The 55,047-nt window shown below is 58.6% G+C and carries 60 protein-coding genes and 1 pseudogene (2 of these 61 only partly in view); 29 read left to right on the forward strand and 32 right to left on the reverse strand.

Annotated features, from left to right (window positions below; genetic code table 11):
• From ACYZTZ_RS21025 to acs, 5 genes are all read right to left on the reverse strand, one after another.
• A protein-coding gene (locus ACYZTZ_RS21025; protein WP_461999590.1) for a M14 family metallopeptidase crosses the window boundary here: on the reverse strand, positions 1–335 show its 5' portion. Its footprint begins 778 nt before the window's first position; 335 of the gene's 1,113 nt are visible here — the first part of the coding sequence; its start codon is at positions 333–335; the stop codon falls past the left edge of the window.
• Position 336: 1 nt separating this feature from the next.
• Positions 337–1,035, reverse strand: coding sequence for an ABC transporter permease (locus ACYZTZ_RS21030; RefSeq protein WP_046045453.1), 699 nt, complete (start codon positions 1,033–1,035; stop codon positions 337–339).
• Complete coding sequence (locus ACYZTZ_RS21035; protein WP_027923922.1) at positions 1,032–1,721, reverse strand: ABC transporter permease; 690 nt, start codon at positions 1,719–1,721, stop codon at positions 1,032–1,034. The genes ACYZTZ_RS21030 and ACYZTZ_RS21035 overlap by 4 nt, the downstream gene beginning before the upstream one ends.
• Positions 1,722–1,812: 91 nt before the next feature.
• Positions 1,813–2,586 (reverse strand): ABC transporter substrate-binding protein, encoded by a 774-nt coding sequence (locus ACYZTZ_RS21040; RefSeq protein ID WP_461999591.1) that lies wholly within the window; start codon positions 2,584–2,586, stop codon positions 1,813–1,815.
• 714 nt (positions 2,587–3,300) lie between these two features.
• Positions 3,301–5,256 carry an acetate--CoA ligase gene (gene acs, locus ACYZTZ_RS21045; protein ID WP_056741430.1) on the reverse strand — a complete coding sequence of 652 codons (1,956 nt, stop codon included), beginning with the start codon at positions 5,254–5,256 and terminating at the stop codon, positions 3,301–3,303.
• A gap of 447 nt (positions 5,257–5,703) precedes the next feature.
• Between acs and ACYZTZ_RS21050 the strand changes: the two genes are divergently transcribed.
• The 4 genes and pseudogenes from ACYZTZ_RS21050 (at position 5,704) to ACYZTZ_RS21065 (ending at position 9,097) form a co-directional block, all read left to right on the forward strand.
• Positions 5,704–5,967 carry a DUF2790 domain-containing protein gene (locus tag ACYZTZ_RS21050; protein WP_038979415.1) on the forward strand — a complete coding sequence of 88 codons (264 nt, stop codon included), beginning with the start codon at positions 5,704–5,706 and terminating at the stop codon, positions 5,965–5,967.
• 190 nt (positions 5,968–6,157) lie between these two features.
• On the forward strand, positions 6,158–6,433 hold the full coding sequence (locus tag ACYZTZ_RS21055; RefSeq protein ID WP_461999592.1) for a hypothetical protein: 276 nt from the start codon (positions 6,158–6,160) through the stop codon (positions 6,431–6,433).
• Positions 6,434–6,950: 517 nt separating this feature from the next.
• Positions 6,951–8,201, forward strand: coding sequence for a ribonucleotide-diphosphate reductase subunit beta (locus tag ACYZTZ_RS21060; RefSeq protein WP_008034875.1), 1,251 nt, complete (start codon positions 6,951–6,953; stop codon positions 8,199–8,201).
• 363 nt (positions 8,202–8,564) lie between these two features.
• Positions 8,565–9,097: pseudogene (locus tag ACYZTZ_RS21065) on the forward strand (BRO-N domain-containing protein).
• Positions 9,098–9,302: 205 nt separating this feature from the next.
• Here ACYZTZ_RS21065 and ACYZTZ_RS21070 read toward each other — a convergent pair.
• Positions 9,303–10,124: an HNH endonuclease gene (locus tag ACYZTZ_RS21070; RefSeq protein WP_461999593.1), complete on the reverse strand. Its 822-nt coding sequence runs from the start codon at positions 10,122–10,124 to the stop codon at positions 9,303–9,305.
• 259 nt (positions 10,125–10,383) lie between these two features.
• On the opposite strand from ACYZTZ_RS21070, the gene ACYZTZ_RS21075 reads away from it, so the two are divergent.
• On the forward strand, positions 10,384–11,370 hold the full coding sequence (locus ACYZTZ_RS21075) for a hypothetical protein (protein WP_461999594.1): 987 nt from the start codon (positions 10,384–10,386) through the stop codon (positions 11,368–11,370).
• 42 nt (positions 11,371–11,412) lie between these two features.
• Here the strand turns inward: ACYZTZ_RS21075 and ACYZTZ_RS21080 are convergent, their stop codons facing one another.
• The 3 genes from ACYZTZ_RS21080 to ACYZTZ_RS21090 all read right to left on the reverse strand — a co-directional run bounded on the left by ACYZTZ_RS21080 (position 11,413) and on the right by ACYZTZ_RS21090 (position 13,394).
• Positions 11,413–12,105: a DUF6933 domain-containing protein gene (locus ACYZTZ_RS21080; RefSeq protein WP_461999595.1), complete on the reverse strand. Its 693-nt coding sequence runs from the start codon at positions 12,103–12,105 to the stop codon at positions 11,413–11,415.
• 33 nt (positions 12,106–12,138) lie between these two features.
• The gene (locus ACYZTZ_RS21085) at positions 12,139–12,507 is read right to left on the reverse strand and encodes a hypothetical protein (RefSeq protein ID WP_461999596.1); all 369 of its coding nucleotides are present in this window, start codon (positions 12,505–12,507) and stop codon (positions 12,139–12,141) included.
• A 71-nt stretch (positions 12,508–12,578) separates the two neighbouring features.
• Positions 12,579–13,394, reverse strand: a complete 816-nt coding sequence (locus ACYZTZ_RS21090) for a sulfite exporter TauE/SafE family protein (protein WP_461999597.1) — start codon at positions 13,392–13,394, stop codon at positions 12,579–12,581.
• Positions 13,395–13,504: 110 nt separating this feature from the next.
• On the opposite strand from ACYZTZ_RS21090, the gene ACYZTZ_RS21095 reads away from it, so the two are divergent.
• From ACYZTZ_RS21095 to ACYZTZ_RS21110, 4 genes are all read left to right on the forward strand, one after another.
• Entirely contained in the window at positions 13,505–14,272 is a 768-nt protein-coding gene (locus ACYZTZ_RS21095) for an AraC family transcriptional regulator (protein ID WP_461999598.1), read from the forward strand.
• A 93-nt stretch (positions 14,273–14,365) separates the two neighbouring features.
• Positions 14,366–14,683, forward strand: a complete 318-nt coding sequence (locus tag ACYZTZ_RS21100; RefSeq protein WP_046045462.1) for a helix-turn-helix domain-containing protein — start codon at positions 14,366–14,368, stop codon at positions 14,681–14,683.
• A gap of 44 nt (positions 14,684–14,727) precedes the next feature.
• Positions 14,728–15,090 (forward strand): type II toxin-antitoxin system RelE/ParE family toxin, encoded by a 363-nt coding sequence (locus ACYZTZ_RS21105; protein WP_461999599.1) that lies wholly within the window; start codon positions 14,728–14,730, stop codon positions 15,088–15,090.
• Complete coding sequence (locus ACYZTZ_RS21110; RefSeq protein ID WP_461999600.1) at positions 15,083–15,403, forward strand: helix-turn-helix domain-containing protein; 321 nt, start codon at positions 15,083–15,085, stop codon at positions 15,401–15,403. The genes ACYZTZ_RS21105 and ACYZTZ_RS21110 overlap by 8 nt, the downstream gene beginning before the upstream one ends.
• Before the next feature lie 23 nt (positions 15,404–15,426).
• On the opposite strand, the gene ACYZTZ_RS21115 is transcribed toward ACYZTZ_RS21110, so the two are convergent.
• Positions 15,427–16,485 (reverse strand): MBL fold metallo-hydrolase, encoded by a 1,059-nt coding sequence (locus ACYZTZ_RS21115; protein WP_461999601.1) that lies wholly within the window; start codon positions 16,483–16,485, stop codon positions 15,427–15,429.
• Positions 16,486–16,698: 213 nt separating this feature from the next.
• Between ACYZTZ_RS21115 and ACYZTZ_RS21120 the strand changes: the two genes are divergently transcribed.
• Complete coding sequence (locus tag ACYZTZ_RS21120) at positions 16,699–17,310, forward strand: TetR/AcrR family transcriptional regulator (protein ID WP_461999602.1); 612 nt, start codon at positions 16,699–16,701, stop codon at positions 17,308–17,310.
• A gap of 124 nt (positions 17,311–17,434) precedes the next feature.
• The gene (locus tag ACYZTZ_RS21125; protein WP_150657192.1) at positions 17,435–17,974 is read left to right on the forward strand and encodes a DUF1003 domain-containing protein; all 540 of its coding nucleotides are present in this window, start codon (positions 17,435–17,437) and stop codon (positions 17,972–17,974) included.
• 7 nt (positions 17,975–17,981) lie between these two features.
• On the opposite strand, the gene ACYZTZ_RS21130 is transcribed toward ACYZTZ_RS21125, so the two are convergent.
• Positions 17,982–18,923 (reverse strand): LysR family transcriptional regulator, encoded by a 942-nt coding sequence (locus ACYZTZ_RS21130; protein WP_462000693.1) that lies wholly within the window; start codon positions 18,921–18,923, stop codon positions 17,982–17,984.
• A 15-nt stretch (positions 18,924–18,938) separates the two neighbouring features.
• On the opposite strand from ACYZTZ_RS21130, the gene ACYZTZ_RS21135 reads away from it, so the two are divergent.
• Positions 18,939–19,646: a CTP synthase C-terminal region-related (seleno)protein gene (locus ACYZTZ_RS21135; RefSeq protein ID WP_461999603.1), complete on the forward strand. Its 708-nt coding sequence runs from the start codon at positions 18,939–18,941 to the stop codon at positions 19,644–19,646.
• Positions 19,643–19,966: an antibiotic biosynthesis monooxygenase family protein gene (locus tag ACYZTZ_RS21140; protein WP_461999604.1), complete on the forward strand. Its 324-nt coding sequence runs from the start codon at positions 19,643–19,645 to the stop codon at positions 19,964–19,966. The genes ACYZTZ_RS21135 and ACYZTZ_RS21140 overlap by 4 nt, the downstream gene beginning before the upstream one ends.
• A gap of 125 nt (positions 19,967–20,091) precedes the next feature.
• Here the strand turns inward: ACYZTZ_RS21140 and ACYZTZ_RS21145 are convergent, their stop codons facing one another.
• Positions 20,092–20,418, reverse strand: a complete 327-nt coding sequence (locus ACYZTZ_RS21145; RefSeq protein ID WP_056741447.1) for a DUF2025 family protein — start codon at positions 20,416–20,418, stop codon at positions 20,092–20,094.
• Positions 20,419–20,652: 234 nt separating this feature from the next.
• Between ACYZTZ_RS21145 and ACYZTZ_RS21150 the strand changes: the two genes are divergently transcribed.
• From ACYZTZ_RS21150 to ACYZTZ_RS21160, 3 genes are all read left to right on the forward strand, one after another.
• Entirely contained in the window at positions 20,653–21,780 is a 1,128-nt protein-coding gene (locus tag ACYZTZ_RS21150) for a glycerophosphodiester phosphodiesterase (RefSeq protein WP_461999605.1), read from the forward strand.
• Between the two features lie 109 nt (positions 21,781–21,889).
• Positions 21,890–22,195 carry a PepSY domain-containing protein gene (locus tag ACYZTZ_RS21155; protein WP_056741449.1) on the forward strand — a complete coding sequence of 102 codons (306 nt, stop codon included), beginning with the start codon at positions 21,890–21,892 and terminating at the stop codon, positions 22,193–22,195.
• 134 nt (positions 22,196–22,329) lie between these two features.
• A complete protein-coding gene (locus tag ACYZTZ_RS21160; protein WP_461999606.1) occupies positions 22,330–23,508 on the forward strand; it encodes a GAF domain-containing sensor histidine kinase in 1,179 nt (392 codons plus the stop codon).
• Here ACYZTZ_RS21160 and ACYZTZ_RS21165 read toward each other — a convergent pair.
• Together ACYZTZ_RS21165 and ACYZTZ_RS21170 are read right to left on the reverse strand one after the other, a co-directional pair.
• On the reverse strand, positions 23,505–23,942 hold the full coding sequence (locus ACYZTZ_RS21165) for a hypothetical protein (protein ID WP_461999607.1): 438 nt from the start codon (positions 23,940–23,942) through the stop codon (positions 23,505–23,507). The two genes, ACYZTZ_RS21160 and ACYZTZ_RS21165, sit on opposite strands and share 4 nt — an antisense overlap.
• 111 nt (positions 23,943–24,053) lie before the next feature.
• Positions 24,054–25,676, reverse strand: coding sequence for a methyl-accepting chemotaxis protein (locus ACYZTZ_RS21170; protein WP_461999608.1), 1,623 nt, complete (start codon positions 25,674–25,676; stop codon positions 24,054–24,056).
• Between the two features lie 276 nt (positions 25,677–25,952).
• Here ACYZTZ_RS21170 and ACYZTZ_RS21175 point away from each other — a divergent pair, with 276 nt between their 5' ends.
• The 4 genes from ACYZTZ_RS21175 to ACYZTZ_RS21190 all read left to right on the forward strand — a co-directional run bounded on the left by ACYZTZ_RS21175 (position 25,953) and on the right by ACYZTZ_RS21190 (position 30,529).
• The gene (locus ACYZTZ_RS21175; RefSeq protein WP_008145929.1) at positions 25,953–26,975 is read left to right on the forward strand and encodes a transporter; all 1,023 of its coding nucleotides are present in this window, start codon (positions 25,953–25,955) and stop codon (positions 26,973–26,975) included.
• Positions 26,976–27,146: 171 nt separating this feature from the next.
• Complete coding sequence (locus ACYZTZ_RS21180; protein WP_461999609.1) at positions 27,147–28,760, forward strand: inorganic phosphate transporter; 1,614 nt, start codon at positions 27,147–27,149, stop codon at positions 28,758–28,760.
• A 183-nt stretch (positions 28,761–28,943) separates the two neighbouring features.
• Complete coding sequence (locus ACYZTZ_RS21185) at positions 28,944–29,810, forward strand: 2OG-Fe(II) oxygenase family protein (protein ID WP_461999610.1); 867 nt, start codon at positions 28,944–28,946, stop codon at positions 29,808–29,810.
• Positions 29,807–30,529 carry a TylF/MycF/NovP-related O-methyltransferase gene (locus ACYZTZ_RS21190; RefSeq protein ID WP_046049529.1) on the forward strand — a complete coding sequence of 241 codons (723 nt, stop codon included), beginning with the start codon at positions 29,807–29,809 and terminating at the stop codon, positions 30,527–30,529. The genes ACYZTZ_RS21185 and ACYZTZ_RS21190 overlap by 4 nt, the downstream gene beginning before the upstream one ends.
• A gap of 236 nt (positions 30,530–30,765) precedes the next feature.
• Here the strand turns inward: ACYZTZ_RS21190 and ACYZTZ_RS21195 are convergent, their stop codons facing one another.
• Positions 30,766–31,203, reverse strand: a complete 438-nt coding sequence (locus tag ACYZTZ_RS21195) for a multidrug/biocide efflux PACE transporter (RefSeq protein ID WP_056741454.1) — start codon at positions 31,201–31,203, stop codon at positions 30,766–30,768.
• Positions 31,204–31,293: 90 nt separating this feature from the next.
• On the opposite strand from ACYZTZ_RS21195, the gene ACYZTZ_RS21200 reads away from it, so the two are divergent.
• Positions 31,294–32,148 carry a LysR family transcriptional regulator gene (locus tag ACYZTZ_RS21200; protein WP_461999611.1) on the forward strand — a complete coding sequence of 285 codons (855 nt, stop codon included), beginning with the start codon at positions 31,294–31,296 and terminating at the stop codon, positions 32,146–32,148.
• Between the two features lie 141 nt (positions 32,149–32,289).
• Here ACYZTZ_RS21200 and ACYZTZ_RS21205 read toward each other — a convergent pair whose 3' ends face one another.
• The 3 genes from ACYZTZ_RS21205 to ACYZTZ_RS21215 all read right to left on the reverse strand — a co-directional run bounded on the left by ACYZTZ_RS21205 (position 32,290) and on the right by ACYZTZ_RS21215 (position 34,423).
• Positions 32,290–33,567, reverse strand: a complete 1,278-nt coding sequence (locus ACYZTZ_RS21205; RefSeq protein ID WP_461999612.1) for an RNA polymerase sigma factor — start codon at positions 33,565–33,567, stop codon at positions 32,290–32,292.
• Positions 33,567–33,917, reverse strand: a complete 351-nt coding sequence (locus ACYZTZ_RS21210; protein ID WP_008151161.1) for a YciI family protein — start codon at positions 33,915–33,917, stop codon at positions 33,567–33,569. The genes ACYZTZ_RS21205 and ACYZTZ_RS21210 overlap by 1 nt, the downstream gene beginning before the upstream one ends.
• An 80-nt stretch (positions 33,918–33,997) precedes the next feature.
• Positions 33,998–34,423 carry a YybH family protein gene (locus tag ACYZTZ_RS21215; RefSeq protein WP_008151160.1) on the reverse strand — a complete coding sequence of 142 codons (426 nt, stop codon included), beginning with the start codon at positions 34,421–34,423 and terminating at the stop codon, positions 33,998–34,000.
• A gap of 140 nt (positions 34,424–34,563) precedes the next feature.
• Here ACYZTZ_RS21215 and ACYZTZ_RS21220 point away from each other — a divergent pair, with 140 nt between their 5' ends.
• Both ACYZTZ_RS21220 and ACYZTZ_RS21225 read left to right on the forward strand, forming a co-directional pair.
• Entirely contained in the window at positions 34,564–35,049 is a 486-nt protein-coding gene (locus tag ACYZTZ_RS21220; protein WP_056741458.1) for a GNAT family N-acetyltransferase, read from the forward strand.
• 7 nt (positions 35,050–35,056) lie between these two features.
• A complete protein-coding gene (locus tag ACYZTZ_RS21225; protein ID WP_461999613.1) occupies positions 35,057–35,662 on the forward strand; it encodes a pyridoxamine 5'-phosphate oxidase family protein in 606 nt (201 codons plus the stop codon).
• A 54-nt stretch (positions 35,663–35,716) separates the two neighbouring features.
• Here the strand turns inward: ACYZTZ_RS21225 and ACYZTZ_RS21230 are convergent, their stop codons facing one another.
• From ACYZTZ_RS21230 to ACYZTZ_RS21280, 11 genes are all read right to left on the reverse strand, one after another.
• Positions 35,717–36,058: a hypothetical protein gene (locus ACYZTZ_RS21230; RefSeq protein ID WP_056741460.1), complete on the reverse strand. Its 342-nt coding sequence runs from the start codon at positions 36,056–36,058 to the stop codon at positions 35,717–35,719.
• A complete protein-coding gene (locus tag ACYZTZ_RS21235; RefSeq protein WP_046049521.1) occupies positions 36,051–36,317 on the reverse strand; it encodes a prevent-host-death protein in 267 nt (88 codons plus the stop codon). Before ACYZTZ_RS21235 ends, ACYZTZ_RS21230 begins: the two co-directional genes overlap by 8 nt.
• 78 nt (positions 36,318–36,395) lie before the next feature.
• A complete protein-coding gene (locus ACYZTZ_RS21240; protein WP_461999614.1) occupies positions 36,396–36,914 on the reverse strand; it encodes a GNAT family N-acetyltransferase in 519 nt (172 codons plus the stop codon).
• 406 nt (positions 36,915–37,320) lie between these two features.
• Entirely contained in the window at positions 37,321–38,013 is a 693-nt protein-coding gene (locus tag ACYZTZ_RS21245) for a response regulator (RefSeq protein ID WP_095130917.1), read from the reverse strand.
• On the reverse strand, positions 38,010–40,703 hold the full coding sequence (locus tag ACYZTZ_RS21250; protein ID WP_461999615.1) for a DUF4118 domain-containing protein: 2,694 nt from the start codon (positions 40,701–40,703) through the stop codon (positions 38,010–38,012). Before ACYZTZ_RS21250 ends, ACYZTZ_RS21245 begins: the two co-directional genes overlap by 4 nt.
• Before the next feature lie 54 nt (positions 40,704–40,757).
• Positions 40,758–42,827: a potassium-transporting ATPase subunit KdpB gene (gene kdpB / locus ACYZTZ_RS21255; RefSeq protein ID WP_461999616.1), complete on the reverse strand. Its 2,070-nt coding sequence runs from the start codon at positions 42,825–42,827 to the stop codon at positions 40,758–40,760.
• Between the two features lie 11 nt (positions 42,828–42,838).
• On the reverse strand, positions 42,839–43,519 hold the full coding sequence (kdpC, locus tag ACYZTZ_RS21260; protein ID WP_461999617.1) for a K(+)-transporting ATPase subunit C: 681 nt from the start codon (positions 43,517–43,519) through the stop codon (positions 42,839–42,841).
• A 10-nt stretch (positions 43,520–43,529) separates the two neighbouring features.
• On the reverse strand, positions 43,530–45,236 hold the full coding sequence (gene kdpA, locus ACYZTZ_RS21265) for a potassium-transporting ATPase subunit KdpA (protein ID WP_461999618.1): 1,707 nt from the start codon (positions 45,234–45,236) through the stop codon (positions 43,530–43,532).
• Between the two features lie 167 nt (positions 45,237–45,403).
• Entirely contained in the window at positions 45,404–45,502 is a 99-nt protein-coding gene (gene kdpF / locus ACYZTZ_RS21270; RefSeq protein WP_095130908.1) for a K(+)-transporting ATPase subunit F, read from the reverse strand.
• Between the two features lie 263 nt (positions 45,503–45,765).
• On the reverse strand, positions 45,766–46,251 hold the full coding sequence (locus ACYZTZ_RS21275) for a GyrI-like domain-containing protein (RefSeq protein WP_461999619.1): 486 nt from the start codon (positions 46,249–46,251) through the stop codon (positions 45,766–45,768).
• A 66-nt stretch (positions 46,252–46,317) separates the two neighbouring features.
• The gene (locus ACYZTZ_RS21280; protein WP_461999620.1) at positions 46,318–46,980 is read right to left on the reverse strand and encodes a LysE family translocator; all 663 of its coding nucleotides are present in this window, start codon (positions 46,978–46,980) and stop codon (positions 46,318–46,320) included.
• 139 nt (positions 46,981–47,119) lie between these two features.
• Between ACYZTZ_RS21280 and alaC the strand changes: the two genes are divergently transcribed.
• The gene (alaC, locus tag ACYZTZ_RS21285; RefSeq protein WP_008151144.1) at positions 47,120–48,331 is read left to right on the forward strand and encodes an alanine transaminase; all 1,212 of its coding nucleotides are present in this window, start codon (positions 47,120–47,122) and stop codon (positions 48,329–48,331) included.
• 125 nt (positions 48,332–48,456) lie between these two features.
• Here the strand turns inward: alaC and ACYZTZ_RS21290 are convergent, their stop codons facing one another.
• Complete coding sequence (locus tag ACYZTZ_RS21290; protein WP_461999621.1) at positions 48,457–49,809, reverse strand: GntP family permease; 1,353 nt, start codon at positions 49,807–49,809, stop codon at positions 48,457–48,459.
• 82 nt (positions 49,810–49,891) lie between these two features.
• The gene (locus ACYZTZ_RS21295) at positions 49,892–50,425 is read right to left on the reverse strand and encodes a gluconokinase (RefSeq protein ID WP_461999622.1); all 534 of its coding nucleotides are present in this window, start codon (positions 50,423–50,425) and stop codon (positions 49,892–49,894) included.
• Between the two features lie 215 nt (positions 50,426–50,640).
• Between ACYZTZ_RS21295 and gntR the strand changes: the two genes are divergently transcribed.
• A complete protein-coding gene (gntR, locus tag ACYZTZ_RS21300; RefSeq protein ID WP_056741465.1) occupies positions 50,641–51,672 on the forward strand; it encodes an HTH-type transcriptional regulator GntR in 1,032 nt (343 codons plus the stop codon).
• A 108-nt stretch (positions 51,673–51,780) separates the two neighbouring features.
• Here gntR and ACYZTZ_RS21305 read toward each other — a convergent pair whose 3' ends face one another.
• The gene (locus ACYZTZ_RS21305) at positions 51,781–52,653 is read right to left on the reverse strand and encodes a LysR family transcriptional regulator (RefSeq protein WP_461999623.1); all 873 of its coding nucleotides are present in this window, start codon (positions 52,651–52,653) and stop codon (positions 51,781–51,783) included.
• 120 nt (positions 52,654–52,773) lie between these two features.
• Here ACYZTZ_RS21305 and ACYZTZ_RS21310 point away from each other — a divergent pair, with 120 nt between their 5' ends.
• The 4 genes from ACYZTZ_RS21310 to ACYZTZ_RS21325 all read left to right on the forward strand — a co-directional run.
• A complete protein-coding gene (locus tag ACYZTZ_RS21310; protein WP_046049513.1) occupies positions 52,774–53,205 on the forward strand; it encodes a PACE efflux transporter in 432 nt (143 codons plus the stop codon).
• A gap of 56 nt (positions 53,206–53,261) precedes the next feature.
• Positions 53,262–53,894, forward strand: coding sequence for a glutathione S-transferase family protein (locus ACYZTZ_RS21315; protein WP_056741468.1), 633 nt, complete (start codon positions 53,262–53,264; stop codon positions 53,892–53,894).
• A gap of 40 nt (positions 53,895–53,934) precedes the next feature.
• Positions 53,935–54,675, forward strand: coding sequence for an NAD-dependent epimerase/dehydratase family protein (locus ACYZTZ_RS21320; RefSeq protein WP_461999624.1), 741 nt, complete (start codon positions 53,935–53,937; stop codon positions 54,673–54,675).
• A gap of 179 nt (positions 54,676–54,854) precedes the next feature.
• Positions 54,855–55,047 carry the beginning of a hypothetical protein gene (locus tag ACYZTZ_RS21325; protein WP_461999625.1) on the forward strand. It continues 362 nt past the right edge of the window, so only the first 193 of its 555 coding nucleotides appear in the window; the start codon lies at positions 54,855–54,857; the stop codon falls past the right edge of the window.

Here is a 55,047-nt window from a genome sequence, read left to right on the forward strand (position 1 = left end):
GCGGCCACCGGCGCGCTCAGCTCGACGAAATCCCGGTTGAAGTTCTTGCCGCTGCCCGCCTCGAAACGCCCTTGGTGATTGCCCTGAAGCAGTTGGCCGAGGCCCAGTGGATTGGCCACCGGTACCAGTTCGATCACACCGTTGAGCAAGCCTTTGGCTTCGAGTTCGGTCAGGCGCTTTTTCAGCTCCCAGGCCGTGCGCATGCCCGGCAGTTCATCAGCGTGCAGGCTGGCCTGAATGTAGGCCTTGCGCTCGCCACTTCCGAAGCGGAACACCGAAATCTGGCGCTCGCTGCCCAAGTGGCTCCACGGCAATGAATGATCGATGCGTTCCATGTCAGTGCTTCCGCGGGGCCAGATAGCCCAGCCAGCGGCGCTCGGCCAGTTTGAACATCCGCACCAGAATGAACGTCAGGCACAGGTAGAACACGCCGGCGGTGATGTAGGCTTCGAACGGCAGGTAGAACTGAGCGTTGACCGTGCGCGCGGCACCGGTGATGTCGATCAGGGTCACGATGGACGCCAGACTGGTGGTCTGCAGCATCATGATCACTTCGTTGCTGTACTGCGGCAGCGCCCGGCGCAGGGCCGACGGCAGCAGAATTCGCTTGTACAACTTGTAGCGCGACATACCCATCGCCTTGGCCGCTTCGATCTCACCATTCGGCGTGGCCCGCAGGCTGCCAGCGATGATTTCAGCGGTGTAGGCGCTGGTGTTGATCGCAAAGGCCAGGCACGCACAGAACGTCGCGCTGGACAGCCACGGCCAGAGGAAGCTTTCACGTACCGCTTCGAACTGCGCCAGACCGTAGTAGATCAAGAACAGCTGCACCAGCATCGGTGTGCCGCGGATCACGTAGGTGTAGAGCCAGGCGCTCATGTTGACGGCGGCGTTTTTCGAGACGCGCATCAAGCCCAGCGGCAAGGCGCACAGCAGGCCGAAAAACAGCGACAGCGCGAGCAATTTGAGGGTGGTCACCAGGCCGCCGAAGTACAGCGGCAGGGCCTCCCAAATGACGTTGTAGTCGAAGATCATAGATCAGCCGCCCTTACGCCTACCGAGTAGCGCTTCTCAAGGTGACGCAATGCCAACAACGAGACGCTGGTGATCACCAGGTACATCGCCGCCACTGCGAGGAAGAAGGTGAAAGGCTCGCGGGTGGCATCTGCCGCCTGCTTGGCCTTGAACATCATGTCTTGCAGACCTACCACCGAAATCAGCGCGGTGGCCTTGGTCAGGACCAGCCAGTTGTTGGTGAAACCCGGAATCGCCAAGCGAATCATCTGCGGCACCAACACCCGGAAGAACACCTGAAAACTGCTCATGCCGTACGCCATGCCGGCTTCCGCCTGACCTTTCGGGATCGCCATGAAGGCACCACGGAAGGTTTCGGACAGGTACGCACCGAAGATGAAGCCCAGGGTGCCGATACCGGCGGCCAACGGGTTCAGGTCGATATAGTCGTTAAAGCCCAGCAGTGGTGCGACGCGGTTGAGCAGGTCCTGACCACCGTAGAAAATCAGCAGGATCAGCACCAGGTCGGGAATACCGCGGATCACCGTGGAATACAGGTCGCCCAGCCAGGCCAGCCAGCGAATCGGGGACAGACGCAGCGCAACGCCGATCAGACCCAGAACAATGGCCAAGACCATGGACGACAAGGCGAGCTGAAGCGTCAGCCATGCGCCATCGAGGATGACAGCCCCGTAGCCTTTCAACATGATTCAGGTCCTCGAAAAGGGGGATGAAAAAATGGCGCAAACCTCAGAGATCCTGTTGCTTGCGCCATTTCGGACTTGTCGCCGGGACGTGTTACTTGCCGTAGATATCGAAGGCGAAGTACTTGTCCTGGATTTGCTTGTACTTGCCGTTCTCGCGAATGGCGGTGATCGCGGTGTTGATATTGTCTTTCAGCGCGTCACCCTTGCGAACCGCGATACCTACGCCGTCGCCGAAGTATTTGACGTCGGTGAAGGCCGGGCCAACGAAGGCGAACCCTTTGCCGGCGTCGGTTTTCAGGAAACCGTCATCCAGCAGCGTAGCGTCTGCCACAGTGCCGTCGAGGCGGCCAGCAGCCACGTCGAGGTAAATTTCGTTTTGCGAACCGTAAGGCTTGATCTCGGCACCCAGCGGGGCCAGCACTTCACGGGCGAAACGCTCGTGGATCGAGCCACGTTGCACGCCGATGTTCTTGCCCTTGAGTTCAGCCAGGCTGTCGCTGACTGGAGTGCCAGCCTTCATGACCAGGCGAGCCGGAGTGTTGTAGTACTTATTAGTGAAGTCCACGGACTTCTTGCGGTCTTCAGTGATCGACATGGACGACAGGATCGCGTCGATCTTGCGCACTTTGAGTGCCGGGATCAGACCGTCGAACTCTTGCTCGACCCAAACGCACTTGACCTTCATCTCTTCGCACAGAGCGTTGCCGATGTCGTAGTCGAAACCAACGATGCTGCCGTCCGGCGCTTTGGAAGCGAACGGAGGGTAAGCCGCTTCGATACCAATTTTCAGAGGCTTTTCATCGGCGAAAGTCGGCAGGGACAGCACGGACAGTGCCAGGGCGCCAAGCAGCACGAGTTTCTTCATCTTGGGACTCCATCGGTAAAGGGCTAAAACGGCAGAGTGAGCGACAGCCCAATATGCGAATGAGTGGAACCGCAAAGCGGTGCTGCGCTGTAGGAATCGCGCGCTTTTTTCAACGCGAGCAACAACGAGCGAGTGATCGGCATTCTAACGACAGGCCCGAAGCCGATATTTCTTCAATGCGACAACTAATTACAGAAGCACCGAGAAAGCCGCTTGGGCGCGTTGACAGCCTTGCAAATTCATGCAAGAGCAAAAGACAGTGAACCGATCTATGTTGCAAATTGCGGGCCTATTATTGGCAAACCCTTCTAATCCGGCAAGCGTAGCGTTGTGTCTTATTTGTTGCAGGGCCTGAGGAGACCCGATGACGGGGCTTCGCGTTTCCCAATGCCCCGTATGGGAGCGAGCGGTTACACATTCAGTTACTTGAGCGAAGGCGGGTAACAGTGGGAAAGCGCCTACAACTGAAGCCGATAATTATTGGCAGTTGTGGATGTGGTGTCTGACAGGACGCCTTCGCGAGCAAGTCGAATCGTCGCACCGCCGCTCCCACATTGATCTTCAGTGAACACTGAATTTGTGACCGACTCAGATTCAATGTGGGAGCGGGCTTGCTCGCGAAGAGGCCCGGACTGCCGACACAAAAACATCCGGCAATAAAAAGCCCCGCCAAGCGCAATGCCGGGCGGGGCTTCCATGACTCAGGAACCGCTGTTATGCGACGTTCATGATCTTGTGTTCATCAATCAAGTGCTGCACCACACCCGGATCGGCCAGGGTGGAGATATCCCCCAACCCATCGTATTCGGCCGTAGCAATCTTGCGCAGGATACGGCGCATGATTTTGCCCGAACGGGTTTTCGGCAGGCCCGGCGCCCACTGGATGACATCCGGCGAAGCAATCGGACCGATCTCTTTACGGACCCAGTTTTTCAGCTCCAGACGCAGTTGCTCGCTCGGCTCTTCGCCACCGATCAACGTGACATATACATAAATGCCCTGCCCTTTGATGTCGTGCGGCACACCGACCACCGCTGCTTCGGCGACTTTCGGGTGGGCGACCATCGCGCTTTCAATCTCCGCGGTGCCCATGCGGTGGCCGGACACGTTGAGCACGTCATCCACGCGACCGGTAATCCAGTAGTAACCGTCTTCGTCACGACGAGCGCCGTCACCGGTGAAGTACATGCCGCGGAACGTCTTGAAGTAGGTATCGACGAAGCGGTCATGGTCGCCATACAGCGTGCGCGCCTGGCCCGGCCACGAATCGAGAATCACCAGGTTGCCCTCGGCAACGCCTTCGATGATGTTGCCCAGGTTGTCCACCAACGCTGGCACCACGCCGAAGAACGGACGTGCAGCAGAACCCGGCTTGAGCGCGTGCGCACCCGGCAGCGGGCTCATCATGTTGCCGCCGGTTTCGGTCTGCCACCAGGTGTCGACGATCGGGCAACGGGATTGGCCGACGTTCTTGTAGTACCAATCCCACGCTTCCGGGTTGATCGGCTCACCGACCGAACCCAACAGACGCAAGCTGCTGCCATCAGCGCCTTCAACAGCGGCCTTGCCCGACGCCATCATCGCGCGGATCGCGGTGGGGGCGGTGTAGAGGATGTTGACCTTGTGCTTGTCGACGATTTTCGCCACCCGGGTGATGTCCGGATAGTTCGGCACACCTTCGAACAGCAGCGTGGTCGCGCCATTGGCCAGCGGGCCGTAGACGATGTAACTGTGGCCGGTGACCCAACCGACGTCGGCGGTGCACCAGTAGACTTCGCCCGGACGGTAGTCGAACACGCGCTCGTGAGTCATCGCCGCGTACAACAGATAACCGGCGGTGGTGTGCTGCACACCCTTCGGCTTACCGGTCGAACCGGAGGTATAAAGGATGAACAGTGCTTCTTCAGCGCCCATCTCTTTCGGCGCGCAGACACTGCCCGCCACTTTCATCAGGTCTTCGTACCAGATGTCGCGATGCTGGTTCCACTTGATGTTGCCACCGGTGCGCTTGCACACGATGACTTTCTGGATGCTGCTGGTTTCCGGGTTGGTCAGCGCGTCGTCGACGTTGGTCTTGAGCGGGATCTTCTTGCCGGCACGAACACCTTCGTCGGCAGTGATCACCACTTTGGATTTGCAGTCGATGATCCGACCCGCCAGGGCTTCCGGCGAGAAACCACCGAACACCACCGAGTGAATCGCGCCGATCCGGGTACACGCCAGCATGGCGACCACGGCTTCGGGGATCATCGGCATATAGATAGTCACCACGTCGCCGCGGTGCACATCCTGGCCGCGCAAGGCGTTGGCGAACTTGCAGACTTGTTCGTGCAGCTCGCGGTAGGTGATGTTGCGGCTTTCGGCAGGGTCATCCCCTTCCCAAATGATCGCGACTTGATCGCCGCGCTCGGCCAGATGACGGTCGAGGCAGTTGTAGGAAACGTTCAGGGTGCCGTCGGCGAACCATTTGATATCGACATGGTGATCGTCGAAAGAAGTCTGTTTCACCGTGGTGAAAGGCTTGATCCAGTCGAGGCGCTTGGCTTGCTCGCGCCAGAAGCCGTCCGGGTTAACGACGGACTGCTGGTACATGGCCTTGTAGGTCGCCTCGTCAGTCAGCGTGTTGGCCAAAACCTCGGGACGAACGGGATACAGAGAAGCCGCACTCATCTTTGTTACCTCGGTGGAATAGTTGTTTTTGTATGACCCAGTTGTAGCCGGGCCGGGCCTATAGAACCATTCGACGATGGTAGTAACAAGCCCCTACAAAATGTGGCTATACCTCGCCGGCGCGCTCAAGCCCGGCTATTTAGGGTCCCTGTAGGAGCTGCCGAAGGCTGCGATCTTTTGATCTTCAACGGCCGCCAAGATCAAAAGATCGCAGCCTTCGGCAGCTCCTACAGGGATTGTTACGAAATTCGCCAATAGTGTTTATCAAAAGCACGCCTATATGAATGTAAACCCCACGCCTAAAATCAGCCTCGCCAACCAGGCAACGTGATTAACCAAGTTGCAGCCCCCACGAAGGCAGTTAATCCAAAACCCAGTACTTAAGTTCTACACGCAACCCCAAAAAGGTTGCGTGACCCCATTCGACCTCTAAAAGGTAAATCTGAAATGAAAGCTTTATTAGTTCTGGCCCTCAGCAGCCTGTGCGCAACCGCCATGGCAGACGAGGTCCCGACTGATGTCGCACAGCAGCAACCCGCCATTGAGGAATACACTTACTCCACTCACCTGGACATCGCCAAAGTTATCTCCATGAGCGAAATCCCGAATGTCTGCGAAGTTGTTCCGGCGAAAATGGAATACGACGACTCTAAAGGCCAACGCCACATTCTTCGTTACAGCGTCATGGGTAACGGCTGTTCTAACGGCTAATCACCCGCTCTCACCTTCCCAAGGTTCGACCCACCCGCCCGCTATCTAAGGCAGATGAAGCGCCGAACCTTAAATATCTACTAATTCGATTATTTAAAGCGTTTATTTGCGCTTTTTAATCAAATTAACTGGCCTTAGTATGAATTCCACACCCAAGGCACAAAACGCCAACGAACCTGGAGCCACTACCATGAAAACCAAACTGATCCTCGCCCTGACCCTCTCTGTCCTGGCTGCTAACACCTTCGCCGCTGACGGCTACGACCGCACTGGCTCGGCTGCTTACACCACTGAAGCGGCTGTCGCTTCTGACGGTTACGACCATACCGGTTCGGCGTCTTTCACCTCCGATGGCTCCGATCACACGGGCGCCGCCAAACTCGCTTCTGACGGTTTTGATCGCACTGGCGCTGCCAAAGTCGCTGCCGATGGCGCAGATCACGTGGGTGCCGCTCGCCTCAGCTGATCATCAAGGGTGACTTTACAGCCCGGCTTCGGCCGGGCTTAGTTGTGTCTGGGGGCATCGAAAAGTGACTCAAAACACAACATGTAGTGAAAAACGCAGTTTTTTGGCTGTTTTTTGAACAAAAAAAATGCCCGCTAAAATTTATGAAAAAAAATCTGCACCCGCGACATCCAGCCAAAGCCCTATAAACCCTCGCTCCGACCGAAAAACCCTCCTTCTCGACCGCTCCATGCGCGGATTCGCCCCACCACGGCCGCAAAAATTTCCCTATAATGCCGCCTTAACGGGCCTGCAATATTCCCTTACAGGGATAACAGCCAGTCTGAAGCCCACGCCGAAGTCTTCACCGATTTCTGCGCCCCTCAGAGGCTCTCGGAACCCCGTACAAAATTATGTTTATTTGCCTGCGTGTACCGCTGCAAAAAACGCTATCCAACGCGGCCAGTACGGTCGTGTGAAAAACCAACCAATCAGTTTTCACACGAGCATCTGGCCCTCACGCAGGAGACGACACGTCATGCTGAGCTGGGACGAATTCGACAAAGAAGACAGCGGCGAAACCGTTGTAAAAGGCGCCAACGCCGGACACGCAACTGAAGCCAACATGGACCGCCTCGACACCGCTGGTGGCGTCGCGGCTCAAGAAGCCCGCGCTGTAACCGCGTCCGACTCCGCCGCAATCGCCCGTGCAAAAGCTGCCCTGGACAACCTCGACATCGCCGAAGGCCTCGCCGAACTCGAAGGCGCCTCCGCCCGTGTGGCTGTCGACGAAAAGCGCATGATCAACTGCCGCGCCGACCTCAACCAGCTCGTTCCTTTCAAGTACGACTGGGCCTGGCAGAAGTACCTGGACGGTTGCGCAAACCACTGGATGCCGCAAGAAGTCAACATGACCGCCGACATCGCCCTCTGGAAAGACCCGGAAGGCCTGACCGACGACGAGCGCCGCATCGTCATGCGCAATCTCGGCTTCTTCTCCACCGCCGACTCCCTGGTTGCCAACAACCTGGTGCTGGCCGTGTATCGCCTGATCACCAACCCGGAATGCCGCCAGTACATCCTGCGCCAGGCATTCGAAGAGGCGATCCACACCCACGCCTACCAGTACTGCATCGAATCGTTGGCCATGGATGAAGGCGAGATCTTCAACATGTACCACGAGATCCCATCGGTCGCGAAAAAAGCCACCTGGGGCCTCAAATACACCCGTTCGATCTCCGATCCGAAGTTCGAAACCGGCACCGTCGAAACAGACAAAGAACTGCTGCGCAACCTGATCGCCTACTACTGCGTTCTGGAAGGCATCTTCTTCTACTGCGGCTTCACCCAGATCCTTTCCATGGGCCGTCGCAACAAAATGACCGGCGTCGCCGAGCAGTTCCAATACATCCTGCGCGACGAATCCATGCACCTGAACTTCGGCATCGACGTGATCAACCAGATCAAAATCGAAAACCCGCACTTGTGGGACGCTGAAATGAAGGAAGAAGCTTCGCAGATGATTCTGCAGGGCACTCAGCTGGAAATCGAATACGCGCGTGACACCATGCCTCGCGGCGTGTTGGGCATGAACGCGGCGATGATGGAGGACTACCTGAAGTTCATCGCTAACCGTCGTTTGAGCCAGATTGGTTTGAAGGAAGAGTATCCAGGGACGACTAACCCGTTCCCTTGGATGAGCGAGATTATGGACTTGAAGAAAGAGAAGAATTTCTTTGAGACTCGGGTGATTGAATACCAAACCGGCGGTGCGCTTAGCTGGGATTGATTTCCTAGCTAACCGTGATTTGACGATCGCACTCTGAATCGAAAAATCGAAAAGCAAAAGCCCCGATCTGATCGGGGCTTTTTTATTGAGCCAGAAAAACCTTTTGCATCCTTACGCTAATACGCTAAATCTCCTACATCACTTACAGCCGTATCCGCATTGATGCCCGCTCGAAGCACCTCTAAGCTCCATTGCAGGTGCCTAAGAAACGCCCAACGTAGAAGCTTGGCCAATCACACAGACGCACAATCCACCTTTGGGTGATTTGTTGCTCGAATGTGACGGCTTTGCTCGTTGGGATTTCTTAAATCCACTCTACGTTGGGGTCAGGCCCTCCAAAATCTAAACGTAGAGGTCATGGATATGTCTCATCCTTTTTCTATAACAGTCTTCTCTCGTCACAACCTCGCTCTACATGCCCTTCTACTCGAAAACCAGACTTGGTTTTGCGCCCGCGATATCGGTCGCTTGATGGGTATCCATTTGAGCGAGCGCATGGTCAATAAACTAGACAAAGATCAGCGTCGTGTACTGTGGATTGAGTATTTCCGGCAATCCGACAAGCAACTGATGCTCAGCGAATCCGGCGTGTATGCACTGCTGGTGTATCACTACGTTCCGGGGAATCGATTGTTGCGTGAGTGGTTGACTCATCAGGTGGTGCCGGCCTTGCGCGACGCAGAACATTCGGGACATTCAGATCGCCCGATGCTGAGTTTGTTGGATTGGCCGCAAATGTCGTTGAGTTTGCTGAACTGGCAGGATGAAGGTTGGATTCGGCTGCGGGACATGCCGTATCTGTTGCACGATCAGCCGCAACGAATGGTGACGACGGTTAAGCCTTGGTGGCGGCGGTTAGTGCAAGGTTTCAGTCGTTGAAGCATTCGATGGGTTAGGTGCTTTAGGTGCTGGGTTCAGAGGATCGCTTGCGAGATCCGGAGCTATTCGTAGACCGTCTTCATAACCACTCAATATCGTCCGAGGGTTTCAACCCTCGGAAATTGTATGGACATCCAAATTTGGAGTGGTCTGGAACTAGAGGCTTCGGTCGTCTCACAAGTGAATCGCCCTAATTTTCCTGCAGACCTCCTTTTACACCACCTAGCTAACGTTAACTAAATCGTCGAAAACCCAACGACCATTGAGAAGGCCCTTCAGTTGCTCAACGCTCAGTAACTGTTCGGGCTTCCTATGAACAACAGCGTGGCAATTTGCACAGAGTGGGATCAAGTCTGTCGCAGGATCGACAACCTGATCCTCGTCAAATTCTGAAATTGGCTTCACGTGATGTACATGGATAAATCCTTTTGCATGCGAGCCATATGCTTTCTCAAAGTCGAAATCACAGGCTTTGCATCGAAGCCCATGAATTGCGATTGCCTGACGCCTAAGCTTTGGACAGCGCTCATACCTCACACCGTAATAGGTAATTTTTTTCCCTTCAGTCCCAATAACTCTCGTCTCAAACTCGTGTGCAATATCGATTGGGCTGAAGTCGTCGATCTGCTCTGGCTTCAGCACCGCATGAGAGGAGATGCCGTCAAACACCTCCTGGTCAATTAACCGGACCCCGTTACGCCAGTAATTGCTCTTCAGTTTTACAGGAATTTGCTCTAGGTATTCCCCGTTTAGCTTGATCGGAACTGCAGAGTCAAAAGGTCTGTAGCCCTCAATAACAGCGAACAAATCACCTTGCGTGCTGTTCTCATCCGCATGAACCTTTCCTATTCGAGCAACACCAAAATAATGAGGGTTGGTACTCAGACGCTGATCCGAAAAAGCCTTGTTTGTCATCTTCCCTTTGTAATACAGCACCGCCGTTCCTTCGGTAAGAATCGCTCGGTACTGCTTCGGGAAGTGGTAACGGACTCCAGTTTCGTCGGCCCACTTCGATTCATCATTTTCGGCAATGACAGCTGGCATCCCACTCATCCTCTTATCAGAGGCTGAAGACTACCAAATTTAAAGAAAACTCCTACATGATTGACGGAAAGACCTCACAGCGAGCTCGAACCAGAATTTCGAGAGCAGCGTTGGCACATGTGTCGCGCCTCCCCCCTCACAAGGCTATGACATTGTCTTGAAAATGAAGACGTAGGCGTGACTGATCAGAATTAACAGGTGCGCCATCTCGCGCCTCCCGTTATTAATACCCTTCCCCACTCAAGGACCCAAGCCCCCCATGAAATTCGACCTCGCCTACTGCCTCAGCCTCGACGACAAGCTGTCGATCTATGACGTGCGCGATTTGAATTTCGACGAGACCATGGATTTCGACTCCGCCAAAGAACACTTCCAGTGCCCCAACGACGCCTGTCGTTTGGCCTTCGATGCGGTGAATGTGTTGACGACGTTCAACGCCAAGAACGTGAATTACGTTCGCACTCCGCATTTCAAGAACACGCCCAGCACCCGGCATGTGGCGGATTGTCCTTATGTCAGTCTCAAGGCGTCGGCGTCAGGTGTGGACGCGGACGGTGCGGAAACGGATGACAGTCGCGAGGAGCATTTCCCGTCGGAGTTGTTGCTGACTCGGCGTGAGTATGTACGTAAGCCGTCGAACCCGGCGGTGGCGGCTGACGTGATGCGGGACGATCCGAAACCCTCTTCAGCGGCCAGTAATGTCGAACACCCGAACCGTGAGACGGCACCGGACAAGACCAGTGTCTTCGCCCACCCGGTGGAGTGTTTTGTGTCGAACTTCGAGGACAAGGAGTTGCTCAAGCGCATGCCGCTGAAGATTGGCGAGCACACGGCGCCTTATGGGTCGTTTTTCAAGAAGATCGAGTATCTGCTGGACAACAAGGGGCTGATTTACTGGGGCAAGATCAAGGAGATCAAGGATTACACGCAGAGCTTTCGTATCGATTTCGAACAGAAGGTCTGGTTCAAGCAAGCGGACGAGGCGAAGAAGAAGCCTTATTCAGTCAACGTTTACTTGAGTAAAAAGCTGATCGACAACTACCGCAAGCGCAAAGCGTTTCTGGAAGAGATCAAGCACGCCAGTGAGAGCAGGAAAGAGTTGTATTGCTTCTTTTATGGCGTGACGCCGGAGTTGAAGCAGGTGCCGAGCAAGAAAAACCCCGAGCAGACGTTCGGGGTGTTCAGTGCGAATATTGAGAACCTCGATCACTTTATTGTCCGGGAAGCGCCGGGGTTGGACAGCTAACAATCATTGGCTCGCAGAGCTCGTGAAGCATTCCGTTTCGCTTCAGTCCGGCCGAAGGCTGCTCTCCAACGCCCAAATCTCCCGCTTCACTTCTTTACGCCGATCACGTGCAGCCTGAATACCTGGTTCATCAAGGCAACAGTACTTGCGCAACCAATACACCATCATCTCCTCATCGGGGGAGTAATAGTCTTTATGGCCTTTGCTGAGTCGCAGGGTGTCATTCATCTGCGCGTCGAAGCTGCCGGCCGCGAACTCGTCCGGGGGTAAAGTGCCCCACTCAGAGGCATAACCCTCGAAGATCCAGGCAATATCGTCGATGTGTTTTTGCGCACCACGATGCCTTCGCCGGTAGAAAACGTGTTCGCGGCAGCTCTGCTCGAAACGCTCCTGCATGAACGCCTCGTCGATCCATTGAAGGACGTCGTGCTGTAGCGCATGGTTTATCAAGCCGCAAATCCAGCGCTCGGAAAAGCGTTGGACAAAACCATCCACATCGGCTTTTTTCGCATCCGCGAAAATCATGCAATAACGGGTTTTTATGTGAATGACGAACAGCACGTGTTTGCGCTGAACAGTGATCGCATGAACCAGCCACTGCTCCGCCGAATCACCTGACTCATCTTCTTCGGGAGTGGGCGAAGGCGGCTGGTGATCCACGGGCGTGATTGTTTTGCCCTTGTGAACACGGCTGAAGAAGTTGCTGGCCGCTTCGGTGCAGTTGAAAATAAGCATCCATCATCCTTTATCAAGAGCGGCGAACGACGTTCAGTCCTGCCGCACGATCTCCTCGACCCATTCAAGCTCATAGGGCCGGCGACCAACATCCGAGATGTAGTCCAGCGCATCTTCGCTGAGAATTGAAAGCTCTGCGTCGGTCAGCAAGTCGTGCATGACAAACAACCTTAAAGCGGTGAGCGCACTGGAACGGGATTGGCTGTTGTGGTTAAAGGCCCGGGCCATGTCCTTGTTTCGATCATGGATCAGGCCATAAAGCATTCCATAGCGAGCATGCGCAGAAAGTGCACCATGTTGTGCAATAGCCTTGGCATCGGCGAGCACTCCTTGGCAAAAACGATCTAGCGCAATCTTGCGCAGCTCCTTGAATTTCTTCCAGTCGCTTTCGAGGATCGACATGACGTTCTCCTGCGTGAAATCTTGATCAATGCAAAGACTTATTCTTGCGAAAAAACCTCCTGATTCCAACCCTACTTGACCCACATACCAAGCATCACCAGAACCAGCAAACCGATGTACACCCGCGCATGGGTTCGATCCGGTATCCGCCCTATCCACGGCGTAGCCAGCCGAATCCCCACCAGCGACCCCACCGTCAACACCGCAAACGCCAGCAGATCCACATAACCGACAAACCACGGCCCAAGATCAAACTCGGTGAAACCAGCCATGGCCATGTAAGTCAGCGTCCCGGCCAGCGCCACGGGCAAACTGAGCGGATTGGCCATGGACGTCGCCTGGGACATGCTCAACCCACAACGCCGCAACAACGGCACGGTCATGACGCTGCCGCCTACGCCGAGAAACGTGGCGATGGTGCCGATTCCTACACCGCCACCAGACACTTCTGCCCTTCCCAATCGCCGTGGGATGGCGCTGTCAGAAGCTGTAAGAAAACCGCGTCGCAACAGGCAATCCGCGATGGTCACGCCCAAGTACGCGATGAAGGCATAGCGAATCACCTCGCCACTTGCCCACATCGCTGCTACGGCGCCGACTACCGCGCCCACGCCGATAAACCCGCCCAACGGCCACAGGTAATGACGAATGAGATTACCGGCGCGTCGGTGTTTTCCGGTGGCGATCGTTGCGTTGACGATCATCACGCAGGTCGAGGTTGCCACAGCAATGTGCATCGCCGATTGGCTGACGGGATCGTCTGTGCCGTGGCTGGTCATGAGCATGCGGTACAGCAATGGCACGACGACGAAGCCGCCGCCGAAGCCGAACAGCACCGCGGTGATGCCGGTCATGCAGCCGAAGAGTGCCAGCAGGAGATAGAACATCGGTGTCGTCCGTTAGTTGAGAGCGGTCGACGATAGAGCGATGCGTCTTGGCCTGCTTCAGCAAGTCAGCCAATAATGTTCGCGTTTACGCCAACCGCTAGGACTGCTCGATGCGCAATGTTTCGATTGATCTGCTGGACCACACGCCACGGCCGGTGGTGGCCATCGGTACGGAATATTCCCACGGCCATTTGTTGCCTCGTCATACGCATCGGCGGGCGCAATTGCTGTACGGCGCCACCGGGGTGATGCAGGTCAGCACGCACGACGGCAGCTGGGTGGTGCCGCCACAGCGGGCGGTGTGGATTCCGGCGGGGGTGGCGCACGAGGTGCTGATGCTGGGGGTGAGTACGCGCAGTTTGTATATCGAGCCGGGCGCGGTGGATCTGGGGGATCGCTGCCAGGTGATCAGCGTTTCGCCGTTGATGCGGCACTTGCTGATGGAGGCGGTGGAGATCCCGCTGGCATATGACGAGCGCGGGCGCGACGGCACGCTGATCGGCTTGCTGCTGCATGAACTGGCGCGCAGCACTCACCTGCCGTTGCACATTCCGCTGCCCGTCGATGCGCGGCTGCTCGCGTTGTGCCAGGACTTTGTGCTGCGGCCCGACGCTCACCAGTCGCCACAGCAATGGGCCGATCAGTTGCACATCAGCCTGCGTACTTTCAATCGCCTGTTCCGCCAACAGACGGGTCTGAGTTTCAGCCAATGGCGGCAGCGGGCTTGCGTGGTGCTGGCTCTGGCGCGGCTGGTGGTGGGGGAACCGGTGACGCGGATTGCCCTGGATTTTGGCTATGACAGCCCGGCGGCGTTCTCCACGATGTTCCGCCGCGTACTGGGACAGGCGCCAACGACCTGGCTGGACGGGACGAGATAGAACCGATCAAAAAATGAGGTTGATCCGGGCTCAAAACAACTGTACAAAAACACAGTATTTTTTGAATCAGCACTCTTGAGCCCGGAGAACACCATGGCCTCTCATGCGATGAAAATCACCCTGGAACGTATCGCCCTTTTCCAATTCACCCCCGCGCATAGCGTTCAGGCCCGAGCGATGCTGGGTTGGAGTGTGGAGGAACTGTCTCGGGAATCCGGGGTTTCGGTGGACGCTATTCAGCGATTTGAGGATGAACGCGACGTGCTGGATGTTACGCGGCTGGCGTTGGCTTATCGGTTTGAATCGGAGGGGTTGGTGTTCTTCCCGGGATTTGCGCCGGGTCGAGGGATGAATGTGAAAGGGTCTACGCCTGATCCGGTGGGGCGGGCGGATTATGCGATGGTTGAGTGAGAAATCATCGATTGACGATTATTCCCATATAGGTATATTTTCGCATGAGTACAAGGAAGTCACTCCTGTGGGTTAGCAGCAGCAAAAAAGACCTCAAGCAAATGCCCGCAGATGTACAAGATGTTTTTGGTCATGCACTAGATCTGGCGCAAAGCGGTGCAAAGCATCCCGACGCGAAGCCTCTAAAGGGTTTTGGAGGTGCCGGAGTGCTTGAGATGGTGGATGACTTCAATACGAACACCTATCGCGCCGTTTATACCGTTCGTTTTGGTAATGCCATTTATGTTCTGCACTGCTTTCAGAAGAAGTCGACTATGGGTATCACAACCGCGCAGTGCGACATCGATTTGATCAGAAAGCGTCTTCAAGCGGCGCAGGATCACGCAAAAGGATCAGGAAATGATTGAAATCGAAGAGAGCAGCGGGAACGTCTATGAAGACCTCGGGACGCCCAACGCCAATGAAATGCGAGTCAAATCGCAACTGGCGGCCAAAATTGGCGAGATCATTAAGGCTCGCCATTTGACCCAAGTCCAAGCGTCAGAAATCTTGGGCCTCCCTCAACCCAAGCTTTCTGAGATGTTGCGCGGAAAGTTTCGAGGTATCAGTGAAGCCAAGATGATGGAATGCCTTTCACTGCTCGGACGTGACGTGCAGATCGTGATCAAGTCAGCCCCCCGATCACGAAAAGAGGGCCGTATTGAGGTGGTTTTCGCTTAAGACGCTCAGCCCGTTTTCACACGCTATGCGTTCTGAGGTTCCACCTGATCGCCAACGTTTTCCATCTCCGACCACCAGGCTCCACCCCGCTGCGGATACATCACATTGAACGCCTGACCCATCTGAGGCGTGGTGATCAACACATTCCGCTCCCAGGCCAACGCCAGAATCCGGTCGAAGGGCTCGAACCAGGCGTGCATCGACAGGTCGAAGGTGCCGTTGTGAATCGGTAATAACCAGCGGCCTTTAAGGTCGATGTGTGCTTGCAGGGTTTGCTCCGGCTGCATGTGAACATGCGGCCACTCGACGTTGTAGGCACCGGTTTCCATGAGTGTCAGGTCGAACGGGCCGTATTGCTCACCGATGCGTTTGAAACCGTCGAAATAACCGCTGTCGCCGCTGAAGAAGATCCGCGTGTCGCCGTCGATCATCACCCACGAGGCCCAGAGCGTGCTGTTGCCATCGAACAGACCGCGGCCGGAAAAGTGTTGCGAAGGTGTGGCAATAAACTGGATGCCATCAACCTCGGTGCCCTGCCACCAGTCCAGCTGGCGGACCTTGCTGGCGTCGATGCCCCATTTGATCAAGGTGTCGCCCACGCCCAGCGGCGTCAGAAAGTACTTGGCCTTGTCCGCCAGTTTGAGCACCGCTTGATAATCGAGGTGGTCGTAGTGATCGTGGGACAGGATCACCGCTTCGATCGGCGGCAGTTCTTCGAGTGTGATCGGCGGCTGGTGAAAGCGTTTGGGGCCGGCCCATTGCACGGGTGAGGCGCGCTCGGCGAAGACCGGGTCGGTGATCCAGAATTTGTCCCGCAGTTTCAGCAGTACGGTGGAATGGCCGAGGCGGTAAACGCTGTGGTTGGGGGCGGCGATCAACGCTGCCTGAGTCAGCGCTTGCACCGGGACAGGCGCCGTCGGGCGGGTGTTACGCGGTTTGTGGAAGATCATGTTCCACATGATGCGTACCATTTTGCGAAAGCCTTCACGTTGCACGGGAGCATGGTTTCGGAAGAGCCCTTCTGCCTGACGGGATGCTTCAGGCGTGGAGGCGTTGTCCGCAGGGGAAGTTGAAGTGGCCATGACTGAATGACTCCAGGAAAACCGCATGATTCGCGGTTTTCCGCTTGGGACGATAAATGGCCAAGGCACGCACGCATCAGCCGGAGATCTATTGTTCACTGCGCAGGATTAACAAAACATTACACTGTACAGTGTAGTTTCTAGGTTGCATCAAACCCGATCACAAGTAAACTGCCAAGTGTAATTCTCATTTTTTCCTGCCGAAGCGTACTTATGACAGCTCCACAGCGCCTCACCGACCGAAAACGCGAAGCCATCATTCAGGCGGCGATTGCCGAATTCCGTGCCAACGGTTTCGACATCACCAGCATGGACAAGATCGCAGCCACCGCCGGCGTGTCGAAGCGCACGGTGTACAACCATTTCCCCAGCAAGGAAGAGTTGTTCGCCGAAATCCTCAATCAATTATGGGCGCGGGTGACGTCAGAACAGGAAACGCCCTACCACCCTGACCTGCCGCTACGCGATCAGATGCGTCGGATGTTGATGGCGAAATTGCAGATGCTGGGCGATGACAATTTTCTTGACCTGGCGCGGGTGGCCATCGCCGCCACCATCCATTCCCCCGAGCGCGCGCAGAACATGGTCGCCCGAATGGGTGAGCGCGAAGAAGGCCTGACCGTGTGGATCCGCGCCGCCCAGGCCGATGGCCGTTTGAAACCAGTCGCCCCCGAATTCGCTGCACAACAGATTCAGGGAATGCTCAAATCCTTTGCGTTCTGGCCACAGATTTCCATGGGCCTGCCCGGCCTGTCAGCCGAGATGCAGACCACTGTTGTGGAGTCGGCGCTGGACATGTTTCTGGCCTGCTATCAGCTGCAATAAATGACAATGTCCGCCGCTTTAGCGGTGATCAATAGCGCGGAATAAAACTCCGTAATGTGTTTCAGAATGAAACTGGCGCTGGGGCTATAGTGAGCCTCAGTCCCAGCGCCATGCAGAGAGCACCATGACCACCACGACTTCCGACACTCAACCCGCCCTCCCCGTCGACCATCTGCGCTTTCATCGTGCCCATGCACACTTGGCGCCTACCTTTGGCAACGACAAGTTTGCGCTGCGCGCCGAGGCCTTCGCGCGGTTCTTCGGCACGCCGACCTTTCTCGGTGCGCAGACGCTGATCGTGGTGATATGGGTTTGCCTCAATCTGTTTGGCGTGGCCCACTTCGATCTCTACCCGTTCATCCTGCTCAACCTGGCGTTCAGCCTGCAATCGGCGTATGCCGCGCCGTTGATTCTGCTGGCCCAGACCCGTCAGGCGGCGCGGGATAAAGCCCAGTCCGACGCCGACGCCCTGCACCGCGAAACCCTGGCCGTCGCCAACAGTGAACGTCAGGCACAAGCAGCGCAGAACACCGCGCAACTGCTGGAGTTGCTCGAACAAAACACCCGGCTCACCGAAATGACCAAGGCGCTCACCGAACGCATTGAAAGCCTGACCTCGGAAATGCATCAGCACTTCGTGCGCAAGGATCAGCCGAAAGTTTAGCGCTCGGTCAAGGCAATCGAAGCGCCCGCCCCAACTCATCGAACAACGTCACCACCGAGCGCAAGGCGCGGCAGTCCGGGCGGGTCAGCAACCAGAGCGCCGTGTCGTAACCGTGTAACGGCTCACTCAACGGTTGCAGCCCTTCACCGATGAGGAAATCCGGCAATGCCGCGACACCGAGCCCGGCCCGCACCAGCTCAGTCACCGACAACATGCTGTTGCAGCGATAACCCGGTGTGACGCCGGGCAACTGCTGACGGCGCCACGCGACGGTGGGGTGATCGGGAAGGAAGTCGTCCGGGGCAATCCAGGTCAGCGAAGCCAAGTCTTCGGAATCGACCGATTTCAGATACGCCTCGCTGGCACAGACTCGATAGGACACCTCAGCCAATCGCCGGCCGACCAAGTGCTCGGGCGGTGTGCGGGTCAGACGCAAGGCGATATCGGCATCCCGGCGGCTAAGGTTGGCGAAGTCGTTGGACGTACTCAACTCGATGGTCAGCGCCGGATAGCCGGGCATGAACTTCGCCAACGCTGGCAGCAGCAAGCCTTGCAAGACCGAATCGGTGCAGGTCAGGCGCACCGTGCCGCTGATGACTTCACCGCCCTGCTCCACACCAATGCGCGCCACCTCCAGCGCCTGTTCGGCCCGTTCAGCTTGCTCGGCCAGGGTCTGCGCCAAGGTGGTGGGCAAGTAGCCGGCGCGGCTCTTTTCGAACAGTTGCTGGCCCAGCGCGGCTTCCAATCGGCGCACGGCGCGAAATACGGTCGAGACGTCGACCTTCAACAGCGTCGACGCCCGGGCCAGAGAGCCGCCGCGCACCAGCGCGAGGATCAGGGACAGGTCGGGGTAATCCAGTCGATAGTGCGTTGATGCATTGATCAATTGGGATAACGCCAATATTGAGTGCGTGAACGCCAATCTATAGTGGGTGCCAGGAATCAACAAGCGTGGAGCGCACTCATGGAAACCCGCCCAATCCGCATCGCCCTGATCGGCGATTACGACCCGCATGTCACTGCTCACCAAGCCATCCCCATCGCCCTCGGCATGGCCGCTGAACAGGCGAACGCAGACGTGCAGTTCCAATGGTTGGCCACCGACCGCATCAGCGCCGATGCGCCATTGGCTGATTTCGACGGCTTCTGGTGCGTGCCCGCCAGTCCTTACCGCGATATGGACGGTGCGTTGCGGGCGATTCGTTTTGCCCGTGAACAGCAACGGCCGTTCCTTGGCACCTGCGGCGGCTTTCAACACGCCGTACTCGAATACGCCCGACATGTTCTGGGCTGGGACGATGCCGAACATGGCGAGACATCGCCCGATGCGACGCGAGCGCTGATCACGCCACTGACCTGTTCGCTGGTGGAGGCCGTCGACAGCATTCATCTGGTGGAAGGCTCGTTGATCGCCCAGGCGTACGAAAGCGCTGAGATTGTCGAAGGCTATCACTGCCGCTACGGCGTTAATCCAGCGTTCGAACGTGAGTTGTTGAGCCAACAGCTGTGCGCCGTTGGACACGATGCTTCGGGCGACTTGCGGGCGGTGGAACTCAAAGGTCATCCGTTCTTCGTCGCAACGCTGTTCCAACCTGAACGCGCAGCGCTCAAGGGCAATCTGCCGCCGCTGGTCCGTGCGTTGATCGCAGCCTGCAAGAGGCAGAAGCCATGATCGCCAAGACTCCGCCAGCGCCTTACTACGCGGTGATTTTTACCTCCCTGCGCACCGACGGTGATCACGGTTACGAGCAGGCCGCCACGCGCATGGTCGAACTGGCCCGTGAGCAACCCGGTTTCCTGGGGGTGGAATCGGCTCGGGGTGAAGACGGGCTCGGGATTACGGTGTCCTACTGGGCCAGCGAAGCGGCAATCCTGGCGTGGAAACATCATCCCGAGCACAGTGAGATTCGCGAGCGCGGACGGTCGACCTGGTATTCGTCTTGTCATACGCGGGTGTGCAAGGTTGAGCGGGCGTATGCGTTCAACCAGTAAATGATGCGGCGTTCTTCAGGCCGCCTTCGCGAGCAAGCCCGCTCCCACATTGGTCTTGTGATCGACACATAACTAATGTGGGAGCGGGCTTGCTCGCGAAGAGGCCCGCACAATCACCGCAAAACTCAGCCCTGCACCAAACTGCGAACCGCCGAAATCTCCGGCACTTCCCGCCGATTCATGTACACCCGCAACGGCTCGGTGATGTTGATCCGGTCATCGATGTTCTGATCCAGCAACAACTGAATCAACTCACGCTTGAGCGTCATGGCCTGCGCGGAACCTGGGGCCCAGACGAATTCGCTGGTGGGGATAATGCCGTCGTCAGCCACGTCCATGCCGAAGGAGTCTTCGCTGAAACGAACGATGTACTGGCCGGTCTTGCGATTGAGGCCGACGAAGCCTTTGAGTTGGTCGGCGGCCTGGCAGATGAGCTCGGAAGTGATGCGCATGATAAACCTCACAGAAGGTCGTAAAGGACCGGTGATCGATGGTTTACACGCAGGGCAAGCGAATGGGCGTTCCCTCTGCCGGGGTAACTGCCGGGGCCAAGAGTACTGCAAAGAAGCGCACAAAAGCGCGGAAAAAATCTGCTTTAAACACGTTTATGTCGGTCTGGCGATAGCGCAAGCGGCGCTCAGTTGTTAAAAGATACGTCTTTGAAAATCTGCGAAAGGACCTCGACTATGCCTGTTACCTTCACCAAGAGCGCCCTGTTGCTGAGTCTGATGCTGGGCCTCGGCCAGGCACAGGCCGCCAGCGAGCCAAGCCCCACCGCATTGGCAACCCGCACGGGCATCCCGCATCCGGCCGTGATTGCTCACCGTGGCGCGTCCTTCGATGCACCGGAATCCACCGCCGCGGCCTACAAACTGGCTCGCGACCTGGGTGCCGACTACCTGGAACTGGACGTGCAACGCAGCAAGGATGGCGTGCTGTTCGCCCTGCATGACAACAACCTGCAACGCACCACCGACGTCGCCAGCAAATTCCCTGAGCGCAAGGACCGCCCGGCCAACGAGTTCACCCTCGCCGAGCTGAAAACCCTCGATGCCGGGAGCTGGTTCAACACTGCCTACCCGGACCGCGCGCGTCCTGCGTACGTCGGTCTGAAAATTCAGACCCTCGACGAAATCATCGACATTGCCCAAGGCAATCCGCTGCACAAACCCGGTCTGTACATCGAAACCAAAGAACCGAAGCAATTTCCCGGGATCGAGCGCGACCTCAAGGAAAAGCTCCAGGACCGCGGCTGGTTGAGCCCGGCCGGTTCGAAACTGGCGAAGAGCGATCTGGCGGTTGGCCAGGGCAAAGGTAAAGTCGTGCTGCAAACCTTCGAGAAGAGCAGCCTCGAACTGCTTGAGAAGGAAATGCCGAAAGTACCGAAAATCCTCCTGCTGTGGGTCGGCGAAGGCAGCATCGAGCCGAAATCCAAGGTGACGTTTGCCGAGTCCGGCGACAAGGACAAAGCCACTTACTACGCCAAACAACAACCGAAAGACAAAGCCGAATTCCAGCAATGGGTCGAGTACGCCAAAGCCCAGGGCGCGATCGGCACCGGCCCTTCTGCCGCGCTGACCAAGGGTGGCGATCAGAGCTATTCGGACCTGGTGCAACCGTGGATGAACCAGTACACCCACGATCAGGGCTTGTTGGTGCACGTGTACACCATCGACGATGCCGTGGATTACCAGAAAGTCATGGACGCCGGCGTCGACGGCATCTTCACCAACCGCGCCAGCGAACTGCTCAAGTTCTACAAACGCCCGGCGGCGGCCAGTGTTGCGCAATTGCTGCAGAACAACGGTTACTGATGAACGTGGGAACGGTCTTCATTCAGTCGCGTTCGGAGAATTAAGGGTGGATTAAGTTGCGCCGGATAACCTGATCCCACTTAAAAAGCTCATCCAAGGAAAGAACCTCATGAAAACCCTGACTGCCCTGTTCACTGCTGCTGCCCTGACCCTCACCGCGGGCCTGGCCCAGGCTGATGTCCGCGTCGACCAGATCCCTGAGCTGGTCAAAAGCGGCAAGATCAAGCCATTGGAAGAAATGAATCAGGCTGCTCTGAAGTTGCATCCGGGTGCGACCATCACTGACACGGATCTGGATAATCACTTCAACGGCTACGAGTACGAAGTCGAACTGAAAACCGCTGACGGCAAAGAATTTGACGTGGATTTCGATGCCGCCACCGGCAAAGTTCTGAGCAACAAACAAGACACCTGATGCACAAACACCAAGCCGCACGATCTTCGGATCGTGCGGCTTTTTTGCATGTCAAATTCAGACAATGAAGTCGCGCCAACGCCGCGCCAGCCCGCTAGAATCCCACCACACCGTTCATACAGGGATAGATTGAAATGGGGCAAGCAGCGGCAGCAGACATCGCCACGATCGGCCGGATCAGTGCGGTGCCGGCGATTCTTCAAGTGATCCATGAACTGACGGGCCTGCGCTTCGTCGCCGTGGCCCGGGTCACCGAAGAATCGTGGACGGCGTGTGCGGTGTTCGATCAGCTGAATTTCGGTTTGCAGGTCGGCGGTGAGCTGGATCTTGTCACGACCCTGTGCCACGAAATTCGTCGATCGCATCATTCGGTGGTCATCGACAAAGCCAGTGAAGACCCGCTTTACCGCAATCACCACACCCCTCGCCTTTATCAGTTCGAAAGCTACATATCCGTGCCGGTTTTCCGCACCGACGGACGCTTTTTCGGCACCCTCTGCGCCCTTGATCCCAACCCTGCGCCCCTCAAATCCAGCACGATCCAGAGCACCATGGAGTCCTTCGCCCGGATGCTGGCGCTGCAGATCGAAGCCGAAGAAAACCTGCAAAAGACCGAAGCAGCGCTGAAGCAGGAACGGGAAACCGCCGAACTGCGCGAACAATTCATTGCCGTGCTCGGGCATGATCTGCGCAACCCCTTGTTCGCCATCAGCGCCGGCGCCGAAATGTTCCTGCGCAAACTACCCGATCCGGCGAATCAGCAACGGGCCCGGCACATCCTCACCAGTGCCCGTCGTGCGACCAAACTGGTCGATGACGTTCTGGATTTCGCTCGCGGCTCTTTGGGCCGTGGCATTCCCGTGAACATTGAACCGTGCCCGGATCTTGAGGATGCGTTGCGGCATGTGATTTCAGAGGTTCAGAGCGTCCATCCCGGCCGCACCATTGAATCGTCCATCGGTGACCTGCACAGCATTCATTGTGATCGCGAGCGGGTCGCGCAATTGCTGTCCAATCTGGTGGCGAACGCGGTTGCTCATGGCGATCCCGACGGCCCGATCGATATCAGCGCGCAGATCAATGAAGGACAGTTCGTGCTGAGCGTGAACAATCAGGGGCTGATTGCCGAGGATGCGCTGCCCCATCTGTTCCGGCCCTACTCGCGATCGGCCAGCGGAACACCGCAGACCGGTCTCGGGTTAGGGTTGTACATTGCCCGTCAGATTGCGCAGTCCCATGGCGGAAAACTGGACGTGGTCTCGACCGAGCAACAGGGCACGACGTTCACCTTCAGTCTTCCAGCACTGAGTTAAGCAGTCGTACTGACCAAGGAACCGGAAGTACTGCCCCCCTCATCCTGCAACGCCTGCAACAACGCCGCCGTCGCGGTCTGCAACGAACCCGAAGTCGTCGCAATCTGCGACTGAGCCGCCGCGACGTCTGCCGCTTTGGCTTCGGCGCTTTCCTGCCTGGCCTGGGCCGCTTGCAGTTGCTGCTGTTGTTCCTGCAATTGCTTTTGCAGCTCGGCGATCTGCTTGCGCAGCTCTTTCACCGTATCGGATTCTTCGCTGCTGCTGGAGCTGCTGCCGCTCGCCGCGGGGGCGCCACCGGCGGATACCTTGGTGGTGTCGCTGGACGCCTCGGCGGTTGCCGTGACTGAGGTGTCTTCGGTGCTGTCACTGACGGCAGTCTTGCTCGAAGCAGTCGTGGCCGTCGGGGTGATCGAAACGGAAGTGATGCTGACCATGGCGGTTTTCCATTGGGATTTGGGATTACCGTGGTCATCGACATCGACACTGCGGACTTGAGATCGACTGTGTACCGACTCGGTAAGCAAACCGGTACACAGCCATTCCCGTTACGCGCTTAAGCGCGCCGTCACTTCATTCAACTGCCCCGACAACCCGTGCAGGTTGTGGCTGGCCGCTTCCGTGCGCTGCACGTTGTCCAGATTGGTGCTGGCGATGCTGGTGATCTCGGTGAGGTTGCGCGAGATGTCTTCGGCCACCGACGTCTGCTCTTCCGCGGCGGTAGCGATCTGGTGGTTCATGTCGCGGATGGCTTCCACGGCAAGGGTGATGCGCTCCAGCATGGCGCCGGCCTGAGTCACTTGTTCGACACTTTCCTCACTGCGCGACTGACCGCTTTCAATTGCCTGAGCGGCGTCCACCGCACCGGTTTGCACCGTTTGAATGATCTGGTTGATCTCGATGATCGACGCCGCCGTGCGCTGGGCCAGGCTGCGGACTTCATCGGCCACTACCGCAAAACCGCGCCCGGCTTCACCGGCACGGGCTGCTTCGATGGCGGCGTTGAGCGCCAGCAGATTGGTCTGCTCGGCGATGCCGCGAATCACTTCCAGCACCTTGCCGATGCGCCCGCTGTCGGTTTCCAGACGACGGATGACCGTGGCGGTATTGGCGATTTCGCCGCGCATTTGGGTGATGGTGTAAATGGTGCCCTGCATGACCTTTTCACCCTGCTGGGCGGACTGGTCGGCATCGTCGGCGGCACGTGCCGCATCGGCTGCGTGACGCGCGACTTCTTGCGCGGTAGCGGACATTTCGTTCATCGCCGTGGCCACCTGATCGGTGCGGTTGAACTGCTCGTTAGTGCCGCTGGCCATCAGGGTGGCGATGGAATTCAGCTCACCGCTGGCGCTGTCCAGATCCTTGGCGCTGCGCTGCAAACGGTTAAAGGTTTCGGCAAGAAAATCGCGCAGGGTATTGGCGGCCATCGCCAGTTTGCCCAGCTCGTCCTGACGGGTGCTGGCCACGCGTTCGGCGAAACGACCCTGGCTGAGTTGCGCCACGTACTCGATCAGTTTGCGAATCGGTTCGACCAGGTTGCGGTTGACCAGCCACAGGCTCAACAACCCGATCAACAGTCCCGAGGCGAGCATCACAATGATCCCCAGCAACACAGTGCGATCGGCGTCGGCGCTGATCAGCTTCGATTGCGCGGCACCCTGCTTGCGCAATTCGCTGACCAACTCGCTCATCTGATCGCTGGTCGCGCGGTCCACACCTTTGACCGCCGTGTCGCCAGCCGTTGGGTCGGCGCCTGCCGCCACGTAGGCGTCACGGCCCTTCTGATAGGCCGCGCCCAGCAGACGATGTTCGTCCCGCAAGCGTTCGATGCGGGTTTTCAGCTGCGGCTCGATTCCCTTCTGCCCGGCCAGTTCACCAAGGATGCCCTGCACGTCGCGCTGGCGGTCTTCGAATTGCTTCCAGTATTTGTCCAGGTCCGCAGGTTGCTTGCCGCGTAGCAGGACGTTTTTCCACTCCTGTACCTGCACCTTGAATTGCAGGTTGGCTTCATCGATCAGTTGCGAGGTGTGCAGTGGGCCTTCGATCAGATTCGCGTAGCTCTGAACACCGCTGGACAGAAAGTGAAAGCAGGCCAGGGCGATCAGCAACATGGCCAACAGGCTGCCGCTCAACAAGGCAAGGATTTGTGCTCTCAGGGATTTTTGCAGCATCGAGTGATACTCATGACAGGGATGAGGCACGCCGCAACAAGGCGTGAAAGGTGTCCGGACATCCCTGTCTGCGACCTTGGTTCATGGCCAAAGCCGTGCAAGTTAACGTCAGCGTAATCGGCGCCCCAGAGCGGTTCTTGAATGAATTCCGACCATCGGTACGGCCACTATTTTGCCGCTATCCTACTGTCACAAAACCGTCAAAAATCCTTGCGATGATGCGGCTCAAGTGAACCTGTGAAACCCGCGGCAGGCGCCTCCTCACAGTGAGACTTCATGAACCACAGCATCGACCAAAGCCATCGCGACACGGACCTGTTCGGTCTGCTGTACGGTTTCAGTTTTCGCCCCGGTGAGCGCGGCCGCGAGCTCGATTCGGCCAAGGCCTTGCAGTGCCTGCAACAACCCGGCGACAACGACGAATTTCTCTGGCTGCACCTGAACCTGGCCCACGCCGCATGCGAGCGCTGGATGAAAAGCCATCTGGAATTGCCCGACGAATTTTTCGAAGCGCTGCATGAGGGCTCTCGTTCGACGCGTATCGAGCATGTGGATTCGGCGTTGCTAGCGGTGGTCAACGACGTGGTGTTCAACCTCAGCAGCATGGTTTCTTCAGATGTTTCGACGCTGTGGGTCTGCGCCCGCAGTCGTCTGATCGTCAGCGCACGCCTGCAACCGCTGCACTCGGTGGACAAGCTGCGCTCGTCGGTGAAGGCCGGTGAGTGCTTTCGCTCGCCGCTGGAATTGCTGGTGCATCTGCTGCGCGATCAGGGTGAAGTGCTGACCCAGATCGTGCGCAAGACCAGCCTCAGTGTCGATCAGATCGAAGATGAGTTGCTGTCCTCGCGGCTGTCGACCAACCGGGCTGAGCTGGGTGCCAACCGACGGGTACTGGTGCGCCTGCAACGCTTGTTGGCGCTGGAACCGGGCTCGTTGCTGCGCCTGCTCAATCGCCCGCCGCAGTGGTTGCAGAAGGAAGACGTCAAGGAGCTGCGCAAGTCCACCGAGGAGTTCGCGCTGATCATCAACGACCTCACGGCGCTGGGCGAACGGATCAAGCTGTTGCAGGAAGAAATCGCCGCCAACCTCAACGAACAGAGCAACCGCACGCTGTTCACCCTGACCGTGGTCACGGTGCTGGCCTTGCCGATCAACATCATCGCCGGTTTCTTCGGGATGAACGTCGGTGGGGTGCCGCTTTCAGGCGACCCGGAAGGGTTCTGGATTCTGGTGGCATTGGTCGCGACGTTTACCGTGATCGCCGGGCGTTGGGCGTTTCGCAAGCGCCAGGATTATTAAGATCAAAAGATCGCAGCCTCGTTTCCAAATGTAGGAGCTGTCGAGTGAAACGAGGCTGCGATCTTTTGATTCTGCCTTTAAAAAACCCCAAACCCTGATCCAGCGCAGCCTCTCTGTAACATTCAGCAACGATCATGGGCGACACTCCTTCTCCCCTCAGGATTGTCCGTCATGGCTACTCCTTCCTTCACCGCCGCCCAGGCGCCCGCCAGTAGCGCCAAACCGCAACTCGATAAAAAGCCCGGCCTGCTGACCATCGTGATTTTCTTCGCTGTGCTGGGCAGCGGGCTGTTGTTCACCGCCTACAGCCTGATGCACGACATGAACGAACTCGGCACCGTGGTGACCACCTGGACGCCGTTTCTGCTGTTGGGCGTGGCGCTGCTGATTGCCCTCGGCTTTGAGTTCGTCAACGGTTTCCACGACACCGCCAACGCCGTGGCCACGGTGATTTACACCAACTCCTTGCCGCCGAATTTCGCGGTGGCCTGGTCCGGGTTCTTCAACTTCCTCGGGGTGCTGCTGTCCAGCGGCGCGGTGGCGTTCGGCATCATCGCCCTGCTGCCGGTGGAGCTGATTCTGCAAGTCGGTTCCTCCGCCGGTTTCGCCATGATCTTCGCCCTGTTGATCGCCGCGATCCTGTGGAACCTCGGCACCTGGTGGCTGGGCTTGCCGGCGTCTTCGTCGCACACCCTGATCGGCTCGATCATCGGGGTTGGCGTCGCAAATGCCCTGATGCACGGCCGCGACGGCACCAGCGGCGTGGACTGGGCGCAGGCAACCAAAGTCGGCTATGCGCTGTTGCTGTCGCCGCTGATCGGCTTCGCGTTTGCCGCGCTGTTGCTGCTGGCCTTGCGTGCTTTCGTCAAGAATCGTGCGTTGTACAAAGCACCGAAGGGCGACACTCCGCCACCGTGGTGGATTCGCGGCATGTTGATCCTGACCTGCACGGGCGTGTCCTTCGCCCACGGTTCCAACGATGGCCAGAAAGGCATGGGCCTGATCATGCTGATTCTGGTCGGCACGCTGCCGATGGCTTACGCGCTGAACCGCACCATGCCGGCGGACCAGGCGCTGCAGTTTGCCGCCGTGGCCGAAGTCACCCAACAAGCGCTGGTCAAAAGTGCGCCGCTGCCAGCGCCGGCCGACCCGCGTCCGGTGCTGTCCGATTACGTGCGCAGCAAGGAAGTCACGCCGCAACTGATCCCCGCCCTCGCCGCGTTGACCGGCAATATCGGTAACGAAGTGAAGGGCTACGGCTCGCTTTCAAAGGTCCCGGCCGAGGCCATGGGCAACGTGCGTAACGACATGTACCTGACCAGCGAAACCATTCGCCTGATGGACAAAAACAAGGTCGGCAACTTCGACGCCGACACCAGCGGCAAGCTGCAACTGTTCAAGCAGCAGATCGACAACGCCACGCGGTTCATTCCGCTGTGGGTGAAAATCGCAGTGGCCATCGCCCTTGGCCTGGGCACCATGGTCGGCTGGAAACGCATCGTGGTGACGGTTGGCGAGAAGATCGGCAAGACCCACCTGACGTATGCGCAAGGCGCCTCGGCGGAAACCGTCGCGATGCTGACCATCGGCGCGGCGGACATGTTCGGCCTGCCGGTGTCGACCACGCACGTACTGTCATCGGGCGTGGCCGGGACCATGGTCGCCAACGGCGGCGGCTTGCAGATGAAGACCATCCGCAACCTGCTGATGGCCTGGGTGCTGACCTTGCCGGCGGCGATTCTGTTGTCGGGCAGCCTGTACTGGTTGTTCACCCAACTGTTCTGATCTGATCAACGTTTCAACAGTCCCGGTTCGTTCCTGAGCCGGGATTTTTTTTGCACGGAAAACGCATTTCGTCGCAAATTATTGGGGTTGCGGCTTTATTGATCTGCCACCCGCCTGATTGCACTTCAGTTTGCTAACGTGTGGCCGACTCATTAGAGACTCGATGCATTCAGGAGTGGAATCGTGAATCTGTACATCAATCAGCTTCAACAGAAAGCTGACTTCAAAGAAGCCATCTACGCCGGCGACATCTTCCTGAACACTCAGCTGCGCGCCGCCAAAGAGCTGTGTGCGTTCGCCCAGGAAAGCATCACCGCCGCCTTCGACGGCGAGACCAACCACCAGGCGCTGCACACGCTGATGCCGGTGGAAGAATTCGTGGTGCTGGTGACGCGCCTCAAGGGCCAGTTCACCAACAGCCAGCGCTCCAAGGACCTGATCCTGTCGTTTATCGACGAGATCGGTGTCGACCCGCACGAGTACATTTTCGACGTGCCGCGCATTCGCGTGGTGCCGAACTACGACTACCTGCACGCCGGTGTCAGCTATGCCTACAAACCGCATCGCGACACCTGGTACGGCAGCGTCGATTGCCAGATCAACACCTGGATGCCGGTGCACACCATCAGCCCCGACCAGACCATGATGATCAACGCCGGCTACTTCGACGTGCCGGTGAAGAACACCTCCAGCGAATGGAGCCTCAACGACTGGATCAACAACCAGCGGCACAAGGCCAAGGACAACCTCAAAGAGGAAGTCCGCGTGCACCCGGTACCGCTGGAGGCGATCAACACCGCATCCGAAATGCGCATCGCCGGCAACACCGGTGAGATGCTGATCTTCTCCGGCTCGCACCTGCACGGCACGGTCGCCAACCACACCGATCAAACCCGCTTCAGCGTGGACTTCCGCCTGATGCACCTCGACGACCTCAAGCACAAGCGCGGCGCGATCAACGTCGACAGCGCCTGCCCTGATGTCGGCGCCGGTTTCAAAGACTATTTCCACGCCCACGACTTTTCGAATTTCCAAGGAATCCAGCAATGACCAAGCGTCGCATCACGCCTGCCGAGGCCCAGTACAACGAAACCCGTGCCAACGTTCTGAAACGGGTCGATGCCGAGTACGTGGCCGACGCGCCGTTCGTCTTCGCCAACCGCATTGGCGTGACCGCTGCACTCTCGCGCATGGAGCTGTTCAAGAAGGTGGCCGAAGTGCCGGGCGCGATCATCGAGTGCGGCGTGTACAAGGGCAACTCGCTGATGCTTTACATGCACCTGTCGATGATTCTCGAACCGTACGCGATCAACCGTTCGATCGTTGGCTTCGACACGTTCGAAGGCTTCCAGAGCATCGACAAAAACGAAGACCCGGCCGACGTCAACGAGACCATGTTCTCCGACACCGACCAGTCCCTGATCCAGGACATGATCGACGCCAACGACCTGCTCCGCCCGGTCAACCGCATCCCGCGTTGCGAGTTGGTGAAAGGCGACATCGTCAAGACCGTGCCTGAGTGGGTCAAGACCCGGCCGGACCTGGTCGTGGCCATGCTGATCCTCGACACCGACCTGTACGAATCGACCAAAGTCGCGCTGGAAACCTTCCTGCCGTACATGCCAAAAGGCGCAATCGTGGTACTCGACGAAGTCGCTTACCGCAACTTCCCCGGCGAAACCAAAGCCCTGCGCGAAGTACTCGACCTGAACAAGATCGAGCTCAAGCGTTTGCCGTTTGATAGCTGCGTAGGTTATTTCCACGTCTAACGCATAACCCTGTGGGAGCGAGCCTGCTCGCGATAGCGGTCTGACAGTCAACGATGATGTTGAGTGTGGAGGCCTCATCGCGAGCAGGCTCGCTCCCACAGGGGAAGTGTGTTGTGCTTCAGGCTGTGGACTGGATGAGGTTTGCCAGCCAACCCATGAACGCCCTGACCCGCAACGGCAGATGCCGTTGCCGAGCGTAGAGCAGGCGATGAAAGCGGAGGCTGCGATCTTTGTTTTTAAGCTTCGTAAGCCTGGCGCAGGATCAACCGCTCCCGCACCACGTCATACGTCCAGTGGTAGACGTAGGTGTACGGCAGGAAAAACAGCAGCACGCCGATATCCAGCACGAACGCTTGCCACAGGCTGACCTTCAGCCACCAGGCAATCAACGGCACACCCACCGCGACCAGACCGCCTTCGAACAACAGCGCATGGACAACACGGACCCACGCGTTGTGCACGAGGTTGTAGTGTTTGAGCGCACGGTCGAACAATCCGTTGAAGACCACGTTCCAGGCCAGGGCAAGTGCCGCGATAGCCATGGTCACGACGCCCATGTCGAGCATCGGTTTGTCCATGATCCACGCCAGCAGCGGCGTACAGATCAGGATGGCCAGCAATTCGAAACCAATGGCCTGGAAAATACGTTCAGTGATGGATTTGTTGGCGCTCATGGCCAGACTCCTCTGAGTGACTGTGGTTGCCATGATCCTTCCTCACACCGATACTTCATAACCAATAACCATCGATCAAGGCGATAGTTCATGGCCTCTCAAGAAGTGTTGCAGGCCTTCGTTCAGGCAGCGACTCAAGGCTCGTTTTCCGCCGCGGCGCGCAAACTGGGGCGCAGTCAGTCGACCATCAGCGCCGCCGTGGCCAGCCTTGAAATCGACTTGAACCTGACGCTGTTCGACCGCAGCAGCCGCAAGCCGAGCCTGACCCCGGCCGGGCACGTGATGCTGCAACGGGCCGAGGACATCCTGGCCGCTACCAGCCGACTGGAAATGACCGCCAGCCAACTGTCCCAAGGGGTCGAACCAAAACTGACCGTGGCGATTTCCGACACGTATCAGTCCGACCGATTCGAAGCGGCGCTCAGCGCCTTCGAGCAGCGTTATCCAGACCTGGAACTTGAATGCCTGATCGCCGAGTGCGATGACTTGGTGGCCTTGGTGCAACGGGGTCGGGCGCATGTGGCCTTCGCCGAAAAACAAGACAGTTACCCGCCGGACCTGGTCAGCTCGACCGTGGAAGAACGGACCGAGATTGCCCTGTTCGCGTCCCGCGAGCATCCGTTGGCGGCGCTGAGCCACATCGATCAGGACGTGTTGCAACAACACCGGGAGCTGCGTCTGGCGACGATCGTCAATCCGTATGAAAGCCGGGCAAAGGGGCGCGTCTGGTCGGCGCCGAGTTATCTGATGCTGCTGGAAATGGCTCAGGGCGGATTCGGCTGGGCGCCGTTGCCCCGGTGGCTGGTGGAGCGGTTTGGGCCAGGGACGTTGCAGGAACTTGACGTGCGCGGCTGGCCGAAACCGGTGTTCGTCGATGCGCTGTGGTCGCGGCTGCATCCGCCGGGGCCGGCGGGGAGTTGGTTGTTAGGCAAGATGCTGGAATAGCGAGGGCGATGGTTAGGGCCACCCCTCACCCCAGCCCTCTCCCCAGCGGGGAGAGGGGGAAAGGGAGCTCGATCTCCATAGCTTCAAAGCCTGAGTTCGACTCGGAATCTCAGGTCGATGTAATTCGAAAGAACACCTCGGTCAGTCCCCTCTACCCCCTGGGGAGAGGGTTAGGGTGAGGGGGCGATCTAACGCCTTGATCCGAGCCTCGATAAACCGCCGCTCCGGCACTTGCTGCGTCAACTCCAACGCCCGCTCATAAGCCGCCCTTGCCTCATCAACCCTTCCCAACTGCCGACAAAACTCCGCCCGCGCCGCGTGCGCCAAGTGGTAATCCAGCAAATCACCCCGAGCCAGAATCCCTTCAACCAACGTCAGCCCCGCCAACGGTCCATCCCGCTTGGAGATCGCCGCCGCACGGTTCAATTCGATCACCGGCGAAGGCGCCGCCCGCAACAGCACGTCATACAGCCCCACAATCTCCAGCCAGTCCGTTTCCGCCGCCGTGGGCGCTTCGGCATGCGACGCCGCAATCGCCGCTTGCAGGCAATAAGGCCCGAAGCGCCGAGTCGTCAGCGCCCGCTCTACCAACGCGCAACCTTCTTCGATCATCTCGGCGTCCCACAACGAACGGTCCTGCTCATCCAGCACGATCAACTCCCCGCTCGCCGACGTCCGGGCCAGGCGTCGGGACTCGTGCAACAGCATCAGCGCCAGCAGCCCCATCACCTCGGGTTCGGGCAGCAGTTCCATCAACAGACGACCGAGCCGAATCGCCTCGCGGGTCAAATCCTCACGGGTCAGTTCCGCGCCCATGGACGCGGAATAGCCTTCGTTGAACACCAGGTAAATCACCCGCAGCACGCTGTCCAGGCGCTCGGGCAACTCCGCCAGGGTCGGCACTTGATAAGGAATTTTTGCATCACGGATTTTTGCTTTAGCCCGCACGATGCGCTGGGCGATGGTCGCTGGTGCCGACAGAAAGGCCCGGGCGATTTCTTCCGTGGTCAGGTCGCAGACTTCGCGCAGCGTCAACGGCACCTGGGCGTTCGCGGCGAGTGCCGGGTGACAACAGGTGAAGATCAGGCGCAGGCGATCGTCTTCCACGTCTTCGTCACTCCAGTCAGCCTGCTCCAGCGCCTCCAGTTGAGCGATCAACATCGGTTGCGACGCGATGAAGCGTGCGCGCCGCCGCAACACATCGATGGCCTTGAAGCGCCCGGTGGACACGAGCCAGGTACGCGGATTGTCCGGCACGCCGTCACGCTGCCAGCGCTCGACCGCGACGAAAAACGCCTCGTGCAAGGCTTCTTCGGCGAGGTCGAAATCGCCGAGTAAACGGATCAGGGTCGCCAGAATCCGCCGTGACTCTTCGCGGTAAACCTGCTCGACCCGCGCCCGTACCGACTCGGCCGACATCAGGCGCCGGGATTCAACTGACGAACGGGACGCACCTCGACACAGCCGACCCGGGCCGCCGGGATGTTGCCGGCGACCTGGATGGCTTCATTGAGATCCTTGGCATCGATCAGGTAGAAGCCGGCCAATTGCTCCTTGGTTTCGGCGAACGGGCCGTCGGTGATCGACATTTTCCCGTTGCGCATGCGCACCGTGGTCGCGGTCTGCACCGACTCCAGCGCCTCGGCGGCAACCATTCGGCCGCTGCCCTGGATCGCCTCGGCGTAGGCCATGCATTCAGCGTCATTCGGGCTTTCGGGCAGCGAGTGCAACTCGTGCTCGTTGCTGTAGACCAGGCATAAATACTTCATGGGGCTCTCCTGAATCGAACGGATCAACTATGGCTGCTGATTGACGCTTTCGCGACATTCCCGACGAATCGGCCTGACGCTCAGGGTTCCAGGTTGAACAGCACCGTGCCGCTCATCATGTCGAACGGGGCCGACCAGTGTTCGTGGACGATGCGCCATTGCCCATCGTCGCGCCGATAGCAGGCGGTCACGCGCATCCAGCAGGCCTGGGTTTCGCCCTTCTCGTTGGTGCCGCCGCAATGGGCCAGCCAATGGGCGAAGGCGATGTGCTCGTCTGCCACGATGTTCATATGGTCGAAGTCGAACTTGTGCGCGCCCTGGCACATTTCCATGCATTCCTGCCAATGCGCGCGGTAGGCGGCCTTGCCCCGAAATTGCAGGGCCTTGACCGCGTCGTAGGAGACGATGTCCTCGGCATACAGGGGCATGAGTTTCTCGACATCCTTGGCGATGACCGCCTGACGATAGGTGTCGATCAGGGTCTGGATTTCGTGGGTAGCGTTCATGGTGGTTCTCCGTGGTTTTTGTTGTGAAGACACCCTTAGTCGTCTGGCGAAAAGCCAAATCGACAGCCCAAATAAAAATAATCCATGGACGCAAACTCGTTAGAATCCGAAACACATTTTGTTGGAAAAAGGACACTCCAGTGACATCCCGACTCGTGCCTTACGACAGCCTGAACGCGCTCCAGCGCCAGCAGGTCGAGGCCATTGAAGTTCACAAAGAACAAATCAAGTTCTCCGGCGACATTCACGGCGCGTTGCACACCTTGCTGTCCAAACCCGGCCCCGGCGTCAAAGGATTTGCGCTACTGGTCGAGGAGGTTCCCGTGGCCTTTCTGCTGCTCAAGCGCCCGCCCGTGCTGCCGGCCTGGGCCGATGAACACAGCGCCACCCTTCACGCACTGCAAGTCGATCATCGGGCTCAGGGCAAAGGCTATGGCAAGGCCTGTCTGCAAGCCCTGCCCGACGTCGCGCGTCAGGCGTTTCCGGAAATAAAGGGGCTGGAATTGTCGGTGGATGCGGATAACGCATCAGCCATCGCGCTCTACGCAAAATTCGGCTGGGTCGACAGTGGCGAAGCCTACAGGGGCCGGATCGGTTATGAACGGCGCATGGGTCTGATTTTCTGAGGTGGTTATGCTCAACAGCATCGAAGAACTGGAAGCCCTCTACGGCCAACCCCACGACCGCGCCGTGCGCAAGCAGATCCCCTTTCTGAACGAGGATTATCAGGCGATGGTCCGCGCCTCGCCGCTGGTGATTGTCAGCTCGGTGGGGCCAGACGGGATGGACGGTTCACCGCGGGGCGACACGCCGGGTTTCGTGCGGATCATTGATGAACGCACCCTGGCGATCCCGGATCGGCCGGGCAACAACCGTATCGACACCCTGCGCAATGTCGTGCTCGATTCGCGGGTGTCGCTGCTGTTCATCATTCCCGGGATTGGCGAAACGTTGCGGGTTAACGGCACGGCACAGATCAGCGCCGAACCTGGGTTGCTGGAGAGCTTTGCGGTCAATGGCAAACCGGCGCGCACGGTTATGCTGGTGACAGTGGAAGCGGCGTACTTCCACTGCTCCAAGGCCATCGTTCGTTCGGATTTATGGAACCCTGAGAAGCACTTCGAACGCTCTGCCCTGCCGACGGCGGGTGCGTTTCACAAGCGGTTGAACGATGGGCAGTTCGATGCCGAGACGTATGACCGGGAAGCATCGGCCAGAGTGCGGGATAGTCTTTACTGATCAAACACGAAAAAGGGTTGCCTTGAGGCAACCCTTTTGGGATTTGACTAGCTGTTAGAGGAGAAGACAGTAATCGAGCAACTGTTTCTCGATACTTTGACGCTGGCCGATAACCAAAGCGACCACTACAAGGTTTTCACTCGGGAACACCTCATACAAAACCCGCTGCCCCATGGGCAAGTACTCACGAAAATGAGTGACCCCAAGCGACGCTGCTTCCTGACATACACCGTAAACATGGGCCTGATTGCTCAGAGCCGTAACGATCTGCATCACCAGCTGATCAACCATCTCTGCCGCTTTTTTTCGACCGCATTGCTGCGTGAGATAATGCTCCAGCGAAACAACCCCATGCTCCGCAGCAGTCGCAAACTCTACCCTGAAGGCCTCAGGCATCGTTATCGTCTTGCTGCAATTGGCGCCGCTGCGCCAGTCTGGCCAGCAAAGTGTCGCCAGAAATCAGCTTACCCTGTTCTTTGTCGCGAGAAGAAAACGAAAGAAGTTTGATCAGCGCGATGGCCTCATCTCGCCGCTTACGCTCCTCGTAGGACTCGATCACATAAGCCGGAACACCATTCTGAGTGACGAGCATCGGCTCAGAAAGATCCAGCGCTGCCGCATTCTTTTTAACAAAACTGATAGTTTCAACTCGCATCATTCATTCCTCTGCTCACCATCCGAACAGGATGGTCGCTGCAACAAGGTCTGAATTTAGGCCATTAAAAAACTTATCTCAAGAACTCATTTGCTCTTGTCCCAACTCCAACACCATCTCATGCCATGCCATCCCGCCATGGTCGGACGCTGAAGGCTTGATGTAGGCAAAGCCAAACCCGGCATACAGCGGAATGTGCCGCTCCTTGCACATCAGATGGATGTGGGTCTTGCCCAGCGCGCGCATCCGCTCGATGAATTCGCCCATCAACCGTTTCGCCAGCCCCTGCCCCTGATAATCCGGGTGCACCACCACCGACATGATGACCACGTGCGGGCCGGCCGGGTCGTGCCCGATCAGTTCCTTGAACGCCTCGTCCGACATTTCTACCTGAAACGCCGCACCGGAATTGATGAAACCGGCTACAACGCCGTCAACTTCGGCCACGATAAAACCTTCGGGCCAGGTGGCAATGCGCGTGCCGATTTTTTCGCGGGTGGCGGCTTCGTCGCCTTCGTAGGCAACGGTTTCGATGGCGTAGCAGCGGTCCAGATCAGCAGGCAGGACGTTTCGGATGACAGGGTTCGACGAGTTCATGGCGCAGCGCAGACCTTGGGGCAAGTGAGACAACAGGATAACGCTCGCCGATTCTAGCAATACTTGCTTGCTCGCGAACGCCCGATAACCACCTCTCGTATGAAGTGCATAGGGTTCAAGGACAGCGCCGTAAAGCTTTCATATAACCGCTACCCAAGGCCCTGGGTTCGTATTATTTATCTGTGCCTTGACGATTAGTGACGCCCAGCCACGGCAGGTTGAGCGCTCCTCGTCCCACCCACAGGACTTTGATCATGAGCACGACTCAAATCGGCCTACTCGTGTTGTTCAGCATTTCTTCGTTCGGTTTCATCACGCTTTACATCGATTTCCTGCACGAGCGCCGGATCAAGAAAGACAAGTGAGCGACACACGGCCAGGCGCTGCAGCCAGCGCCCGCCGTGCTTTACAGCCCCACCAGGCGATAACCTACCTGCAATTCGGTGATGAAATGCTGCGGCTGGGCCGCATCGGCCTCCAGTTTTTGCCGCAAGTGCGCCATGTGCACCCGCAGATAGTGAGCACGATCGACGTAATCCAGGCCCCACACTTCCAACAGTAGCTGGCGATGGGTCATGACCCGGCCTTGTCCGCGAATCAGCGCGCACAGCAAGCGATACTCGATGGGTGTCAGATGGACCGATTGGCCCTCGCGCCGGACCTCGTGCGTGGCCAGGTCCACTTCGATCATTCCGAAAGTCACCTTGCTGGTGACCGCGGCGGTCCCGCTCTGCACATGCCGACGTAACTGGGCGCGAATACGCGCGAGTAACTCGGGCACGCCGAATGGCTTGACCAGATAATCGTCCGCCCCCGCATCCAGTGCCGCCACTTTTTCCTCTTCACGATCACGGGCCGACAGCACCAGAATCGGCACCGTCATCCAGCCCCGCAACTCACTGATCAATTGTTTGCCGTCACCGTCGGGCAAGCCCAGATCGACAATCACCAGATCCGGTTGACGGCTGGCGGCGTGGATCAGGGCGCGTTTGACGTTGTCGGCCTCGAACACCTGAAAACCTTCGTCCTGCAGCGCGATACCGACGAAACGGCGGATGTTGGCCTCGTCCTCGACAATGAGGATGCGTGCACTGGTCATAGCGATTCCATGGAAGGCGGATGACCCGCCGGTAAAGTGATGACAAAGCGGATGCCCGAGATGGCCTGAGGCTGAGCCTCGATCGTTGCGCCATGGGCCTGGACAATCCGTTTTGCCAACGCCAGCCCAAGGCCGATGCCGGCAACGGCCGACTCCTGCTGACCCCGGGTGAACGGTTCGAACAAACTCTGAGGCGTGCTGCCCTGAGGACAACCGGGACCGGCGTCGATCACCTCCAGCACAATGCTGTCCTCCTCTTGTCGGGCCACAACCTGCACCAGCGTTCCGGCCGGGGTGTACTTGGCAGCGTTGTCCAGCAGGTTGACCAGCACGCGCTCGATCAACAGCGCATCGACTTCCACCAACGGCAACAGCGGCGACAGGGCGGTGCGCACCACATGCCGCGCCAATGGCTCGCGCAGTTGACGCAAAGCACTGCCGACAATTTCCTCCAGTGAGTGCCATTGCCGGTTGAGGCGCACACCGCGTTCCTGCATTCGGGCCATGTCCAACAGGTTTTCGATCAACCGCTGCATGGAGCTGGCCTGATCGCGAATACCGCCCAGCAACTGGGTCAGCGGTCCGGGCGGCGCATGAGGCGCTGCTGCGTCTGCCGCGCCGATTATGGTGGTCAGCGGCGTGCGCAGGTCATGAGAGATCGCGGCCAGCAGGGTATTGCGCATGCGCTCGCCCTCCATCTGCACCAGGGTGCTTTGCGCCACTTCGACGAAATGCACCCGTTCCAGCGCTATCGCCAGTTGGCTCATGCAGGCCTCGAGCAAGCGCTGCTCTTCAGGCCCGTTCAACCGCTCGGGCTCAGCCAGCGCGAGCACCAACACTCCGCGCACGCGCATTGGCGCCTTCAACGGCAAATACCGGCCCTGAGCGGCGGCCAGCGTATCGGTGCCCTGGCCGGCGGGTTGGCCATGGTCGTAAACCCATTGAGCAATGTTTTCATCGATCGCAAATGCACCCGCGCCACGAGCGTGGACACTGTCGGCGGCGTCCGGCAGTGTCAGCCCGACCCGCGCTTCAAATACGCCGCTGAAGGTGCGCAGCGCCACCTCCGTGATCTGCTCCACGGTCAGCGCCGCCGACAAGTCGCGAGCCAACCTGGCCAACGAAGTCGCGCGCCGTTCACGGCTGGCAGCGGTGCGGGCTTCATGACGCAAGCGTGCCGTGAGCTGCCCGGTGATCAACGCAATACCGAGCATCAGGGCGAAGGTAAAGAAGTACTGGGTGTCGTTGACCGTAAACGACCAGCGTGGCTGGACGAAGAAGAAATCAAAACACAGCACCGCCAGCATCGCCGCCCAGACACCCGGCCCTCGCCCAAAGCGCAAAGCGACCAGCACCACCGTGAGCAAAAACAGCATGACCACGTTGGCCAGGTCAAACACCTGCAACAGCAACGCGGCCACCGCCGTGGCGGCAAAACAGGCCAGGCTGGCCCACAGATAAGCCGGAACCCTGCTGGGCGGCAGCGCTGTATCTGTATTCACCGCCACCGCAACCACGATAGGCAGTGGGCCATGGGCGATGACAATCTGATCGATCTCGGGATGGCGACGGCTGATGCGGTCACTGACCGACTGGTGCCAAAACTGCCAGACCTTGCGCGGGTAATGCCCGAGCACCAGCCGGTTGGCGTTGTGTTCACGAGCAAACGCCACCAAAGCCTCGGCCACGTCCATGCCCGACAGCGTGGCCGTGTCGGCACCGAATTCGGCGGCCAGTGCCAAGGTCTTCATGGCGGCGGCATAGCGGTGCGCACCCGCGCCTCGTCGCTGCACCGAAGGCACATGAACGACAATCCAGTCCGCTTCAAGTTTTTGTGCCAGACGCGCCGCTTCACGAACCAGACGTTCATCCGAAGGGTGCCCTGCCACGCCAACCAGTAAACGCTCGCGCGCGGGCCAAAGGGAGTTGATGGACCGCTCGCGGCGATAGTCGCGCATCTGTGCATCGACGCGATCAGCGGTACGCCGCAACGCCAGCTCGCGCAAGGCCAGCAGATTGCCCTTGCGAAAGAAATGCCGGGACGCGCGCTCGGCCTGGGGCGGCAGGTAGACCTTGCCTTCCTTGAGACGGCGCAGCAGGTCATCGGGTGGCAGGTCGATCACCACCACTTCATGGGCACCGTCGAACAGATGGTCAGGCACGGTCTCGCGCACCCGGATGCCGATGATCCCGCTGACGATATCGTTGAGACTTTCCAGGTGCTGGACATTGAGGGTGGTCCAGACGTCGATGCCGGCGCGCAGCAGTTCTTCGACATCCTGCCAGCGCTTGGGGTGACGCGAACCGGGAACATTGCTGTGGGCCAGTTCATCCACCAGCAGCACCGCCGGACGCCGCGCCAGCGCGGCATCCAGATCGAACTCGCTGAGGGCACACTCGCGATGCATCACGTTATAACGCGGCAGCAATTCCAGGCCAGCGAGCAGTTCGGCGGTTTCCCGGCGGCCATGGGTTTCTATCACGCCAGCCACCAGGTCACGGCCCCGGGTCACTTCGCGTTGGGCCGCGGTGAGCATCGCGCAGGTTTTCCCCACCCCGGCGTTGGAACCGAAATAGATGCGCAGTTTCCCACGCAGGGCGGCCTGTTCGTCCTGTTGTAGCTTCTCCAACAGCGCGTCGGGATCAGGGCGGCCGTCTCGTGAAGCGGTGAACGTATCAATTACGGGCATGGCAATCCTTTTGAACTGCACGGCGCCATACACGGCGCCGTGCAGACAGTCCTTTCAAACAAGGCCGAGCCCGGCCAACAGCATGTCGATCACCTTGATCCCCGCGAACGGCACCAGCACGCCACCCAGGCCATAGATCAGCAGGTTGCGATTGAGCAACGCCGCCGCGCCGATGGCTCGGTAAGTCACGCCCTTGAGCGCCAGCGGGATCAGAAACACGATAATCAGGGCATTGAAGATCACCGCGCTGAGAATCGCCGAGTTCGGGCTGCTCAGGTGCATCACGTTCAGTGCGCCCAGTTGCGGGTAGGTCGCGACGAATGCGGCCGGTACGATAGCAAAATACTTGGCCACATCGTTGGCCACGCTGAAGGTGGTCAACGCGCCGCGCGTCATGAGCATCTGTTTGCCGACTTCCACCACTTCGATCAGCTTGGTCGGGTTGCTGTCCAGATCGACCATGTTGCCCGCTTCCTTGGCGGCCTGAGTACCACTGTTCATGGCCACCGCCACGTCTGCCTGAGCCAGTGCCGGCGCATCGTTGGTGCCGTCTCCGGTCATGGCCACCAGCTTGCCCTGGGCCTGGTAGTCGCGGATCAGTTGCAGCTTGTCTTCCGGCCGAGCCTCGGCGAGAAAATCGTCAACCCCGGCTTCCACGGCAATCGCTGCCGCCGTCAGGCGGTTGTCGCCGGTGATCATGACTGTCTTGATCCCCATGCGCCGCAGTTCGGCAAAGCGCTCCTTGATCCCCCCCTTGACCACGTCCTTGAGTTCCACCACGCCCAATGCCTGTTGGCCATCACATACGACCAGCGGTGTGCTGCCACGACGCGAGACTTCATCGACCCTGGCCTGCAACGCGGACGGGAAACTGCCGCCCAGCGCCTCGATGTGCAGACGAATGGCATCTACCGCACCCTTGCGGATGCTCCGGCCACCGGCCAGATCGACGCCGCTCATGCGGGTTTGCGCGGTGAAATGCACGAAGCTCGCACCCAGGGCATTGAGGTCCCGCGCCCGCAGGTCGAACTTCTGCTTGGCAAGCACCACGATACTGCGCCCCTCCGGCGTTTCGTCCGCCAGCGAGGCCAGTTGCGCAGCGTCGGCCAGTTCCGACTCCTTAACCCCGGGCGCCGGCAGGAAACTGCTGGCCTGGCGGTTACCCAGCGTGATGGTGCCGGTCTTGTCCAGCAGCAGGACGTCAACGTCGCCCGCCGCTTCCACGGCTCGCCCGGAGGTGGCAATGACGTTGGCCGACATCATCCGGCTCATGCCCGCCACACCGATCGCCGACAACAGACCGCCAATGGTCGTGGGGATCAGGCAAACCAGCAGCGCCACCAGTACCGTTGCGCTGACCACGTCGCCTCCGCTCATGGCCACCGCAAACATCGAGGACGGACCCAGGGTCACGATCACCAGCAGAAACAAAAATGTCAGGCCCACCAGCAGAATGTTCAGCGCCACCTCGTTGGGAGTCTTCTGGCGTTTCGCGGATTCGACCATGGAAATCATGCGATCCAGAAATGACTCGCCCGGGTTGACACTGATGCGCACCACCAGCCAGTCCGACAGCACTTTTGTCCCACCGGTTACCGATGAAAAGTCGCCGCCCGCCTCGCGAATCACCGGTGCCGATTCTCCGGTAATCGCGCTTTCATCAACCGACGCCACGCCTTCGATCACCACGCCATCGAGGGGCACCAGATCGCCAGCCTCGATCAACACCACATTGTCCTTGAGCAGTTCGCCGGAAGGCATCGGCATCCAGGCGGAGCCATGCCGGGGTTGCTTCAACAACTTGGCCAGGGTCTGGCGCTTCATCCCGCGCAAGCTGGCCGCCTGGGCCCGACTGCGCCCCTCGGCCAGGGCTTCGGCGAAGTTGGCGAACAGCACGGTGAACCACAGCCACAACGTGATGCTGAGAATGAAGCCACTGGGGGCTTCACCCTTGCCGCCCAGTGATTGAAACCACAACAGCGTGGTGAGAATGCTGCCCAGGTACACCACAAACATCACCGGGTTCTTCCACTGCGCCTGGGGCAGCAACTTCTTGAAGGCATCCAGGCACGCCGTGAGCAACAACCCACGGTCGAACAAAGGCAAACGAGCTTGCTTACTCATGGTTGTTTCTCTTACTCACTGGCCGCAAGGGGTGGCTGATGCGCAGGCGCCAGAGCATCCAGCGCGAGGTTGAGTTGCAGCACATTGACTCGGGGTTCGCCGAGCAGGCCGAAGGTGCGCTGTTCGGTGTGGGTATTCACCAGCTTCAACAGATCGGCTGGCGGCAGGTGGCGCAGACGTGCGACGCGCGCCGTCTGAATCTGTGCGTTGGCCACCGAAATGTGCGGGTCCAGGCCTGAAGCCGACGAGGTGACCGCATCCACCGGCACCTGCGCATCTGCCGCCAGGCCGTTCTGCCGGCGGTAGGCTTCGACCCGCACGGCCACAGCATCGATCAACTTCTGGCTGGTAGGGCCAAGGTTGCTGGCGCCACTGGAACCTGCGTTATACGGCTGCGCCACGCTTTTGCTCGGGTCCAGTGGATCTGCACCGAGGGTCATGCTCGCACGTCCCTGGAAATACTCGGGACGGGTGAAGTGCTGGCCGATCACCGCCGAACCGATCACTAACCCATCCCGTTCAACCAGACTGCCCTGGGCCTGAAACGGGAACAGCACGTTGGCCACCACTGTGGTGAACAACGGATACGCCAGCCCGGTCAGCAGCATGAAAAACGCCGCAGAAATCAGCACCGGGCGCAACAGACCGGCAAACAGAAATTGCGTCTTGGTTTGTGTTTGTACTTGAGTCATCACAGCCCCCTTACTTGTAGGTCTGGCCAGACAGCAACTGCAGTTGCTCGACCAGCGGGCCGAGCGCGAGCGCCGGCAGGAAAGTCAGGCCGCCCACGACCAGCACCACGAACACCACCAGGAACATGAACAGCGGTGTGGCGGTCGGGATGGTGCCGGCACCGGCCGGGATGTTCTTTTTCATCGCCAGGGAACCTGCGACCGCGAGCATCGGCAACATGGTGAAGAAGCGTCCGAGCAACATGGCAAGACCGATTGTGGTGTTGAAGAACGGCGTATTGGCGTTCAATCCGGCGAACGCCGAACCGTTGTTGGCAGTGCCCGAGGTGTAGGCATAAAGCACCTCGCTGAAGCCATGGGGCCCCTGGTTGTTGAGACTGTTCAGGGTGTCCGGCCAGAGTGTCGCCAGGGCGGTGAAGCCGAGAATGCAGATGGGGTGCGCCAGCACCGAAAGCATGACCAGCTTGATCTCCCGAGCCTCGATCTTCTTGCCGAGGAATTCGGGACTGCGGCCGATCATCATCCCCACCAGAAACACCGTCAGCAGCGCGTACTGGATCAGGTTGATAAACCCCACACCGTCGCCACCGAACACGCAGTTGAGCATCATCTGCGCGAGCGGTACGAAGCCGCCCATGGGTGTCAGCGAGTCATGCATGGCGTTCACCGAGCCGGTGGTTGCGCCAGTGGTGGTGGTCACGAACAGGCTGGTGTCGGCAATCCCGAAGCGCAGTTCCTTGCCTTCCATGTTGCCGCCACTCTGGGTGGCTGACAGCACCTGGTCCGCCCCCACCCGGGTCAGCAGCGGGTTGCCACTTTGTTCAGCCGTATAAACGATGCTCAGAAAGCCGACGAACATCACCAGGAACGTGCCAAAGAACACCCACCCCTGACGTCGACGCATCAGCATGCTGCCGAAGGTGTACGTCAGCGCCGACGGGATCAGCAGCATGCTGAGGATATGCAGCATGTTCGTCAGTGGCGTCGGGTTTTCGAACGGGTGCGCGGCGTTCATGCTGAAAAAGCCGCCGCCATTGGTGCCGATGTGCTTGATTGACTCAAAGCTCGCCACCGCGCCGACGATCAACTGCTGCTGTGCACCTTCCAGAGTGGTGGCCAGGGCCTGGGAACTCAGGGTTTGCGGCATGCCTTGCCAGACATAAACCAGCGCCATGCCAAAACACAGTGGCAGCATCACCCGGTAAAGCGTGCGGGTGAAGTCCACCCAATAGTTTCCGATGTCAGCAGAATTCGACCGACTGAGGCCGCGAATGAAACCCGCCGCTGCCACAACGCCGGACGTTGCGCCGACGAACATCAGGAAGGTGATGACCGCCATCTGGCTGAAGTTGGACAGGCTGGTTTCACCTGAGTAAGCCTGCCAGTTGGTGTTGGTGATAAAAGACGCAGCGGTATTGAACGCCAGATCAGGGTTTTGCGCGCTCAGCCCCAATGGGTTGAGCGGCATGAAAACTTGCAGGCGCAACACGATGTAACCCAGCAACATCATCGCCGCATTAGACAGCAGCAGGGCCACCCCATAACGTGCCCAGCCCATCGTTTCGGCCGTATCGATCCCCAGCAGACGATAAGTAGCGCGCTCCGCCAAGGCATGTTTACGCCCGGTAAATACCAGCGTCAGCCACTTACCCATCAACACGGCGAGTCCGGTCATCAACCCGAGAATCACCGCAAATTCCAACATAGTGCTCAACATGTCGATGCTCCGTTCAAATCTTGCCCATGGCGACGATGACCATGGCTGTCGCAGCAAAAAAAACCACGCTAACCCCCATAAAAATCAGGTCGTACATTGCCGATTTCCTTTCTCAAGACCGCCCTGGCGGGCTGATAAAAAAGCCTGTGCCGCAATGACTGCGGCCATCAAAACTTCTCTGCACGGATAAGGGCGTAACCCAGGTAGGCAAACAACAGGGCGGCACACAGGCCGCTGGCGATGTAAATGAACTCGAGTGTTAACAAGACAGCTCCCCCTGACAAAACGAAAGGACACCCGCAATCGGGTACCGGCTGAGAGCGTCAGTACAAAAAACGCACTGAATTCACGCTCTCATCTGCGCCTTGCAGGGTAAGTGAGGGGGTATCAAGGACGGACACTGATTGGGGGCAGCGGTATTAAGACGGCGTATAGAACGAGTGAAACGAGCGGTATGCGGGAGGTGATGCGAGGGGCCAACGACAGTCACGAACGGGCACTGTGAAGTGCCCGTTCCAGGCTTGGTTCACTAAGATTTGATCGGCACCCAGATTTCCAGCTTGCCGGTATTGAGCTTCGGGTTGAAGTCTTCGCTGTAGCGCTCCAGCTCCGGCGCATCCAACACCTCATACCCGGACTGCGGCTGCCAGGTGCCGAAGATGTACTGAAACAGCTGCGGTAAGGTATCCAACGGCCCTTTGTGCTCGAACACCGCGTACAGCTGAGGCTGGACCTCCACCCAGCGATACGTTTCCGGTAAATCGTCAAGTTTGCTGATCTCGACCCCGGCGATGTAATCGAAGCCGCCCTTGCCGTCAAAATTGCAACAGACGCCGTAGGTCACTTCACCTTTCTGACCCGGAATTTTGCCCAAATGGGGGATGAATTTATCCCAGAGCGCGGGAATCTCTTGGGTGGTTGCTTGACTGAATCGTCCACCAAGCCCTGCAATCAGCAGGAAGTGACCGTGTTCGAAGCGCGGCTCAACCACTTCGACGCGTGCGTGCTCATCCATGACTCAACTCCTGAACAAAAAAGTGGGTTCGGCTGGGAGTATAGAACCCAAACCGAATTCGCCCAGTTACAGTGCATGCAACTGTTCGACAGCACCTGCGCCGACGAACTCGTTATACCCCGATAGGATCACGTAGACCGCGAAATAGCAGAAGATCGCCGCCGATGCCATATAGGAGTAACGCAGCAGTTTGTCGCCCAGCAACTTGCCGCCGTGACTCGCGGCGAAGCACAAAGCCACGCACCAGAGCACCCCGGCGCACAGAAATCCGCCAAGAAACAACGCCGAACTGAGGGCGCCACCGCCGCCGGAGCGAGCGATCAATGTACCGCCCACCGCTGCGAACCACAGAATGGCGCTGGGTGACGACATGGCGAGGAAGATCCCGCGGAAAAACTCGCGCCGATGGGAGTTCTGCCCCACCTCTGCGGTCTGCGCCAGCACCGCTTCATGGTGGATCGCCGAGTAGATCATCTTCGCCGCGAAATACACCAGCAGCGCTGAACCGCCAATCCACAACACCCAGCGCACAGTTTCGTATTGCAGCAAAACGGTCATCCCGGCCAAGGCCAGCACGGCGTAGATCAGGTCGCCGACACAGGTCCCCAAACCCAGCGCAAAGCCTTGAAAATAGCCACGCTGCATCGCCAACGTGATCATCGCGATATTGGCCACGCCGATGTCCAGGCACAGCGAAAGGCTCAGCAAGAAGCCACTGGTAAATTCCATCAACCGATTTCCTTCGGACAAATTTGTTTACATAGTCGCTGGACAGTTTGCCACATCAACCCTTACATTCCGCCACAGGTCACCGCAGTGACCAGCGTCGCTCGGACGGTTCCGGGCGCTCACGTTATCCGAGGCAACAATGGCTAACCCAGGTTCGCCGCGCCGCTTTGCGCGCATAGATCGACTCCCCCCTTACGTATTCAACATCACTGCCGAGCTGAAGATGGCCGCCCGTCGTCGTGGCGAAGACATCATCGACTTCAGCATGGGCAACCCCGACGGCCCGACACCGCCGCACATCGTCGAAAAGCTGGTCACCGTCGCCCAGCGCGAAGACACCCACGGCTACTCGACGTCCAAGGGCATTCCGCGTCTGCGCCGGGCGATCTCCAATTGGTACAAGGATCGCTACGAGGTCGACATTGACCCGGAAAGCGAAGCCATCGTCACCATCGGTTCCAAGGAAGGCCTGGCGCATTTGATGCTGGCCACCCTCGACCAGGGCGATACCGTTCTGGTGCCGAACCCGAGCTACCCGATTCACATCTACGGCGCGGTGATTGCCGGCGCCCAGGTGCGTTCGGTGCCGTTGATTCCGGGCGTGGACTTCTTCGCCGAACTGGAAAGCGCCATTCGCGGCTCGATCCCGAAACCGAAAATGATGATCCTCGGCTTCCCGTCGAATCCCACTGCTCAATGCGTGGAGCTGGACTTCTTCGAACGGGTGATCGCCCTCGCCAAGCAGTACGACGTTTTGGTGGTGCACGACCTGGCTTACGCCGACATCGTCTACGACGGCTGGAAAGCCCCGTCGATCATGCAAGTGCCGGGCGCCAAGGACATTGCGGTGGAGTTTTTCACCCTGTCCAAGAGCTACAACATGGCGGGCTGGCGCATCGGTTTCATGGTCGGCAATGCCGAACTGGTCAACGCCCTGGCGCGGATCAAGAGTTATCACGACTACGGCACGTTTACCCCGCTGCAGGTCGCGGCGATTGCGGCGCTGGAAGGTGATCAGCAGTGCGTCAAAGACATTGCCGAGCAGTATCGTCAGCGTCGCAACGTACTGGTCAAAGGCCTGCATGAACTGGGCTGGATGGTCGAGAACCCGAAAGCGTCGATGTATGTCTGGGCGAAGATTCCCGAGGCGTATGCGCACTTGGGCTCGCTGGAGTTCGCCAAGAAACTGCTGGCCGAGGCCAAGGTTTGTGTCTCGCCGGGCGTAGGGTTTGGTGAGTATGGGGACGATCACGTGCGCTTCGCGCTGATCGAAAACCAGGACCGGATTCGTCAGGCAATACGCGGAATTCGAGGGATGTTCCGGGCGGATGGGTTAATTAGCAAATCTTGACGCCCTGCACATAACACTGTGGGAGCGAGCCTGCTCGCGAAGGGGGCGTGTCAGTCAACGTTGATGTTGATTGATACACCGCATTCGCGAGCAGGCTCGCTCCCACATTTGTTTTGCGTTGTGCTTTAGACGAACAGCGACAACAGCAGGATGAAGCCCAGCGCAACGATGGACAGGATGGTTTCCATCGCGGTCCAGGTCTTGAAGGTTTCCGCCACGGTCATGTTGAAGTACTGCTTCACCAGCCAGAAACCGGCGTCGTTAACGTGCGACAGGATCAGCGAACCGGCACCGGTGGCCAGCACCAGCAACTCACGGTTCACACCCGGAATCATCCCCACCACCGGCACCACAATGCCTGCGCCAGTAATGGTCGCCACGGTCGCCGAACCGGTCGCGATTCGGATCACCGCCGCCACCAGCCAGGCCAGCAGGATTGGCGAGATCTGTGCGTTCACCGCCATGTGGCCGATCACGTCACCCACGCCGCTGGTCACCAGCATCTGCTTGAAGCCACCACCGGCACCGATGATCAGGATGATTGCGGCGGTCGGCGCAAGGCTCGCGTCGAGCAACTTGAGAATTTTGCTGGAGCCCATGCCCTGACGGTGCCCGAAGGTGTACAGCGACAGCAGCAACGCCAGCAGCAGCGCCGAAATCGGGTGACCGATCAGGTCCATGAAGGTACGGAAGAAATTGCCGTCCGGCAGCACCACGTCGGCAAAGGTCTTGAGCAACATCAGGAACACCGGCAACAGCACGGTGATCAGGGTGATGCTGAAGCTCGGCAGCTCAGCCGCCTCTGGCTCGCGAGCCAGTTGATCGACCAGCTCCTGGTTAGGATGACCCGGAATGTACTTGGCAATGAACGTGCCGTAGATCGGGCCGGCGATGATGGCCGTCGGCAGCGCAACGATCAGACCGTACAGAATGGTTTTACCGATGTCGGCACCGAACACGCCGATGGCCAGCAACGGACCCGGGTGCGGCGGAACCAGACCGTGCACGGCGGACAGACCGGCCAGCAGCGGGATACCGATCTTGATGATCGACACGCCGGTACGCCGGGCCACGATGAACACCAGCGGGATCAGCAGCACGAAGCCGATTTCGAAGAACAGCGGAATGCCGACCAGGAAGGCCGCGAACATCATCGCCCACTGCACCTTGTCCTTGCCGAACGCGCGAATCAGGGTTTGGGCAATCTGATCCGCCCCGCCCGACTCGGCCATCATTTTGCCGAGCATCGTGCCCAGCGCGAGGATGATCCCGACGAACCCGAGCACCCCACCGAAGCCGTCCTGGAACGCCTTGATGATGGTGCCAATTGGCATGCCGGAGGTCAGTCCGAGAAAAGCGGCGGCGATGATCAGGGCGATGAATGGGTGAAGCTTGAACTTGGTGATCAGGACGATAAGCCCGATCACCGTGACCACTGCATCGAGCAGCAGGAACGTCTCGTGGGACATGCCAAACATTAGGGGTGTCTCCTGGTTGTTGTTGTTATTAAAGCGGGGATTTCGCAAGCCAACAGGACAGCGCTATCTTTTCGGGCAAAACTCATACGGCGTGTTTCAGGCCATGAGCCTGCCACCAGTCATGAGCTTGCTTCGCCAATTGGTCGACGCTGTGGTTCGAAGCGTCCAGAGCCAGGGTCAGGGGCTCGCCAACGGGAGATTCAAGGGTGGCGAACTGGCTGTCGATCAGCGTCGACGGCATGAAATGGCCCGGCCGATGGGAGACACGATCGGCGGCAACTTCAGGGGTCAGCTCCAGGAACACGAAGCCCAGGCCCGGCAAGGCGCTGCGCAGACGTTCACGGTAAATGTGTTTGAGGGCCGAACAGGTCAGCACCGGGCGTTCGCCCTTGGCGTCGATGCGGCGCAATTCATCGCACAGGCTGTCGAGCCAGCCGGCACGGTCGTCGTCGTTCAGGGGGATACCCGCGCTCATCTTTTCGATATTGGCGGCAGGGTGGAAAGTGTCGCCTTCAATGGCGGTCGCGCCGCTGAGTTGGCACAAGGCCTCGCTGACGCAAGTCTTGCCGCAACCGGCAACGCCCATGATGACCAGGGCGGTGATGGGATTATTCATGTAACACCTCAGCGCGCAGACAGCGCTACCTTTGCCAGTTATGACACTAGATCAAAAGCAGAAGTTGCCGACGCCTTCTTGTCATTTTTGTGGGTTGCAGCATGTTCGTTCCCAACGCCAAAAAACGGGGATCAGGCAAACCCCGCTCACGCATTTGCAGCTGCGTCGAGACAGCGCTACCTTAGTGCCTCGAATTTTGTTTGGCAAGCCGTCCGATGATCTCCCCTAAAAACGATAAAAATACGCGCACCACTGGCCGCCCCACTTTGAACGAAGTCGCACGCCTGGCCGGTGTCAGCCCGATCACCGCTTCTCGCGCCCTGCGCGGGGTCAGCACGGTGGCCACCGAACTGGTGGAAAAAGTGCAGAAAGCCGCCCTCGACCTCAACTACGTGGTCAACCCCGCCGCACGCGCGTTAGCCTCGGCCCAGAGCCATTCGGTGGTGGTTTTGGTGCCGTCGCTGTCCAACTTATTGTTCATTGATACGCTGGAAGCCATTCATCAGGTTTTGCGCCCTAAGGGCTTCGAAGTGCTGATCGGGAACTTCCATTACTCACGTGATGAAGAAGAAAACCTGCTGCGCAATTACATGGCGTATCAACCTCGCGGTTTGCTGCTGACCGGTTTCGACCGCACCGAAAGTTCGCGCCGGATGATCGAGGCCAGCAACATTCCCTGCGTGTACATGATGGAACTGGACAGCGCCGCCGGCCTGAATTGCGTTGGCTTTTCGCAACTCGCAGCTGGCGAGACAGCGGCCGGGCATTTGCTGTCACGGGGTCGCAAGCGTCTGGCCTACATCGGCGCGCAACTCGATCAACGCACGTTGCTGCGCGGCGAGGGTTTCCGCAAAGCCCTGCAAAAGGCCGGTTTGTATGACCCGGACCTGGAAGTGCTGACACCTCGCTCTTCCTCCGTCGGCCTTGGTGGCGAACTGTTCCTGCAACTGCTCGCCACTCATCCCGATGTCGATGCGATCTTCTTCGGCAACGACGACCTGGCCCAGGGCGCACTGCTCGAAGCCATGCGCTGCGGGATCAAGATCCCCGAACAAGTGGCGATCCTCGGCTTCAACGACCTGCCGGCCTCAGCCCACATGGTCCCGCGCCTGAGCAGCATCAGCACCCCGCGAGAAGCCATCGGCCGGCGCGCGGCGGAGCAGATGTTGACGTTGATGGCTGGTAATACGGTTGCGAAACCGGTGCAGGATATGGGGTTTGAACTAAAAATCCGGGAAAGCACATAACCCCCTGTGGGAGCGAGCTTGCTCGCGATGGCGGAGTGTCAGTCAACATGTATGTGGCTGTCAGACCGCAATCGCGAGCAAGCTCGCTCCCACAGGGATCATCACTAGTCAACGCTCCATCAATTCCACAAACGCCAACGCCCCCTTCTGCAATGGCTGGCTCTTGAGCCACACCGCATGCACCGGCAGCACCAACCCGTTCTCGATGTTGCGGAAGCTCAGGCGCTTGAGCCTTCCAGCATCCAGCAACGGCTGGACCACCGACAGCGGAAAATTGCCCCATCCCAATCCGGCCTCGACCATTTCCAGCGCCATCGTCAACGTGTCGGTGCGCCAGTAAGACTCAGCCACCAACGGCCGGGTTTCGCTGATCGGCAGGTCGCGGCTGGCGACGATGATTTGCCGTACGTGGACCAAGTCTTCCAGGAACAAATTCTTGCCCTGAAACAGCGGATTGTCCGCCGCCAGCGTGGCGATCATCCGCTCGGTGCCGACGAACTGGAACCGCTCCAGCACGTTCATGCTCAGCCCGGCGAACGCCAGGCAAACGCTGACCCGGCCGCTGTGGAGCATCGCCAGCACATCATCCTGCGGTGCGCTGAGCATTTCGATTTCCAGTAGCGGATGACGCTGGGCGATGACCTTGATCGCCGCCATCACGCGGCCCTTGTCGATGTCCGCCACGACCCCGATCGACAACTTGCTTTCCAGCCCCAGCGACAACTCGACCGCATGCACTTGCAGCTGTTTGAGCTGCTCGGCGATCAATCGCGCGTGAGGCACCAATGCGCTGGCCATCGCCGTCGGCACCGGCTCGCGATGGCTGCGATCGAACAGTGGATAACCGAGTTCGGCTTCCAGGTTGGCGATGCCCATGCTCACCGCCGACGGCACTTTACCCAGCGCCCGAGCGGCAGCGGAAAACGAGCCGCGCTCAATCACCGCGAGGAACAACTCGATGCTGTCACTGTTGAAATTCATTCCTCGTCCTATCAATAAAACTGAAAGCTACCGACTTTTTCTGTCACGTCTATTGAAGCTATCTTTCGCCGCCTTCGCCAGTGCTCCTGGCTTCAAGTTGGCAGAAAGAGGCAAATTCCCATGCAAGGCGTTAAACGAAAACTGCTCTACGTGTCGCTTTACGAAGTCATCGGCATGACCTTCTCGGCCCTGGGTCTGGCGTTGTTGTCCGGCACCTCGCCCGGCAGCACTGGCCCGTTGGCAGTGATCATCACCACCATCGCGGTGACCTGGAACTTCATCTACACCACGCTGTTCGAGCGCTGGGAAAGTCGTCAGCCTTCGCGCACCCGCACCGTTAAACGGCGCATCGCCCATGCCGTGGGTTTTCAACTAACCTTGATAGTGTTCCTCATCCCGTTGATCGCTTGGTGGATGAACATCAGCCTGGTGCAAGCCTTCCTGCTGGACGCGGCGCTGATTATTTTCATCCCGTGCTACACCTTCGCCTTCAACTGGCTGTTTGATCGCACGTTTGGTTTGCCAACTTCGGCGCTGCCGGACCCGGTTTGAAAACGCTGAATGTCTGTTAGATTCCTGAAGCGTCGAATCGCTAACGGAGTAGCTCAATGGAACATGCACTGAAGATTCTGGGTAAAGCCTCGTCCATCAACGTCAGAAAAGTCCTGTGGACCTGTGAGGAACTGGGTGTTGCCTACGAACGTGAAGACTGGGGCGGCGGTTATGCGTCGACCCACACACCGGAGTTTCTCAGGCTCAATCCCAACGCACTGGTGCCCGTGATCATCGATGAGGCCGGCGTGCTGTGGGAGTCCAACACCATCTGCCGCTATCTGGCCGGTAAACACCACAACACCGATCTGCTGCCCCACGAACCGGCGGCCCGCGCTCGGGTGGAACAGTGGATGGATTGGCAAGCGACCGAACTCAATGCCTCCTGGAGCTACGCGTTCACGGCGTTGGTACGCAAAGATCCGGAGTTTCAGGACCCGCATCACATTGCCGCCGGTGTACACGGCTGGAATCAGAAAATGGGCATCCTCGAGCATCAGCTCGCGGCCACCAAAGCGTATGTCGCCGGGCCGCACTTCACGCTGGCGGACATCGTCATCGGGCTGTCGATCAACCGCTGGCTGATGACACCGATGGAGCGTCCCGACTACCCGGCCATCGACGAGTATTTCCAACGGTTGGCACAACGCCCGGGATTTCTGAAACATGGCTGCAACGGCCTGCCATAACGCCAAACCCGCAACGCTCCTACCCTGAAAAGAGAGACTCATGAACGGACTCAACGTACTGCTGACCGGTGCCTGCGGCAGAATCGGCAAAACCTTTTTCGAAGCCTCAAAAGACCGCTACACCTTCGTCCTGACGGATCGCATCGAGCCCGACTTTGCGGTCGATGCGCCTCACCGTTTCGTCAGCCTGGACCTGTCCGACCCCGCGGCAATGGGCGAAGTATTGAAAGGGATCGACGTCGTCGTGCACCTGGCCGGTATTCCTCACGCCACTGCCACTTTCAATGAGTTGCTGCCCAATAACATTCTGGCCACCACTTACCTGTTCGAAGCCGCGGCTGCAGCTGGCTGCAAACGACTGGTGTTCGCCAGCAGTGCGCAAACCATCGAAGGCTATCCGGTGGACCGGCAGATCACCCCGGGCATGCAGGTCATGCCGGCCAATCTGTATGGCGTCAGCAAGTGTTATGGCGAAGCGTTGTGTGCGTTCTATGCTGCCAAACGCAACCTCTCGACCATCGCGATACGGATCGGCGCTTTCGAATTCCCGGACCGTCATGAACTGACCAATGCCCGAGACCTGAGCGCCTGGCTGAGCCCACGCGATGCGGTGCAGTTGCTGCAGCGTTCGGTGGAGGTCGAAGGCGTGCAACACCTGATCGCCCACGGCATTTCCAACAACCGCTTCAAGCGCCTGGACCTCAGCGAAACCATGCGGGTGTTGGGTTACCGGCCGGTGGATGATGCGTTTCAGACGTTCGATATCCCGATTGCGCCATAAGCCCATCGCTGATCCACCGTGCGATCGACCTCTGCCACCCGGCGGCAAAGGTTGACCTCAATCCTTCGTCACTCGCCGAGCCTTAAAAACCCAACTAATTGTTTTTATTGATATTTTTTAACAAGGCACACTATTTGCTGAAAGCACTGCACCGCAAATACCTACAAGGCCTATTCATCATGTTGGTCAGTGCAAAACAAAACCTGGTGGCGCCCCTCCCCAAGCGTCCCGGCGACGAACCGATCTCGGACGCCGCCGCCGGACTTCAGGGCGGCCTGCAAGCCGCCATGACACAAGCCCTGCAAAACAATGTGCAGGCGCAATCCGTGCAGACCACTAAGCAGGTCCAGGACTCCGCCACCCAAATCGCTA

Source organism: Pseudomonas sp. LB3P58, assembly GCF_054897895.1.

Coding starts and splice junctions, on each gene's coding strand:
- ACYZTZ_RS21180 (WP_461999609.1), top strand. CDS start 27,147: ATGGCTACTCCTTCCTTCACCGCCGCCCAGGCGCCCGCCAGTAGCGCC.
- ACYZTZ_RS21210 (WP_008151161.1), bottom strand. CDS start 33,917: ATGAAGTATTTATGCCTGGTCTACAGCAACGAGCACGAGTTGCACTCG.
- ACYZTZ_RS21140 (WP_461999604.1), top strand. CDS start 19,643: ATGATCGCCAAGACTCCGCCAGCGCCTTACTACGCGGTGATTTTTACC.
- kdpA (WP_461999618.1), bottom strand. CDS start 45,236: ATGTTGAGCACTATGTTGGAATTTGCGGTGATTCTCGGGTTGATGACC.
- ACYZTZ_RS21190 (WP_046049529.1), top strand. CDS start 29,807: ATGACCAAGCGTCGCATCACGCCTGCCGAGGCCCAGTACAACGAAACC.
- ACYZTZ_RS21055 (WP_461999592.1), top strand. CDS start 6,158: ATGAAAACCAAACTGATCCTCGCCCTGACCCTCTCTGTCCTGGCTGCT.
- ACYZTZ_RS21105 (WP_461999599.1), top strand. CDS start 14,728: ATGAGTACAAGGAAGTCACTCCTGTGGGTTAGCAGCAGCAAAAAAGAC.
- acs (WP_056741430.1), bottom strand. CDS start 5,256: ATGAGTGCGGCTTCTCTGTATCCCGTTCGTCCCGAGGTTTTGGCCAAC.
- ACYZTZ_RS21235 (WP_046049521.1), bottom strand. CDS start 36,317: ATGCGAGTTGAAACTATCAGTTTTGTTAAAAAGAATGCGGCAGCGCTG.
- ACYZTZ_RS21245 (WP_095130917.1), bottom strand. CDS start 38,013: ATGACCAGTGCACGCATCCTCATTGTCGAGGACGAGGCCAACATCCGC.
- ACYZTZ_RS21160 (WP_461999606.1), top strand. CDS start 22,330: ATGGGGCAAGCAGCGGCAGCAGACATCGCCACGATCGGCCGGATCAGT.
- ACYZTZ_RS21150 (WP_461999605.1), top strand. CDS start 20,653: ATGCCTGTTACCTTCACCAAGAGCGCCCTGTTGCTGAGTCTGATGCTG.
- ACYZTZ_RS21120 (WP_461999602.1), top strand. CDS start 16,699: ATGACAGCTCCACAGCGCCTCACCGACCGAAAACGCGAAGCCATCATT.
- ACYZTZ_RS21075 (WP_461999594.1), top strand. CDS start 10,384: ATGAAATTCGACCTCGCCTACTGCCTCAGCCTCGACGACAAGCTGTCG.
- ACYZTZ_RS21280 (WP_461999620.1), bottom strand. CDS start 46,980: ATGGAATTTACCAGTGGCTTCTTGCTGAGCCTTTCGCTGTGCCTGGAC.
- ACYZTZ_RS21135 (WP_461999603.1), top strand. CDS start 18,939: ATGGAAACCCGCCCAATCCGCATCGCCCTGATCGGCGATTACGACCCG.
- ACYZTZ_RS21085 (WP_461999596.1), bottom strand. CDS start 12,507: ATGTCGATCCTCGAAAGCGACTGGAAGAAATTCAAGGAGCTGCGCAAG.
- ACYZTZ_RS21060 (WP_008034875.1), top strand. CDS start 6,951: ATGCTGAGCTGGGACGAATTCGACAAAGAAGACAGCGGCGAAACCGTT.
- ACYZTZ_RS21100 (WP_046045462.1), top strand. CDS start 14,366: ATGGCCTCTCATGCGATGAAAATCACCCTGGAACGTATCGCCCTTTTC.
- ACYZTZ_RS21295 (WP_461999622.1), bottom strand. CDS start 50,425: ATGAATAATCCCATCACCGCCCTGGTCATCATGGGCGTTGCCGGTTGC.
- ACYZTZ_RS21175 (WP_008145929.1), top strand. CDS start 25,953: ATGAACCACAGCATCGACCAAAGCCATCGCGACACGGACCTGTTCGGT.
- ACYZTZ_RS21240 (WP_461999614.1), bottom strand. CDS start 36,914: ATGAACTCGTCGAACCCTGTCATCCGAAACGTCCTGCCTGCTGATCTG.
- ACYZTZ_RS21090 (WP_461999597.1), bottom strand. CDS start 13,394: ATGTTCTATCTCCTGCTGGCACTCTTCGGCTGCATGACCGGCATCACC.
- ACYZTZ_RS21305 (WP_461999623.1), bottom strand. CDS start 52,653: ATGAATTTCAACAGTGACAGCATCGAGTTGTTCCTCGCGGTGATTGAG.
- ACYZTZ_RS21310 (WP_046049513.1), top strand. CDS start 52,774: ATGCAAGGCGTTAAACGAAAACTGCTCTACGTGTCGCTTTACGAAGTC.
- ACYZTZ_RS21080 (WP_461999595.1), bottom strand. CDS start 12,105: ATGCTTATTTTCAACTGCACCGAAGCGGCCAGCAACTTCTTCAGCCGT.
- ACYZTZ_RS21290 (WP_461999621.1), bottom strand. CDS start 49,809: ATGTTTGGCATGTCCCACGAGACGTTCCTGCTGCTCGATGCAGTGGTC.
- ACYZTZ_RS21030 (WP_046045453.1), bottom strand. CDS start 1,035: ATGATCTTCGACTACAACGTCATTTGGGAGGCCCTGCCGCTGTACTTC.
- kdpC (WP_461999617.1), bottom strand. CDS start 43,519: ATGACTCAAGTACAAACACAAACCAAGACGCAATTTCTGTTTGCCGGT.
- ACYZTZ_RS21070 (WP_461999593.1), bottom strand. CDS start 10,124: ATGCCAGCTGTCATTGCCGAAAATGATGAATCGAAGTGGGCCGACGAA.
- ACYZTZ_RS21040 (WP_461999591.1), bottom strand. CDS start 2,586: ATGAAGAAACTCGTGCTGCTTGGCGCCCTGGCACTGTCCGTGCTGTCC.
- ACYZTZ_RS21200 (WP_461999611.1), top strand. CDS start 31,294: ATGGCCTCTCAAGAAGTGTTGCAGGCCTTCGTTCAGGCAGCGACTCAA.
- ACYZTZ_RS21095 (WP_461999598.1), top strand. CDS start 13,505: ATGCGCAATGTTTCGATTGATCTGCTGGACCACACGCCACGGCCGGTG.
- ACYZTZ_RS21125 (WP_150657192.1), top strand. CDS start 17,435: ATGACCACCACGACTTCCGACACTCAACCCGCCCTCCCCGTCGACCAT.
- ACYZTZ_RS21205 (WP_461999612.1), bottom strand. CDS start 33,567: ATGTCGGCCGAGTCGGTACGGGCGCGGGTCGAGCAGGTTTACCGCGAA.
- alaC (WP_008151144.1), top strand. CDS start 47,120: ATGGCTAACCCAGGTTCGCCGCGCCGCTTTGCGCGCATAGATCGACTC.
- ACYZTZ_RS21155 (WP_056741449.1), top strand. CDS start 21,890: ATGAAAACCCTGACTGCCCTGTTCACTGCTGCTGCCCTGACCCTCACC.
- gntR (WP_056741465.1), top strand. CDS start 50,641: ATGATCTCCCCTAAAAACGATAAAAATACGCGCACCACTGGCCGCCCC.
- ACYZTZ_RS21230 (WP_056741460.1), bottom strand. CDS start 36,058: ATGCCTGAGGCCTTCAGGGTAGAGTTTGCGACTGCTGCGGAGCATGGG.
- kdpB (WP_461999616.1), bottom strand. CDS start 42,827: ATGAGTAAGCAAGCTCGTTTGCCTTTGTTCGACCGTGGGTTGTTGCTC.
- ACYZTZ_RS21110 (WP_461999600.1), top strand. CDS start 15,083: ATGATTGAAATCGAAGAGAGCAGCGGGAACGTCTATGAAGACCTCGGG.
- ACYZTZ_RS21145 (WP_056741447.1), bottom strand. CDS start 20,418: ATGCGCATCACTTCCGAGCTCATCTGCCAGGCCGCCGACCAACTCAAA.
- ACYZTZ_RS21035 (WP_027923922.1), bottom strand. CDS start 1,721: ATGTTGAAAGGCTACGGGGCTGTCATCCTCGATGGCGCATGGCTGACG.
- ACYZTZ_RS21320 (WP_461999624.1), top strand. CDS start 53,935: ATGAACGGACTCAACGTACTGCTGACCGGTGCCTGCGGCAGAATCGGC.
- ACYZTZ_RS21170 (WP_461999608.1), bottom strand. CDS start 25,676: ATGCTGCAAAAATCCCTGAGAGCACAAATCCTTGCCTTGTTGAGCGGC.
- ACYZTZ_RS21165 (WP_461999607.1), bottom strand. CDS start 23,942: ATGGTCAGCATCACTTCCGTTTCGATCACCCCGACGGCCACGACTGCT.
- ACYZTZ_RS21250 (WP_461999615.1), bottom strand. CDS start 40,703: ATGCCCGTAATTGATACGTTCACCGCTTCACGAGACGGCCGCCCTGAT.
- ACYZTZ_RS21225 (WP_461999613.1), top strand. CDS start 35,057: ATGCTCAACAGCATCGAAGAACTGGAAGCCCTCTACGGCCAACCCCAC.
- ACYZTZ_RS21315 (WP_056741468.1), top strand. CDS start 53,262: ATGGAACATGCACTGAAGATTCTGGGTAAAGCCTCGTCCATCAACGTC.
- ACYZTZ_RS21115 (WP_461999601.1), bottom strand. CDS start 16,485: ATGGCCACTTCAACTTCCCCTGCGGACAACGCCTCCACGCCTGAAGCA.
- ACYZTZ_RS21215 (WP_008151160.1), bottom strand. CDS start 34,423: ATGAACGCTACCCACGAAATCCAGACCCTGATCGACACCTATCGTCAG.
- ACYZTZ_RS21275 (WP_461999619.1), bottom strand. CDS start 46,251: ATGGATGAGCACGCACGCGTCGAAGTGGTTGAGCCGCGCTTCGAACAC.
- ACYZTZ_RS21050 (WP_038979415.1), top strand. CDS start 5,704: ATGAAAGCTTTATTAGTTCTGGCCCTCAGCAGCCTGTGCGCAACCGCC.
- ACYZTZ_RS21195 (WP_056741454.1), bottom strand. CDS start 31,203: ATGAGCGCCAACAAATCCATCACTGAACGTATTTTCCAGGCCATTGGT.